Origin of the sequence: Paenibacillus sp. FSL M7-0802, from assembly GCF_038004945.1 — a bacterium.
GTDB classification, from domain to species: Bacteria; Bacillota; Bacilli; order Paenibacillales; family Paenibacillaceae; genus Paenibacillus; species Paenibacillus polymyxa_B.
This window is the reverse complement of the sequence record NZ_JBBOSD010000001.1, coordinates 980416-1038086: the sequence shown is the minus strand read 5'-3', so window position 1 is coordinate 1038086 and position 57671 is coordinate 980416. Positions and strand designations below refer to the sequence as shown.

Sequence of the window (57671 nt, the reverse complement as noted above, 5' to 3'; positions counted from 1 at the left end):
CCATTTCAGGTCGGTGTGTGCCCGTCAGTTCATCAGCCAATAGCTGTGCGGCCATCATACTCGTAACCGTCCCATTTCCCCCGTAACCCTCCAAAAAATAGCAGTTTGGAAAACGTAGATGTGGACCAATATACGGCAAGCCGTCGTGAGAGGAGCCGAATACAGCCGCCCAAGCATAGTCGATCTGAAATGGAACACCGGGAAAATGCTCCTGTAGTGTTTGCAATAGCTTTTGCTGTTGGTGTAGCAGCCTGATTTCACGTTGATTGGCGTCCAGTACAGGTTCATCCAAACCACCAATAATGATGCGTCCTTCCGGTGTTGAGCGTATGTACAGATAAGGACGAGCAGTTTCCCAGATCAGACACTGCTCATGCCACAAGGGAACATCTCCGATTGGATTGGTGGCGATAGCATAAGAGCTTTCCAGAACGGCTCCGCGATCTGTTTTAATCTCCTGTGTTTCATAACCCGTTGCAAAAATGATTTTTTTCGCTCGGATAATTCCACCGCTGGTATAACAAACAACTTCATTTTCATTAAATTCAAAATGCTTGGCTTCCGTATGCTCATATAAGCGTACACCGAGACGGCTGGCGGATTGCAACAGTCCTTGGGCAAACAAAAATGGATTAACCTCGGCATCTTCGTGCGTGTACAAGGCTGCTGATTTTCGAAAAGGAAATCGGGCTGCAATCTGTTGCTCATCCCAGTATTCGACGGGAAATCCAAACCGGGTTAGCTGTTTGTACTCTTCCTGAAGGATCTGCACATCCTCCGATGTACTTGCATAGTACAGGCTACTGCGGCGTATAAAGGACGGATCAACTTCCAGCGTGGTAGACAGTTTTTCCAACTGATCCAGAGCATCTTTGCACATACGGTAAAACAGTACACCGTTCGTTTCACCAAACGTATTGATGAAGGAGGTTAAGGTCTTATCATTGCTATATTGCAGCAGTCCGGTATTGGCCGAAGAACTTCCATGTACCAGCTTGCGTTTATCAATAACCACGGTGTCTACCTGTCGTTCTCCCAATAGCCGGGAGCAGATGGACCCACCCATCCCGCCTCCGATGATCAGTACATCACAATTTAAATCCTCTGCCAAAGGCGGAAAATCCGATGTTTGCTCCAAGGTACTCGGCCAATACGTATTCCCGCTAATCAATTCCATATAAACAGCACTCCTTATAGGCAATATGTAGTATCTCTTATGTGTACATAGTATTTCGCCAAACGGACAAGATAACCAGCGTGCAACAAAACATTTAAGGAGGCACAGAGACTATGCAATCTACCAACATGCAACCCTTGACAGGCAAAGAGCTGGAGTACATCGTGGACTCCATTTCCAATGAAGAACTGCTGCTCAAGCAATGTACGGCGACAGCAGCATCCATTCAGCATCCAGCCATTCAGCAAGCTTGTCTGCAATTCGCGAGAACTCATGAGAACCACCTGAACCTGCTTTCCAATGCACTTCAACAGCACCAGCAGCTTGCTCCTATGCAACCGCAGCAGTAATTATGGATTAACCAATAAAGGAGGTAATATCACGATGTTTTCACAGAACAATACGTCATTTATGCCCGAAGAAGATTTGCTCTATACCATTCTTGCCGATATGAAACGCACGGTGGGAGAGTATACAACAGCGACAACGGAATCCAATTGTCCGTCTGTGCGTCAGATGTTCACCGACCTTACGAACGATACGCTGCGCCTACAAGGCGATTTGTATCGTCTGATGAGTCAAAACAATATGTACTCCACTTCGTCAAAAGCACTGCGCATCGATTTGGACAAACAGATTCAAGAAGCTCGCAAGACCCAACACGAATGCCAACAGTTCATTCAGCAAAAGTCGTCATCAGCGGGGGGATATGGTCAACCTATGCATCAGCAAGGGCAGCCTACTCACCAGAATAACCCTTACTATATGTAAACGGGATATTCCGTTTTTGAAGCAATTTCCCATAACAGCCGTCCGTCTGCCGGGTTTACCGGGGCGGACGGTTTTTCTTTGCAGGTTTAAAGTGCGTATTGTATGATGTATAGTAATCTCTTTCGATGGAGGCCTTATGTAGAATGACAGAGCTAAATGGTTTGAAATTAAAAGTGCTGGAATTGTTAAAAGAAGATGCAAGAAGAACACCGACTTTGTTGGCTACTTTACTGGGGGTTGACGAGCAGGATGTACGCACCTCAATTAAAGAGCTAGAAGACCAACATGTAATCGTTAAGTACGCCGCCGTAGTCAATTGGGATAAAGTCGACGACGAAAAGGTTACTGCTTTGATTGAAGTACAGATTACACCCGAGCGTGGAAGAGGATTTGAAGGTATTGCAGAACGGATTTATTTGTATCCGCAAGTTAAATCGGTTTATCTCATGTCTGGAGCATACGACTTGCTGGTAGAAGTTGAAGGCCGCAACCTCCGTGAGGTCGCTAATTTTGTGTCGGAGAAACTGTCTCCTATTGACTCGGTCTTGTCCACCAAGACTAATTTTACGCTTAAAAAATACAAGCAGGACGGAATTATCTTTGAGGATCATCAGGAAGATAATCGTCTGGTGATTTCGCCGTAAAGGAAGATCATGATGAATCTCAAAACAGAAGCATTTACCGACAGTAACAAAGCCATGAGTTCCTATTTGTCCCCGTTGGTGCGCGAGATCCCATCTTCGGGCATTCGTAAGTTTTTTGACTTGGTGGGTGGCAACAAGGATATTATTACCCTTGGTGTAGGCGAACCGGATTTTACAACCCCTTGGCATATGCGGGAAGCCTGTGTCTATTCATTAGAGCGAGGTTTTACCAGCTATACGTCTAATGCGGGAACGCCAGAACTGCGTGAAGCGATTAGTGATTATCTGAATGAGCAATTTGAAGTTAATTATGATCCTAAAAATGAGATTATTGTGACCGTTGGGGGAAGCGAGGCGATTGATCTTGCCTTGCGTGCGTTAATTGTACCTGGCGACGAAATTCTCGTGCCCGAGCCGTGTTACATTTCATATTCTCCAATCACTTCAATTGGAGGCGGGATTCCGGTAGGTATTGAAACATTTGCTAAGGATGAATTTAAGCTGACGGCTGAGGCGTTGGAGGCAAAAATTACACCTAAATCCAAGGTGCTGATTTTATGCTATCCGAGTAATCCAACTGGGGCTACGATGACTTATGAAGATTGGCTTCCGATTGCCGAAGTCGTGGAAAAGCATGATTTGATCGTCATTTCTGATGAAATTTATGCTGAATTGAATTATGGAGAGAAGCATGTTAGTTTTGCCGCTATGCCTGGTATGATGGATCGTACGATTCTCGTCAGTGGTTTCTCCAAAGCCTTCGCCATGACAGGCTGGCGTATTGGATATACATGCGGACATCCAGATCTGATTGCGGCTATGCTCAAAATCCATCAGTACACCGTAATGTGTGCGCCTTCTATGGGGCAAGTTGCGGCACTGGAAGGCTTGCGGAATGGTTTGGGTGAGAAAGATCGTATGGTAGAAGCCTATAATCAGCGTCGCCGTCTGATGGTTGAAGGGTTCCGGGAAATCGGCCTGGAGTGCCATGAGCCAAGAGGGGCTTTTTATGTTTTCCCTAGTATTCAAAGCACGGGACTTAGCTCAGATGAATTTGCACAGCGTCTATTGGCAGAGGCTAAAGTTGCGGCTGTACCGGGTAATGTGTTCGGTTTGGGAGGCGAAGGCTATCTTCGTTGCTCATACGCGACTTCTGTTGCTCAGCTGACGGAGGCACTGGATCGGATTGGTCATTTTGTAGAAAAAGTAAGAAAAGAAGGTTAAAATTATTTTTTTATGGGTAATTCATAAAAAATAGTCTTTTATTTCTAAATTTCTATGCTATAATTTGAATTCGAAAGCAGGAAGTTCAATTTTTCAATTGTAGGAGGAATGCTCATGTCATATGTTGGATATAATTCGTCTAGTTCAATAGGATACGACATTTCCCTAGAAGATGAAATTTTGTTCCTGCGCAATGAGATGATGCGGACGTTTCAGGAAGAGCAGTCCTTCACCTCTGATCTTGTCATCGAGATTAGTTGCAAGCTCGATTTGAAAATCAATGAATACATGAAAATGTATGGTACGGAATGCAAGGTTTAACCGTGTGAAGTCAGCCAAAGGTAAGAAGGAGGCCGTAGGGCCTTCTTTTTTTGCGTTCACAACTTATGATATATTAATGGCATGGAAGAGGGGGCGTACATATGAGAACAGGGCTAAAAAGGCTATCGCCATGGATTATCGGAATGTTGACACTTGTATTATTGGCTGGATGTGGGGGACGGGACAAGGACAGCTTCTCCATTTTTATTATGGATAAAGGGGATGCTTCAGTCATCCGTGAAGAGCTGGCACAAAAGCTTAAGGATAAGCTGGGCGAACAGGCTCCGACTATTGAGATTTCAGTCAGTCCGCTGTATAACCAGCAGAAGCTGGTTGTAGAATATGCGGCCGGGGAGCATGATCTGTTTCTTTTGCCGGAAGAGGACATGAAGCTGTATGGACAGAATGGTTCGAATCTGCCGTTAGATGATGCTTTTGACAAGAAGACGTACGCTCGGGGCGTGTTCGAGGGCGGCGTATTTAAGAAGAAGGGGCAGGAGGAAGAAGAAACAGATGTAAGCAAGGAAACTCATTTGTTCGGAATTCCGGTGGAGCAGATGAAGATGTTTAAGGAGCTAAAATATAACTCAAAAACATTATTTGCTACCGTGCCGCCTCGTACAAGCAATAAGGAAGAAGCCATCAAGGTGCTGAAAGCACTTACGGAATGATAAGGGGGATGGAGTAATATGGGGATCTATACCAGAACAGGTGATGAAGGACAAACTTCTGTGATTGGAGGTCGAGTGTCCAAAGATGATGACCGTGTGGAGGCATACGGTACAATTGACGAGCTGAACAGCTTTGTAGGACAAGCGATCAGCTTTGCCGAAGGGGAAAAGTTTGCGGATATTCGGACTCAATTGGAGGAAATACAGCAGGAGCTGTTTGATTGTGGTTCGGATTTGGCGTTTGTTAAAATCAGTGAAAGCAAATATAAGGTGAAAGACGAGCTGGCAGAGCGACTGGAAGGCTGGATTGATGCATGTCAGGAGGAAAATCCGAAGGTGGAGCGTTTTATTATACCGGGTGGTAGCACATTATCCTCAACGCTTCATGTTTGCCGTACGGTTTGCCGACGCGCGGAACGCCGTGCTGTTACACTAGGTAAACATACGGACATCAATCCGGCGGTACGTCGGTATTTGAACCGTCTTTCCGATTATTTCTTTGCCGTTGCTCGCACAGCGAATGTCCGTCAGGGTGTGCCCGATGTCGAATATGTGCGCAGCAAAAAAGTGTTCCGCAAATAAGGAGGCAACCGGGAATTTGTGATGAGCTTGTACTATGAACCTATCGTATATACGATCCCTCCTGAGGAGGAGGGCATGCTGTTGAAGACTATTTTACAAAAACGTATGAACATTTCTCGAAAGTTAATATCCAAACTCAAGCTGACCGAGCAAGGTATTATGCTGAACGGGACACGTGTGTACATCAGCGTTAAGGTAAAGTCCGGGGATCAAGTAGAAATTCGCATGGAGCGCGAGCGTTCTGATGATATTTTACCTGAACCCATTCCTTTTGAGATATTGTTTGAGGATGAACATTTGTTAGTGGTGAACAAGGCGGCGGGTATGATTGTCCATCCGACTCACGGTCATTACACAGGAACACTGGCTAATGGGGTTGTGCATTATTGGCAGGCCAAGGGAGAACTGTTCCGGTTTCGTCCTGTTCATCGTCTTGATCAAGAGACGACGGGTGTGCTGGTAGTAGCCAAAAATCCGTATGTACACCAGCATATTTCTGAGCAGATGATTGCGGGAACGGTGGATAAGCGCTATACGGCTCTGGTGCATGGGCGTCCTGAGCTGCAGGAAGGTAAGGTAGACGGACCAATTGACCGCAGCCCGGATAATCCGCATTTACGTATGGTGACCCCGGATGGTTATCCTGCCCTTACGCTGTATAAGCTGGAGGAAGTGTGGAACGGGGGAAGTCGCATCGGACTAAAGTTGGAATCCGGGCGTACGCACCAAATTCGAGTGCATATGACTTATATCGGTTGTCCGTTGATCGGAGATAAAATGTACCGGATTACACCCGATGATGCTGCGCAACGTGAGCGATATGATCAGCTTGATGCCAGGATGCCTCGACAAGCCTTGCATGCCTCAGAACTGTCCTTGGAGCATCCTGTAACCGGGGAGCGGCTGACGTTCTATGCTCCTCTACCTGAAGATATGGCTGAAATGCAGGAGCTATTAAGAGCGCAATATTTTTCAGAATAAAATATAAATAAGCTATCGAAACCAAATGGAGGTTAATCTAGCGATGAGCCAACTGAAAGTATATCAGTATTCTAAATGCAGTACCTGTCGTAATGCAGTGAAATGGCTGCAAAACAAGGGACATGAGACGGAACTTATTCCTATTTTTGAACAGCCGCCCGGCCCGGAGGAATTGGAAGATTTAATTCGAAAAAGCGGGCTGGAGCTGAAAAAGTTTTTTAATACAAACGGTGAGGTGTACAAAGAGCTAAAGCTGAAAGATAAGCTTGGAGACATGAGTCGTGAAGAGCAAATTTCGCTTTTATCCTCGAATGGAAGATTAATCAAACGCCCGATTGTAACCGACGGGAACAAAGTAACGATAGGATTCAAAGAGGAAACATTTGAGGACACATGGGGAGCTCAATAACGCCCAATTTACACTCACGATATGTTATACTGTGGGGGTTAAATATTATGATGAATGGGAGCAATACAATCTGTGACACAACGCAATGAACAATCCGTAATGCTGGTTGACGGCATGGCCCTGCTATTTCGCGCTTATTATGCAACCGCCGCAAACGGTTATATCCGTCGTACAAAAGCTGGGGTGCCAACGAACGCCATCTATGGTTTTATTCGATATTTTTGGGATGCAGTCCAAACGTTTAATCCTACACATGTCATTTGCTGCTGGGATATGGGCGGAACGACATTCCGTGGGGAACATTTTGCTGCGTATAAAGGAAACCGAGCCGACGCACCGGATGATTTGATTCCCCAATTTACATTGATTCGTGAAGTGACGGACAGCCTCGGCATACCCAACATTGGAGCGGAAGGCTTTGAAGCCGATGATTGTATCGGTACGCTTGCACGTCATTATTCGCAAAATGAGGACATGGATGTAATGATTCTCTCAGGAGATCATGATTTACTTCAATTAGTGGATGAGCGGACACGGGTCATTATTATGAAAAAAGGGCACGGCAATTATATGGTATACACTCCGGAGACCCTGCTGACTGAAAAAGGGCTTAAGCCACGCCAAGTGGTGGACCTTAAAGGCCTGATGGGGGATGCAAGCGATAATTATCCAGGAGTACGAGGTATAGGTGAGAAAACGGCACTCAAGCTGGTGCAGGAATACGACTCTATTGAGGGCATTCTGGAGAATCTGGATCAATTAACACCCTCGGTCCGTAAAAAAATTGAGAGTGATTTGGATATGCTGCATCTTTCACGCAAACTTGCTGAAATTCACTGTGGTGTACCTGTAGCATGTGCTTTGGATAGCTGTCTGCTGACGCTGGATCACGTGCAAATTGTAGACAAGTTTGAGCAGCTTGAAATGAAAAGCTTGTGTACATTGATGGGTGTCGCAACCGGATCTTAATGAAGCTGTTAGGCTTGGTACGTACAATTCAGGTAAAGTAAGTAATATAGGGATGCTGACGCTTGATGCGTTAGTGTCCTTATTTGTATACCCATATGTCGACGGAGTTATATAGTCATGTGAAGGATTATATACAATTGCGATAAGGGGATTGACCTCAGGTACATTTCAGGTGAATATAGTGGAGAGAGAACCGGATTATCGAAAGGGGACAACAGCAACTATGACAGTATTGGGAGCAATTGAGGCAGGCGGTACCAAATTTGTATGTGGAATTGGCAACGAACGTGGAGAGGTACTGGAACGGGCGAGCTTTCCAACAACCACCCCAGCAGAAACAATGGAGAATGTCATCGCATTTTTTGAAGGCAAGGGCATTGAAGCATTGGGCGTAGGCTCGTTCGGGCCGATTGATCCTATCGAAGGTAGTGATACATATGGCTATATTACAACAACGCCAAAGCCACATTGGGGAAATTACAATCTGATTGGCAAACTGAAAGAGCATTTTGATGTGCCTATGGGGTTTGACACGGATGTGAATGGAGCAGCACTTGGTGAGTCTATTTGGGGTGCCGCCAAAGGATTGGACAACTGTCTGTATATTACGATAGGTACAGGCATCGGGGCGGGTGCTTTGGTTGGTGGAAAGCTGATACATGGATTATCCCACCCGGAAATGGGGCATATTCTGGTACGTCGTCACCCAGAAGATACTTACGAGGGGACATGTCCTTATCACGGAGATTGTTTGGAGGGACTGGCAGCAGGTCCTGCGCTCGAAAAAAGATGGAAGGTTAAAGGACATGAGCTTTCTGTCGATCACTCGGCCTGGGAAATGGAAGCGTACTATCTGGCACAGGCTTTAATGAGCTATGTATTAATCCTGTCACCGCAAAAAATTATTATGGGCGGGGGAGTGATGAAGCAGGACCAACTGTTCCCGCTCATTCGTACCAAGCTTCAAGAACTTTTGAACGGATACGTACAGCATTCGAGTCTGGCAACAGATATTGAGCAATATATCGTATCTCCGGGATTGGGTGACAATGCTGGATTGTGCGGTGCTCTGGCATTGGCAAAGGAAAAGCTGAATCATTAGAATTTATGGTTGACGGCACTCCAAGGTACGGTTATTATATAGGCAACAGTATAGTACGGCTCAAAAAGGGAAGCACCTTTCTTGCGAATACGCAGGATGGGTGCTTTTTTTTGCGTTTTTGTGTTGTGCGGGACTGTCTTTCAACGATATGAGGGAGGAAGAAATCATGGATATTGTATTTTTAAATCGCTTGTCCAAACGAAATGAACAGGGCTATGAGGACTTTGCTCAGGTATGGATTGGGCAGCATGAAGGGGGATGGAGTGCAGGCTGGAGCACACAGCATGTCCCGGATGAAAGTATAGACGACCTTTGGTATGAGGGCAGCTTGTGGCAGGAATTACTACATGTATACCGTCATGAGCTGGCGCTCAAAATGGCTGAGGGCTATAGGCCCTTAATCCATGGCGTATTTCATGAGCAAGAAGGATCATCAGGACGAGGACAAACGCTGCAAAAGCTGTATTGCTACAGTGATTTGTTTCCACGTGATGAAGTGTATGAGCAGTTGACGATGTGGAGACGGCAAAAGGCAGCAACGGAACGAAAAGCACCTTATTTTATCGCTACGAATCGGCTGCTTCGACTCATTAGCGTCTATCTTCCCCATACCGAAGAAGAACTGTTGGAACTGCCTGGTATGGGTCAGGGTAAGGTGTCGCAATATGGGACGGAGCTATTGGCTATTACGACACAAAATGACCGGACCACGCCATTTCCGTTGAACTGGGTAACAGAGACGCTGGAAGAAGAAGTTTTTTTGTCATGGCTATACAAGCAAAAAGAGAACCAGTACAGGCAGGAGCTGAACAAATTCAGCCTAACTAGAACGATTATCGAAGGCATTTCGGACGGTCTTTCACTGGAGCATATCGGAATGAAGACAGGTTTGCATCGTAGAGAGATGATTGAAGCTGTGGAGCATTTGGACAGGGATGGCATTGATATGGAGAAGCTGATCCGCAAGGAGTTGGTGAATGTATCTGAGGAGGAGCAGGCAGCCATCTGGTCTGCTTATGAAGAGTTGGGGGATGCGCTGCTCAAGCCCGTCATGCTGAAAGTGTATGGGGAAGAAAAGGCAACCGAAACAGGACTGGATCAAATTTACGAGCGTCTGCGTCTGATCCGTATACGGTTTCGTCATCAGCAGGTACCCGACCGACATGTTGGATAATATAGAACTGATTGAATAAAGCTAAAGTATTAAAGTACATTCAGGGTTCAACATACTAAAAAGCAGCAGCGAGTTCCACACAGGACACGGCTGCTGCTTTTTATGACCAAGCTGAAAATCGAAAAAAGTATCCAACTCGGTACTTTTCCCCCCTGTTCTTTTTAAACCCAGTCTTTCTTGCGGAAAATACAGAACATACTGACACCTAATGCCACCATAATACCAATGACGACAAAATAGCCATAACGTGTATGAAGCTCAGGCATATTATCGAAGTTCATCCCATATATTCCGGTAATGACTGTCAATGGCATAAATACGGTCGTAATTGCCGTAAACACACGCATAATTTCATTGGCACGGTTGGCGATACTGGATTGATAAGCTTCTCGAAGGTTACCCATCAAGTCGCGGTAAGTTTCAAAAGTCTCCGAAATTTTCACAGCATTTTCATAAATGTCGCTGAAATATTTTTGCAATTGATCGTCGATGAGCCGCAAATCCCGTTTGTTCAGGGTATTGATGACTTCTTTTTGTGGACCCAGCACTTTTTTCAGCCACAGAATCTCACTTCGTAAGCCGATGATTTCGTTCAAATGCGACTTTTTCGTATGCATTAGAATATCTTCTTCCAGCTTCTCAATGCGGACCTCAATCCGGTCACCAACCAGAAAATAGTTGTCAACAATCAAGTCGACCAACAGATACATAAAACGGTCAGGCTGGCTGACTTCTTGCTCCCACAGCATAGGCTTGAGGGTACGAAGCTCATTTATTTTCTGCTTGGTCACCGTAATGATAAAATGGCGGCCGAGAAAAATGTTCAAAGCTCGCAAAAATATTTCTTCATCATCAAAACGAATGCTATTTACAACGATAAAATAATGGCTTTCATAAATTTCAATCTTCGGACGCTGTTCTTCTTCACTCAAACAGTCTTCTACTGCAAGATCATGCATGGAAAATAAAGGCTGGAGCACTGCCAAATCATCGACATCGGCATCAATCCAATAAAAACCTTCTGCCGGTGCAGTAAGCGCCATTTCAATTTCTTCGACAGGGGTAAAAACCCCGTTGTTGACCAAACGGATTTTCATATATGTCACTCCTTATGCTCCGTCGTAACGGAAATACGTTTACCTTAAGCATAAGGAATGGACTCAGTTAGCCAGTTAGCCGGTGCGGGTAAGCGTGCACTCCCATCAAAAGCCGGAGGCTTTTGGAGCATGCAGAGCCTGGCGTCCCGTCTTTCGGCAAGCTGAAGTCATTCCTATGCTGTTGTTCAGGGATCGCCGCCTATTCGGACTCGGGTCGCCTTCCATTCCGGATTCACCTCTCAAATGTTCTTTTTTAGATTGCCACAGTATCGCAGGAAACACTCAAATCTGCACTACTGCTCCATATTTTTGCCTAATAGCACTTGTATAGTATAACGCTCGGCCTACGGCCTTTCAAGCGCAAAATCATGGGCTAAATCAACAGTAGTGGCAAGAGCTTCAACGATAGGAGGGATATGATTTAACCTATGGAAAAGGTAGACAAAATGTGAATGCAGGGTACAAATTTAAAAGTCCCATCTTGACGAAGCCCAGCCGATGCATTAAAGTGAACAACAAGAACTTTGTGAACCTAAAATGAATATAGCGAAATCTTATCAAGAGCAGGTGGAGGGACTAGCCCGATGATACCCGGCAACCGGCGATTTTAATCGCACGGTGCTAATTCTTGCAGGACGCGCGCTTTGTACAAAGAGCGTTGCCCTGACAGATGAGAGAGGCGCATATGGATACAAATATGACCTTTCTCTAACCTGAGAAAGGTCTTTTTATTATATGCCCGGCATCTCAACAAGACGATTTTCGCAAAACTTACCGAACAAGGAGTGAGTTTACATGCCGATTAAAATCCCAGACACGCTACCTGCCAAGGAAGTGCTGGAGGGCGAAAATATTTTCGTAATGGATGAAAGCTTGGCTTATCATCAGGATATTCGTCCGTTGCGTATCGCCATTTTGAATTTAATGCCGACAAAGGAGACGACGGAAACCCAACTGTTGCGCTTGGTCGGCAATACGCCGCTGCAAGTGGACGTCACGCTGGTGCACATGAAATCTCATGTATCCAAAAATACATCGCAAGAATATTTGAACATGTTCTATAAAACGTTTGACGAGATCAAGAACAGTCGTTTTGACGGCATGGTCATTACAGGAGCCCCGGTTGAACAGCTTGAGTTTGAGGATGTGAACTACTGGGAGGAGATCCAGCAAATCTTTGAATGGACGAAAACGAATGTAACTTCGACCATGCATATCTGTTGGGCCTCACAGGCAGGCTTATACCATCATTTCGATGTCCCAAAATACGGGCTCGACTACAAATGCTTTGGCGTATTTCCACACACTGTGATTAAACCTAAAGTAAAATTGCTACGCGGCTTTGATGAACTGTTTTATGCTCCTCACTCCAGACATACGGAGGTTCGGCGGGAAGATATTGATCATATTACCGAATTAGAAGTTTTATCCGAATCCGAGGAAGCTGGAGTGTACCTCGTAGCCACGCTTGACGGTAAACAAATTTTTGTAACTGGGCATTCTGAATATGACCCGCTTTCCCTGAAATGGGAATACGACCGCGATGTGGGCAAAGGAATGGAAGTTGAAGTCCCCAAAAATTATTTCCCTAATGATGATCCCAAGCGCACACCGCCCTCAATCTGGCGAGCGCACGCCAATTTATTATTCTCGAATTGGCTGAACTATTATGTATACCAAGAAACACCTTACGATATCGGGCCCCAGATTTAAAAAGGGGCTTGTAGTTTACCCTTGTACAGTACCACCTTGCAGTAGCGCAGCAGTATAGTCTTTGACATCCATTTTTGCAGGATATGTTATAGCACCCACTATGGAAGTTAACAGGAGGATTCATATGAGTGAGAAACAGTGGAAAATCGAAAGCAGATTGGCACAAATCGGTTCAGTAGAGGAGCCAGTAACCGGGGCTGTTAATTACCCGATTTACCAATCTACGGCGTTCCGCCATCCCCGTCTAGGTCAAAGCACAGGATTTGATTACATTCGGACGATCAATCCCACGCGAAAGGTACTGGAAGAGGCTTCTGCTGCACTTGAATCTGGTGATGCAGGTTTTGCATGTAGCTCAGGTATGGCGGCGCTGCAAACGGTATTTGCATTGTTTGGACAGGGAGATCACCTCATTGTATCGCTGGATCTGTATGGCGGGACATATCGCTTGCTGGAGCGTATTTTATCTAAATTTGGTGTAACAGCAAGTTATGTGGATACGAATGATCTTGAAGCACTCGAACAGTCATGTCGACCGAATACCAAAGCTGTATTCATAGAAACACCTACAAATCCGTTAATGATGATCACTGATATTCGAGCGGTTGCCGAGTGGGCATCACAACATCAGTTGCTTACCATTGTAGATAATACGCTGCTAACCCCATATTTCCAGCGGCCATTGGAGCTGGGCGCGGATATTGTGGTACATAGCGCAACCAAATATTTGGGCGGACACAACGATGTGCTGGCAGGGTTGATCGTAACCAAAGGCAAAGAGCTATCAGCTGAAATTTCCTTCCTGCACAATTCCATAGGGGCCGTGCTTTCCCCGAGCGACTGCTATCAGTTGATGAAGGGGATGAAGACGTTAGCGCTGCGTATGGACCGACATCAGCATAATGCAACAGTGCTATCTAACTATTTACTGACGCATCCGGCGGTGGCGGAAGTATTTTATCCAGCTCTCGAAGGCCACCCAGGTCGTGAGATTCAAAATAAACAATCCAGCGGAAATACGGGTATCTTCTCCTTTAAAGTAAAGGATGCTCGTTATGTGGAGCCTTTGCTTCGTCACATTAAGCTCATTGCGTTTGCGGAAAGTCTCGGCGGTGTGGAATCGCTAATGACCTATCCCGCTGTGCAGACACATGCGGACATACCAGCAGAAATTCGGGATGCAGTCGGGGTAGATGACAGGCTGTTGCGTTTCTCCGTCGGCATTGAGCATACAGACGACCTAATTGAAGATTTGCGTTCGGCGCTGGAAGCGGCACGTCAAGAAGTAGAAGGAGGGGAGCAGCAATGATAGAGGATGCGAGAAGGATCGGCCAGGATCTGGACAAAGAGCGGAAGTTCGCTACCAAGCTGCTGCATTTCGGCTCTGAAATTGACAGTGTTACGGGGGCTTCGAGCGTCCCGATCTATCAAGCTTCTACCTTTCACCATCATGATATTTTTAATCCTCCACAGCATGACTATAGCCGTTCAGGTAATCCGACACGACAAGCTTTGGAGGATTATATCGCCTTATTAGAAGGCGGAGCTAGCGGTTTTGCTTTTGCATCAGGTATGGCGGCCATCTCTACTACATTTATGCTCTTGTCTGCTGGAGATCATGTCATTGTTTCCGAGGACGTATATGGAGGAACATATCGACTGCTGACCTCCATTTTGAAACGGATGAATATCGAAACGACCTTCGTTGACATGACGGACCTCAACCTTGTGAAAGAGGCGTTGCAGGAGAATACAAGGGCTGTATATATGGAAACCCCGTCCAATCCGACTCTCAAAATTACCGATGTAGCAGGAATAACCTCTTGGGCACAGGATAACGGACTTTTGACGCTATTGGATAATACTTTTATGACACCTTATTATCAACGTCCGATTGAGCAGGGTGTCGATATTGTATTGCACAGTGCGACCAAGTTTCTGGGCGGACACAGCGATGTGCTGGCAGGACTTGCAGTAGCACGTACCGAATCGCTGGGGAGACAAATCAAGCAGCTCCAAAATGGACTGGGTACCGTGCTGGCTCCGCAGGAGTCATGGTTGCTCATGCGCGGTATGAAGACGCTGGAGGCTCGTATGGCTCACAGCGAAAAGAGTGCAGCAAAGCTCGCCAATTGGCTGAACGAGCGCAACGACATTGAGGCGGTGTACTACCCGGGTCTGGAGAATCATCCAGGACGTGAAGTTCATGAGCGTCAATCCAGCGGTTATGGTGCAGTGATATCGTTTGATGTGGGTTCTGGTGAGCGTGCAAAAGAAGTCCTCAGTCGCGTACGTATTCCAATTGTAGCGGTGAGTCTGGGAGCTGTGGAAAGCATCTTGTCGTATCCGGCGATGATGTCACACGCGGCTATGCCCCATAGTGTACGATTGGAGCGCGGGATTACGGACGGATTACTTCGTTTCTCCGTAGGTCTGGAGGATATTGACGACCTGATTAGTGATCTGGATGAGGCGCTGCGCTAGAGCGTTAGCACATCAGTAGTATCTTTGTCGTTTTCAGGCAGGGAGCAAATATGTACAGTACTAAACAGCAAGTTTCCATTCATTCAGGAGGCTTGCTGTTTTCTATAAGAATGACATGAAGGACAGTGTGAAAAAATGCACTTTTCAGTTCTATTTTCTTATTTCTTGGCTATATGCAATGTTGAGACAAGCTTGGCAGTTGCCTGTTTTCCTAGGTGAAAAGCAGAAAGAAGCGGGAATAAGTATGGTTCCTTACCTAAAGATATGTTAGTATTATCATTAGGTTTTACTATGCTAAATAGCACAGACAACATACAAGGCCAGTCATGAACATACATTACGGCAGGGTTCGAACGCAGGTTTGTGAAAGCATTCTCGTTCATAAGTCCTGTCTTTCATTTCGTCGCCCTGTGACAGCGAAGGAGGATACACCATGAGTGTAATCGACCATATTTTAGATAAAGCCCTACGCGGCGAACGCCTGAATTTAGAGGATACCGTTGCTTTGTTCGAATCAGATGAGGTAGAAAAAATAGGTCATGCGGCGAATAAAGTTATGAATCGCATGCACCCCGATCCCATTAAAACCTTCGTCATCGGACGAAATATTAACTATACGAACGTATGTGACGTATATTGTCGCTTCTGCGCTTTTTACCGTAGACCGGGTTCTGATGAAGGTTATGTTTTGCCGGACGAGGTGATCTTTCAGAAGATCAAGGAAACGCAGGATGTAGGTGGCACCGAAATTCTAATGCAAGGCGGTGTGAATCCGAATCTGCCGTTCAGTTATTATACGGATTTGCTGAAAGCTATCAAGGAGCGTTTTCCCGATATTACGATGCACTCCTTCTCGCCAGCTGAAATTCACAAAATGAAGGAAAAATCCGGTCTATCCATGGAAGACACGATTCGAGCCATTCATGAAGCTGGATTGGATTCGCTTCCGGGTGGAGGCGGAGAAATTTTGGATGACCGCACACGCCGCAAAATTAGCCGTCTCAAAGGCTCTTGGCGTGATTGGATGGATGTGATGCAAACGGCTCACAAGGTTGGGATGAACACGACTGCTACGATGGTTATCGGCTTTGGCGAGTTGATGGAGGAGCGTGCGCTGCATTTGTTGCGTGTTCGTGATGCTCAGGACGAATGCATTGAAAACAAATATAATTCTGAAGGATTTTTGGCCTTTATTCCTTGGACCTTCCAGCCAGACAACACCAATCTGAAGAAGGAACGCCAGACGCCGGAGGAATATTTGAAGACCGTTGCGATCAGTCGTCTTGTATTGGATAACATCAAGCATATTCAGTCTTCATGGGTAACCATGGGACCTGAAATCGGTAAAAAATCGTTGTACTACGGTTGCGATGATTTTGGCAGCACCATGATTGAGGAAAACGTAGTTTCCGCTGCAGGCGCAACGTATAAGGTTAACATTGAATCCATTCTACAGTTGATCCGCGAGACGGGTCACGTTCCAGCACAGCGCAATACCCGTTATGATATTATTCGTACTTTTGACAGTGCCAGCAGTATTGAACATGATTTTATCATGCAAAATTAATATCCGTTAATATATTGTTAATTACAAAACGCTTATCCATCACTAATCTATGTACAAGGATTAGTGTAGATAAGCGTTTTTTGATGTGTTACTTTGCTATGCTTTCCATCGTTTCATATACATGATCTCAGCCTGCGGGTCTGCCATTTGGATGACTGCCTTAAAGCGCTGCAAATCCAACAGATGAACGCTGTAAACGATGACCATTTGTTCTTTTTTATCCTCAGATTCGCTTTTAATCTTGCTCTCTATCTGGGCATAGCCTCCAACAGGCGTGCTGTGTATACGCAGCATGCGATATATGGCATCCTCGACGGTTTGCTGTTTCTTGCTGACAACACAAACCATACGCGTCAGACCGGTAAACATCAGCCGGGTCGTTTCATAGGCGGCGAGGCAGGATAAGGCTGAATAGAGAGCTGGCTCCCAGCCTAGCACAAAGCCAGCCGTAATGAGCAGCAGACCATTACACAGCATAACAATCTGTATTAACGGAATCTTGCGATGTGTTAGCAATAATGTGGATGGACGGCTATCGTCTGACTCGTTAAGTCCTAGTGAATCGAGCAGACCACCGTGACGAGCTGCCAGCCCTGCGCCAAGCCCTATACAGATTCCGCCGCCCAAAGCACATACGACCGGATGGCCGCTCACTGCCGGAAAAGGCGAAAGAATGATGGCTGAGCCCGAAAAGGCGAACAAGCCGGGTAGTGCACGAAGCAGCATGGGTTTGTGAGTAGACAGAGAATACAGCAGCATGAGTGGCAAGTTCAAAACGAATAGCAGTAACCCAAAATGCTCCTGTGTATAAAGCGACATGAGTCTGGAGATCCCCGTGACGCCTCCAGCGATCATATCATGCGGATGCAAAAACAATTCCAGACCGACGGATGCCGTAATTCCGCCAATCACCGTATAAAAGACAGGGAACCTGCTCGCATCTCCTGAAGCGGGCTTCACAAGCCGCCTCATAGAGTTTCGGCATGTTTTACAGCGTGCGGCATAGCCTTCCCTCCTATGGATTGTCGTATCCAGCTTTTACAGTTACGCCGAGTTACTTTCTTCCTTTCGTAGGCGGGGGTCCTTGAACTTAAATATTTTGTTTAACATATTAAAAATAGGTTTTGACTGCTTTGTCAGAAGTGGTCCAAGAATCGCCAGTATGAGTACATAGATGGCTGCAAAGGGTTGAACAATATCAAGCAAACCGCCTTCTTTCCCCAAGTTGGCCATGATAATCGAAAATTCACCCCGTGCCACAATGGTCAGGCCGATATTTGCTGACGCTTTGGGAGATAAGGAGGCCGTACGCCCAGCCAGCATTCCTGCCCAAATGTTACCAAACAACGTGAGGACGACTGCTGCCAGTGCAAGCCATATCGCGTTTCCTCCCAGGGACAGTGGATCAATGGATAATCCAAAGCTGAAGAAAAACAGGGCGCCAAAGAAATCGCGGAAAGGAACAATTAAATGCTCGATACGTTTGGCATGTTCCGTTTCGGCCAGTACCAAACCGACCAACAGGGCGCCGATAGCTTCCGCCACATGAATCGTTTCCGAAAAACCAGCCACCAGAAATAGAGAGCCGAAAACAACAAGTCCGAATACCTCATTGGAGCGAATACGGAGAATCCGATTTAACAGAGGGACGGCCTTACGGCCGATAATAATGACTGCAAGCATAAAGCCTAGCGCGATTAGCGCTGATAGCAGCACACCCCCGAGCGAGGATGAATCGCTAAGAACCAATCCGGAGAGGATGGAGATGTATACGGCGAGGAAAACATCCTCGAACATAATAATGCCCAAAATCATTTCAGTTTCAGCATTGGCAGTCCGCTTGAGATCTACCAGCACCTTCGCAGCAATAGCACTGGATGATATTGTTGTAATTCCGGCTATAACCAGTGTCTCTGCTACAGGAAAGCCGCTCAGGAAGCCAAGAGCCAGCCCCAGTGTAAAATTGATGCCAATATAAATGGTGCCGCCCACGGCAATGGAACGGCCTGATTTAATTAACCGACCTACTGAGAACTCGAGACCCAAGTAGAAGAGAAGAAACAGCACTCCGATTCTTCCCATAAAATCAATAAATGGGGCGCTTTCGATAAAGCGAAAATCAAAATGCCATAGCTCCATCGCATGCGGTCCAACTGCCATTCCGATCAGGATATAAAAAGGGATGACCGAGAAGCGCAGTTTGGAGGAAATAAGTCCGGCTGCAGCGATGAGAGCAATAGCCAATCCAACCTCAAATACCAGATGATCCATCCAATCACCCGCTTCCGTTCATAAGGATTTGTTTAAAGCGTTTTTGCTGATCGCGTTCCCCAACAACGACTACAGTGGCATCATCGTTAATAATCACTTCAGGACCAGGATTTACATATTTCTTTCCTTTTTTCTCCACAATGGCAATAACAGTGGCTCCCGAATTTTGCCTTACATCCAGCTCACCAATGGATTTGCCGACACTTGCATAATGAGATTCCACTCTATACCATTCGATAATAAAATCGTCAAACGTCATTTCTACACTTTCAAGCTGTTTGGGCTTATAGGTCATACCACCGATGATGGAGGCTACCAATCGCGCTTCCTGATCATTCAGGGTTGTCATAGAAATACTTTGTTCCAGATCCTCGTAATCAAAGTGATACAACTCGCGCCTGCCATCATCATGAATAATAATGACAATTCGGTCGCCGCTCTCTGCATCTATTCGATACTTAATCCCGATTCCTGGCAAAATAGACTCTCGAATATCCATTTGTAAAGCCTCCTGTACGATACGTTATTTAAATGAATGGTATGGGAAATAAATCACATACTTTGGGAGTGACATGGAAACTTTCTTTTTGTATTAAATTTTATGAATTAACGTAAAAAACCTGATACATACACTTACGTATTACAGTCATTGGAAAATATTAACAAATATACATGCGAATGTGGTGATGTGCATGCAAAGGGAGGTTAAGCCACATAACTAGAGGTGAATTTGATGGGGAACAAGTACAATTGCTTCTTTAGTTTGCAAATGACAGGAATAAAAGGCAGACGTAGTTTAGGGATGCTCAATAGCAGCACAAGCGCTATCAAAATGACAAAGGGAAGTGATTTGGCCGCAGCGATCACCAGATGAAGTAAAGGGGAGGACTTGCGTATAGCTGGTTTGGAATGATGCTCCAGACCGTGAGAGTCTGTTTCTAACGAGGAAATATCAGCATGAGGCATAAGAGAAGATCCCGCCGTAAACTGAAGGGATTGAGTGGTGTCTTCCGCATGAAACGTCACAGGAAGGGACAAAATCTGAACGAGGCTCAATATGACGATCATGAATGTACGCAGCATGTTCAGCATCGTTGACATCTTATCTCCTCCCTCTTGTGAAAAATTCATATTACTATAACCTTAACATACCCCACCCTAAATATTCAAACGTCTTTCGGTTTTTTTCCTATATCACAGTAATGTTTATAACACGCCAACCGGCTTTTTGAAACCAGATCATCCTCTTTTGAATATGTCTTTCTGTTTCCAGTCGTTCACTTCGTATAACCCTTCAGAGGCCGCCATATACTGAAAGCAGTGATCGAAAGGAGTGAGCCAATGGAACTGTTTACAGTGTGGACCAATACAGACGGAGATCAGGAAACCGACCGGTTTTACGAAGTGGTCAAAAGTAGAACAAAGGGACTACATATGTCACGGCGCGGATTTCGATTCACTTTCAGACAGCTGGATAACAAAGTGGCATGGACCTGCAAGGGCACAGAAAGCAATTCGGCGTTTGAAAGCTTTCTCCCCTGTGTATACAGCATCATGTCTTCGGCAATAGCGGATTATATTATCGAAGTCAAGGAGTGGGGGCTGCTCAATCTCATTCTCACCAAAGCCTGTTCGTTGCTGGAGAAAGAGGATGCAGAGCAAATTCGCAGTATGATTCGTTCACTGTTAAACGATGATGGCCCCAGAGGTCGTTTGAAGCGTCAGGGTAAGCTGACTACTCTCCTGGAGAAGGATTTTAAGGAGCTTCGTGTGATCAATTTGGAAGGGCTGATTCAATTTAGGCTCCATGCGTATAAAAAAGAGCTTGAAGAAATCGTCGACTATGCTATGGAAGAATTCTGGGCAGATCGGCAATACGAAGAATTTATGGGGCTGCTTAAATATTTTGTTTTTTTTCAGGAAAGCAAAGTTCCGCTCGTACACGTACTTCACCAAGGCGGACATAATTTTACGATTCTGGATAGTGCCATGGTGCCCATACCGATTCCTGATGCAGATGACATCATTGTCGAGATGCCAGGCATTGAATTGGAAATGGAGGTCGAGGATCGAATCGTGAGCACCCTTATTTCGATTTCTCCTGCTTCCATTATATTGCACACAGACGATGAACACACCCCCATAGTGCGGACACTCCTGCATATTTTTGAAGATAAAGTGAAACTGAGCAGACTTTATCCAGGTCAGGATGTTCAAAAATAATAATCTGTTCGTATAAACTAATGGATTTCTGGAAAGCCTTTGCCTCAAGGGGAGGTTTTTTATGAGATCCATGTTGGTATGGAAACGGATTTTGGGAACCGTGTTAATTGCAACCTGTCTGGTATTGCCCGGCAATGAAGTTTACGGTCAAAAAGAACCGGTCCAGCATAAAAAATGGCAGTCCACACCTGTTTTAGCTCCACGCGAAGAGCAGGTTATTACGACCATGACGGTCACGGCAACAGGATATACAGCAGGCTATGAATCGACTGGCAAACGGCCAAGTCATCCCGGTTACGGTATTACGTATTCCGGTGTAAAAGTGCGTCGTGACAAGAACACACTGTCTACGATTGCGGCTGATCCCAAAACGTTTCCTTTGGGAAGCATATTGTACATTCCAGGTTACGGATACGGGATTGTAGCAGATACAGGTTCTGCGATTAAGGGCAATAAAATTGACTTGTATTTTAAAACAACCCGGCAGGTGTATTCTGAATGGGGCAAGAAAGATGTGGATGTTCAAATTATAAAAAAAGGGAACGGAAAATGTACAGAAAAGATGGTCAAATCGCTCCAAAAGGCGATAGAAACGCATAAAACTATTCCGACCGCGACACTGGATGCTTCCATATAATCCTTGAATATTGTTTTTTCCAACATCACATACTATGTTGCGGGATGAGCTTATCCCGCAAAACATACTGGGAGGTTGAGAATTATGCCAAATCAAGGCGGAAGTTCTTTCACGAACAAAGGCTTCAAGGCAAGCGCAGGAAATCAGTTCAAAGCGGAATTTGCACAAGACAATACGGTAGGTGTCGTTTCACAAAAGGTAAAGCAGTCTGAACAAAATAAAATTCAAGACAACTTTCAGACACCAAATGAGAAGTATGATGAAGAATTTGCAACAGAACAAGGCGGTACAGGCGCTGTAGCTCAAAAAGTTCAAAACTCCAGTCGCAACAAAGTTCAAAACAATGCTCAAACACCGAACGAAAAGTTTGACGAAAACTTTAACACGAAATAAAAAAGCATATACAATTGATAATGCTCCGGATTATATCCGGGGCATTTCGTTTTAAGTGAAAGTGAATAGGTACAATAGGTCTAAGGTTTTATCTCCTTTTTAATTGTTTTTAAGGTGGAATTAAGGTTTAAAGTGCAAAATAAAGTCAGTTAAACAACACCACCTTGAAGCATAGGGTTTGGGAGGAGATATACAATGGACGAATTTAAAAATAATAACTCCGGACGCCGGAACGACAACGATCAGGTTGATACCGATAATGCAACTCGGCAAAACGATTCGAACGGTTCCTCATATTATTATTCTTACGGCCCTTTTTCTTCAGTTCAATCGGACGGACAACGTAAGGAAGGGCAGTCGGTGGAAAAGGATGTTGAGATTACGCCACCACAGGCAGTGAGACCTCTTCCTCCCTCATACCATCGCGCTATGCCTGAGCAACAGGATGGTTCGGGTCGGAATGGTGGCAACTGGCAATTCAAACCGAATAAGCCCAAGTCGCAGGTGAAAACAATTTTCTTATCTTTTTTGGCTGGGATGCTGGTCATTACGGTATTGATGTACACAGCTGACCGAACAAATATGTTCACACCCGAGACGGCGTTAACTTCGGCGGCAGCTGAAAGTGGAGAAACGACTAATTCAGGAACAACTGGCTCGACTCCAAGCGCAGTTCCGGCTGTGATGCCTTCAGGTACCGCTGATGTTCAATCTGTTGTGGCCAAGGCTGGTCCGGCAGTCGTCAAAATCGAAACGCTTGCCAAACAAACCAGTGGTAGTAGCGGCAGACAAAGCAGCCCTTATTACAATGACCCGCTGTATCAATACTTTTTCGGTAATCAGTATGGTGACAGTGACAGTGGCAGTAGCGGTAACAGTAATGAAAATGAAGGTAGCAACAGCGGGCAGCTGACTCCGCTTGGTATTGGTTCCGGTTTTATTTTTGATAAATCGGGTTACGTCCTAACCAACAACCATGTTGTTGAAGGCGCGAGTGTGGTTCAGGTTACAGTAGAGGGAACTAATAAGCCTTACGAAGCCAAAGTCTTGGGCAAAAATGCTGATCTTGATTTGGCGGTACTTAAAATTGAAGGCAAAAACAACTTTCCGACAGTAACTTTGGGTGACTCCGATAACGCTAAAGTCGGCGAGTGGATGGTCGCAATCGGCAACCCTGAAGGCTTTGAGCATTCGGTAACAGCCGGGGTGCTAAGTGCGAAAGAACGTACGATCACCATTAATAGTGAATCGACTGGAAAACCGACGCAATACAAGCATCTCATTCAGACGGATGCGTCCATTAACCCTGGTAACTCTGGCGGACCGCTGTTAAATCTGCAAGGGCAGGTTATCGGTATGAACGTAGCTGTTAGTGCAGACGCACAGGGAATCGGGTTTGCGATTCCGTCCAATACAATTTTGGAAGTCGTCGATAAGCTGAAAAATAACCAGCCTATCCCGAAAGAACCTGTACCTTTCATTGGTGCAAGTCTGTTAAATTTGAGTCCTGAAGTAGCCAAAGAATTGGGCACATCCCTAACCGAAGGCTCGGTAGTACGGGATATTATATACAAATCGCCAGCTTATCAGGCCGATCTGCGTCCTTACGATGTGATTATCGGAGCCAATGGCACGCCTTATAGCACATCACAAGAGCTGATCCAGTTCATTCAAAAACAAAAAGTGGGTACAGCACTGACGCTTAACATCGAACGAGCTGGGCAGAAAAAAGATGTTCAGCTGAAAATAGGCAACAAAAATGACTTTAGCTCGACGCTTCAGCAATAAGCTGATAACTCTACAAAAATGAACATGTGCACGCAAGAAACGGAAGGAAGATCCCTTCCGTTTCTTGCTGTATGGAGCAGCCAGATGCTACACGCGTCTACTCCTGCTACAATAGAGGGAAAAGAAGAGATAAAGGAGTTCGATCGTGTATGCGTTCTACTATTCTGATTATTGATGACGATGAAAAAATTGTTTCCATGCTACGCAGAGGGCTGGCATTTGAAGGCTATGAAGTGCTGACAGCCGCCAATGGAGCAGAGGGATTAAATAAAATGCTGACAGCTGAGCCTGATGTGGTCGTGCTGGATGTAATGATGCCGCAGGTCGATGGTTTTGAGGTATGCCGTCGCATGCGGGAGGGTGGAAGCACGGTACCTGTCCTGATGCTTACAGCCAAGGATGAGGTTGAGAATCGGGTTAAGGGCTTGGATCTAGGGGCCGATGATTATCTCGTCAAGCCGTTTGCTCTGGAGGAGCTGCTGGCGCGAGTGCGAGCGCTTTTGCGGCGTAAAACCGAACAACAGGACAATAACGGAAATCGACTTACCTTCGAGGATTTACAACTGGATAACGAATCCCGTGAAGTGGTTCGTGGCGGCAAACGCTTGGAACTGACAGCCAAAGAATTTGAACTGCTCCATTTGTTCATGCAAAACCCCAAGCGTGTTCTGTCGCGTGATCTGATTATGGACAAAATTTGGGGCTATGACTATAGCGGAGAATCGAATGTGCTGGAAGTATATATTGCCATGCTACGACAAAAAACGGAGCAGGATGGCGGTAAACGGCTCATTCGTACAATTCGGGGAGCTGGCTATATTTTAAGAGGTGATGTGTAATATGTCTATTCGGTGGCGGCTGACAGCTTGGTATTCGAGCATCTTGGCTATTGTACTTGTCATTTTTGGTCTGGCTATTTACGGACTAGTATATTACTACACATATAATGAAGTGAAAAGTCAGCTTATGACTCAGGCGCCACAGATTAACAAGCAATTACGCCTTATTATTAAAGGGGGATTGTTTGAAGTCCCTAACCTGGATTTAGGATTGGAGCAGGGGCGTGGAATAGATGACTCACAGCTATATGTACAAATTTACAATTATACGTCCGGGGTTACCAAAACCACCCAAAATATGAAAGACCTCAATATCACCTTCCCTGTTCCATCTACAGCGGCAGGAGCAGTTCAAAATGAGGGGATTCGACGTGTGAACGTAAATGGGGATTCCTTTATGATTTATCAACAGCCCATTAAGTCCGAGGAGTTGGGGTTGGTGGTCGGGTTGCTACAGGTAGGACAATTCACGGGCTCTCAGGATCGACTCATGAACAGGTTACAAAATGTGCTTGTATACGGTTCGTTGTTTGCATTACTCGCTGCTGCGACCTCAGGTCTCTTTCTGGCTCGCAAGTCTATGAAGCCGCTGGTCAAGGTCATTGAGGGGGCAAATCAGATTCAATCCAGTAATGATTTGAGTGTACGGATTGAATATGACGGACCACCAGATGAAATTGGACAATTAATCGGGACGGTTAACAACATGCTGGGGCGTACAGAGGTGTTTTACAAGGAGCTGGAAGATGCGTACGGTGCACAGCGTCGTTTTGTGGCTGATGCTTCCCATGAGCTTCGTACGCCGCTAACGACGATCCGTGGCAACGTTGATTTTTTGCTCAAAATGTGGACTACCGAACCAGGAGAGCGACCGAATATGGATGAAGAGATGATTCGCGAGCTTTCTATGGAGGCATTAAATGACATGGCGGATGAAGGCAAACGGATGAGCCGTTTGGTGAGTGATATGTTGTCACTCGCGAGAGCGGACACAGGGAAAACGTTCGATAAGACTCCCGTTGCGTTGGAACCGCTTGTAAGTGAGGTTGCCCGTCGTGCTCAGTTTTTAGAGCGAACGGCCGAATGGAATGTGGGAGATTTTTCGTTGCTGAATGGTATTTATATGGATGGCAGCAAGGATTATTTGCAGCAAATGCTATTCATTTTCATTGATAATGCATTCAAATATACACCTGAAGGCACAGTCCGATTTGATGCCATTATTTATCAAGGACAGGTGGGGCTACGGATCAGTGATACGGGCATTGGAATGGATAAGAGTGAGGTTCCCTTTATTTTTGACCGCTTTTACCGGGCAGATGAGTCACGCGGGGTGACGGAGGGAATTGGGTTGGGGCTATCTATTGCCAAGTGGATTATTGATGAACATCACGGGTCTGTGGAAGTGGTTACGCGCCAAGGAGAAGGAACGACATTTGTCATCTGGCTTCCGGTCAGCTTTTCCGCGCCTTTGGAATAGGCTATAATAGGAAGGCAACTACATCATAGAATTGGCCGGTAGAGGCGTGGAAGCCCACAGCTGCCCAGTTTTGGAGCTGTATACTGTGTCGAAGAAAGCGGGGGCTCATTTTGGAAGTACTCAGAATTTCGCCCCGGGGTTACTGCTACGGCGTAGTCGATGCCATGGTATTGGCACGTCAGGCAGCCAGAAATCTGGACTTACCCCGGCCTATTTATATATTAGGCATGATTGTGCATAACAGTCATGTCACCAATTCCTTTGAAGACGAAGGGATTATTACACTGGACGGCCCGAACCGTATGGAGATTTTAAGCCAGGTAGAGAGCGGCACTGTTATCTTCACTGCTCATGGCGTATCACCAGAGGTTCGCAAGCTGGCACGAGACAAGGGGCTGACTACGGTAGATGCGACTTGCCCTGACGTCACAAAAACGCATGATCTGATTCGAGAGAAGTCTGCCGAAGGCTATCAGATTGTTTATATTGGCAAAAAGAATCATCCAGAGCCGGAGGGAGCTATCGGTATTGCTCCTGACCATGTTCATCTGATTGAAAAGGAAGAAGAAATCGACAGTCTTACGTTACCAGCTGGCAAAATCCTTATTACGAATCAGACGACCATGAGTCAATGGGACATCAAGCACATTATGAAGAAGCTGCTGGAGAAGTTCCCAGGTGCTGAGATACACAATGAAATCTGTTTGGCGACGCAGGTACGTCAGGAAGCGGTAGCTGAGCAGGCTGGACAGGCGGATCTGGTGATCGTTGTCGGTGATCCGCGCAGTAACAATTCAAACCGATTGGCTCAGGTTTCGGAGGAAATTGCTGGTACAACAGCTTATCGTATTTCTGATGTGACCGAGCTGAAGAGGGAGTGGCTTGAGGGCGTAGCCAAGGTGGCTGTGACTTCTGGGGCTTCCACGCCGACACTGATTACCAAAGAGGTTATTACGTATTTGGAGCAGTATGATGCGGCTAACCCGGATACGTGGGAGATTCAGCGAACCATAGATATGAAAAAACTGCTGCCTCCTGTACGGGAGAAGTCAAAAACGACGAAATAGTTTGTGATTGATTACAGCCGTTATTCGGATACAACCATCCGGATAGCGGCTTTTTAAATTGTTTTAATTTATAGATATTATTCGGTTAGCTTCACTAAGTTAGAATATTGAATAATTCGGGATAATTAAGCCTTGACGAGTATAGCTAAAACAGGTATAGTTGCTTTAACAAATAAAAGCTTAAAAGCGAACAAGCGTCTAAGCGTCATAATATCAATCTATAATGGGTTAATAAAATATGTATCATAGAGAGGAAGAAAAAAATGATCGTTATCGCTGGTGTTCAAACACCTGAAGAACATATTCAAGCTATTGTTGAAGTTATTGAGAAAGAAGGATTGCAGGCACATGTATCAAGGGGATCGGATCGCACGATCATCGGACTGATTGGTAGCGTAGAGCCCAAGTTGGCTGAACATCTGCGTCAAATGAAAGGCGTAGAAAATGTGGTTAAAATATCGAAGTCCTACAAATTGGCCAGCCGTGATTTTCATCCGGAAAATACGGTTATCTCCATTAAAGGAGTAAATATCGGCGGAGGCGAGCTTGTCATTATGGGTGGACCATGTGCCGTTGAATCTGCTGCACAGATAGATGAAATTGCCGGATTGGTCAAAGCAGCAGGTGCGCAAGTTCTCCGTGGTGGTGCTTTTAAGCCGCGTACAGGGCCTTATAGCTTCCAGGGAACTGGTGTAGAAGGTTTGATCATGATGGCTGAGGCAGGTCAAAAGCACGACCTCCTGACCATCACAGAGGTTATGACACCTGAATACGTAGACATTTGTGCGGAATATGCCGATATCCTGCAAGTAGGTACACGTAATATGCAAAACTTCGATCTGCTGCGCAAGTTGGGTACTTGCGGCAAGCCAGTGTTGCTCAAACGCGGTTTTAGCTCGACTTATGACGAGTTCTTGAATGCTGCCGAGTACATCTTGGCAGGTGGAAATCCGAATGTTATGCTGTGTGAGCGCGGTATCCGCACATTTGAAACCTACACCAGAAATACACTCGATTTGTCTGCGATCCCTGTGTTGCAACAGTTGAGCCATTTGCCGGTTATTTCTGATCCTAGCCATGGCACGGGTAGACGTGAATTGGTTGTTCCTATGACGAAGGCTTCGGTCGCTGCCGGAGCGGACGGACTAATTATTGAAATGCATACAGATCCCGACAACTCGATGACGGGTGACGGCGTACAATCTCTGTTCCCAGATCAATTTTCAGATTTGCTGAAAGATTTGGAAATATTGGCTCCTGCTGTGGGGAAAACATTTCACACGCCTAGTACCATTGCTTAAAACCAATGTTTAACATTAATGCATAAAAGTTTTGCTGCAACGCAGTAATGAGATTTAAATTACCTAAAAGCCCGATGTTTCGGGCTTTTTGTGCTATTCAAATGTTATCAAGGGCGTAAGCATATCTAACATTAGTTTAAAAAATACCTTACATAGCTATTGACCCGTGTCATGTTTGAGATTTATAATGACGACAGAAAAAAACATTCGATCATGAACATTTCAGGGTTGTATAAGACTTAATGTTCGGAAAAATTGGGAGGAAGAAGACATGTCCGTTGAAAACGTATTGAAAACAATTCAGGAAAATAATATTGAGTGGGTAGATTTTCGTTTTGTAGATTTGTCTGGTCGTGCTCACCATATTTCATTGCCAGCTTCCGAAGTAGATGCAGAAACATTTGTTAACGGTGTTGCTTTCGACGGTTCTTCCATTCCCGGCTATCGTGGCATCGAGGAGTCCGACATGGTTATGCTGCCCGATCCAGAAGCGGTTTTTATCGACCCTTTCACTCAGCATCCTACACTGAATATTCTGTGTGACATTGCTACGCCAGATGGCGAAAAATACGACCGCGATCCTCGCGGCATTGCAAAAAAAGCTGAGGCATTTCTGCAATCCGCAGGAGTGGGCACAGCAGCATTTTTTGCACCTGAGTCCGAGTTTTTCATCTTTGATGATGTTCGCTACGAAAGCGGCATGAATAGCTCCTCCTTCTTCGTAGATTCCGAGGAAGCAGCTTGGAACACGAACCGTAAGGAAGAAGGCGGCAACCTGGGCTTTAAAGTGGGAGTGAAGGGCGGATATGTACCTGTAGCGCCAGTAGATACCCAACAAGATATCCGTAGTGAAATGTGCCGTTTGCTTGAAGAAGCAGGTCTGAGAATTGAGCGCCATCACCATGAGGTAGCTACGGCAGGCCAAGCGGAAATCAACTTCCGTTTTGACACACTCAAGAAAACAGCAGATAACCTGCTCGTCTATAAATACATTGTACACAACACAGCTCGTCAATATGGTAAAGTGGCAACATTCATGCCGAAACCAATTTTCGGGGACAACGGAAGTGGTATGCACGTTCACCAATCCATTTTCGATGGCGACACTCCTTTGTTCTACGAAAAAGGTGCTTATGCTAATCTGAGCGAAATGGCTCTTCATTACATTGGTGGTATTCTGTACCATGCTCCTGCATTGATCGCTTTGACAAATCCAAGCACAAACTCGTTCAAACGTCTCGTTCCTGGCTACGAAGCACCAGTTAACCTGGTATTCTCCAAAGGTAACCGTTCTGCGGCTGTACGTATTCCAGTAGCGGCTGTTACTCCAAAAGGCTGTCGGATCGAGTTCCGTACACCAGACTCCACTGCTAACCCTTACCTTGCCTTCTCAGCGATGCTGATGGCGGGTCTGGATGGTATCAAGCGCAAATTGAACCCAATCGAATTGGGTTATGGTCCACTTGACACCAACATCTACGAGCTGTCTGACGCTGAAAAAGGTAAAATCCGTAGCGTACCTGGTTCATTGGATGAGGCTTTGGATGCTCTGGAAGCTGACTACGAATTCTTAACTGAAGGTGGCGTATTTACGAAGGACTTTATTGATAACTATGTAGAGTTCAAACGTTCTGAAGCTAAATCGGTGAACATCCGTGTTCATCCACACGAATATAGCCTGTATTTTGACTGCTAATAACTTGATTGCTTAGCTGCTTTGAATAACAACCACTAGCTTACGGGTAACAGTTGTTATTCAAGATAGGTCTCCGGTCTTATGCCGGGGACCTTTTAATATTAAAGTGAAAATTACAAAATAAAGATGTTAAATACGTTAACATTCACAACTTTGTCACATCATAAATGAAATTGAAAACATTTTTATACAAGTCTTGAACGCATTTATGAATACTGCTATCATAGCGATAATATCCACACCAGAGTAGAGAAGGGATGGGAATTTGTTGAGTAAGAGAGCCTACAATTTTAATGCAGGACCAGCGGCATTGCCGCTTAAAGTACTGGAACGTGTACAAGCTGAATTCGTAGATTTCCAGGGAACAGGGATGTCGATCATGGAAATGTCTCACCGTGGAGCTGTGTATGAATCTGTTCATAATGAGGCGCAGGAACGTCTGTTATCTCTGCTGGGCAATCCACAAGGCTACAAGGTGTTATTCCTACAAGGGGGCGCAAGTACGCAGTTTGCAATGCTGCCTTTAAATTTCTTGCGCGAAGGACAGACTGCGAGCTATGTAATGACAGGTAGCTGGTCGGACAAGGCATATAAAGAAGCCAAGCTACTGGGCAAGGCTCATATTGCCGCATCCTCCGCTGATGAGAAGTACATGCGTCTTCCGAATGTAGATTCCTTGGACTTGCCTGAGAATACTGCTTATGTGCATATGACGTCCAACGAAACGATTGAAGGTACACAATTTAAGCAATTCCCGGATACGGGGTCCGTACCATTGATTGTGGACATGTCCAGCGATATTTTTTGCAAGCCTTTTGATGTTACTCAATTTGGATTGATTTATGCTGGCGCACAAAAAAATCTGGGACCTTCTGGTGTGACGGTCGTGATTGCCCGTGAAGAGTTGCTGACTTCCTCACCGGACAATATTCCTACGATGTTGCGTTATAGCACATATGAAAAAAATAACTCTCTCTACAATACTCCCCCATCCTTTGCCATATACATGGTGAATGAAGTGCTGAAATGGATTCAGGAAGAAGGCGGTTTGGAAGGCATTGAGCGTGTGAACCAGCAGAAAGCTGCTTTGCTATACGACCGTATTGACAGTAGCGAAGGCTTCTATCGTGGTTGTGTGGACAGCGCTGATCGCTCTATCATGAATGTAACCTTCCGCCTCGCGAATGAGGATCTGGAAAAACAATTTATTAAGGAATCCGAACAGGCCGGATTTATCGGACTGAAGGGACATCGCAGTGTAGGAGGGCTTCGCGCCTCGATCTACAATGCTGTTCCACTGGAGAACTGTCAAGCATTAGCCGAGTTTATGGATGGATTCAAGCAACGTAACAGTTAATTACGCGGACATATATTTCGATACACGATATTTAAAATCGAAAAAGTAAATGTAGAGCCTTCCCTGAATGTGTATAGGGGAAGGCTTTTAGTGGTGTGGGTTGAAATTTTTGTCGTTTGATGTTCATATCTGTCTGATTTTGTTAAAATAAAAGAATGTGTATGTTTTTAATGTATACACTTTGGTTAAACTGTAGGTTATTTGTCTGATGAATTTAATGATGAAGGGAACGAAACGTGATGCCATTACATATTGTGCTTGTCGAGCCGGAAATCCCGGCTAACACAGGTAATATTGCCAGAACGTGTGCTGCAACCGGAACTCATCTGCATCTGGTGAAGCCACTGGGCTTCCGTACCGACGATGCCACGTTAAAACGGGCTGGACTTGATTATTGGTATGCTGTCCACATTGAATATCACGAGTCTTTTGCTGAAGTGCAGGAGAAATATCAGGAAGGCCGCTTTTTTTATGCGACGACCAAAGCGAATCAGCGATATAGTGATATTGCATTTCAGGATGGAGACTTCTTGGTATTTGGTAAAGAAACGAAAGGTTTGCCTCCAGAGCTGCTAGCTGCTAATCCAGATACATGTATCAAGATGCCTATGTCTGATAAAGTAAGATCTCTAAACTTGTCGAATTCCGCTGCGATTATTGTATATGAAGCGCTGAGACAAATGGATTTTCCGGATTTATCATAAAGAGCATCGAGTGAACAAGTATAAATGCGAATAAAGAACCAGGACCTTAGTTGCTAATAAGAGTTTCACCTTTGTTGCTCAAAGGTACATGACAGTGGAGCTTAAATAAAGGTTGTATGGTCGAAAATTTGCGAAATTTCTCAGCGAGGGCTAATGATAATTGGCTTTCCGGTCGATAAAAATATTATAGACATTCTGTACCATACTTTGATATGGTTCATGATTTTATGAAAAAATGTAATAAAATTTCCTGTGATCAGCAGGATTCGACAAAAAGACAGCGAATACTACATAAAGAATAGTGTCTTTGTACCTAGTTTTTCGCATGGTAAGAAATTTGTAAGTTATTACTCAATAGGAGAGGTGTACGATCACGATGAAACCTGCCGGTGTGGTACGTAAAGTTGATCAGCTGGGGAGAATAGTTTTGCCTAAGTCACTGCGTAAAAGGTACCAAATGAATGAGGGAGATCCTGTCGAAATTTTGGTTCAGGGTGACCACATTATTTTGGAGCGTTACCGTCCAAAATGTGTATTCTGCGGGTCAGTAGAACAAGTGAACGATTTCAAAGACCGTTATATTTGTGCTCAATGCCTGACAGAAATGACACAGTATTCCTCCTAAATGAGGCAAAAGCATCACGACATTCGTTCGTGATGCTTTTTTTCGGATAGAGCCGTACGTCGGCTAGCATATTTAATTTAGTAGTAGACTATTAGGTAGCTATTTATAGAACAAAAAATGAGTAGGGACTGGACGCAAATTACCATCTGACGGTTTGTTTACGACTCGACCGTTAAGTATAAGCGACGAGGAACCGCCTCCGTCCAAATTATAGGCATCTTGAACACCTAGATTGTACATTTTCCCTTGCAGTTCTTCGAGCGTCGCGCCCGAACCCCCGCTTTCATTGTAGCCGTCTACGACAATAATGAGCAACTGATCATCTTTATAGTTGCCAATGACCGTACGCGGGGCCCGCTTGGGGGAGACTTTCCATTTGTCAGGAATAGGCATTTTTTGTCCCCTTTGCAGCAGGACGGGAACGAAGGTAGCCCCAAAGGCAGGCTTTAAGCTGTCAAGAGCACCTTGACTGTAAAATTTGCCACCGATAAGCTTGCCATCGTTACTCAGTCCGACGAAGGATAAATCCTTAAAACTGGACTGAAAGCCAGTAAGGTAGTGGCCGTTCAAGACAGTAGTGCTTAATGGATAGCGTTTGCCGTCTCCATCCGCAAAGCCGCCTGCATTGATGCCTGCAATAGCTCCGTGTCTCAAGACTGCACGCATGGTGGTTTCGGAGCCACCCAATTTGTCACTTCCCAAAGACATTTTCATAGCAGTAGGATCTTTAAGTTTGACCTTCATAGCGTAGCCATGATAAATTCCCGGGTTTACCTTAAACAATTCAATGGTAATCCGGTTGCTATCTACCCGCTCATAGGGAACCCCCAATTTGGCGGTGATACGTCGATCATAGATGATCGCGGGCCGCTTGGACTGCGTAGAGGCAGTCACGACAAGCTGATTCATCGTTTGGGTCGTTTGCTTGTATAGCTCAGAAGTCCGGTGAATCGTAGACAAGGTGTATGTTGCCGTTTGCTTGGCTTCATCAAGCTGCTTGCCTACTGATTGCGTTTGTAGAGTGACTTCAGCTTTTTGCAGACTCGAAGAAGTAGACCCAGGAAAGCTCAATGAGGGATGCACTAACAAAATACACCCCAACAAACCGATAAAAGGAGCAAGGGCCAACATAAAGAACCGGTTCACTTGTTTTGCGTCTACATTCATTTTAGCAAGTCCATTTTTTTCTGAAGTGTATTGAGTTGCTGCTTGACTTCGTTTAATTGGGTATACAGTTTATTGCTGTTATCGGTCTTATTGTTTGCATTATCCTTCGTAAAGGTCAGTAGTTCATTGAAGGACTGGACTTTTCCCTGCAATCCGCTAACTTCCTTGGAAAGAGCAGTCAGTTGCTTTTCATAGTCAGATTTGAGTGCTTGAATCTGTTGGTCTGTATGGGTTTGCATCTCGTTTAGCATTTGCTGCTTCAAGTGATTGCTATACAGATAGGTTGCGAGAGCACCTAGTATAATAAGAATGAACCAAAATAGCAGAAAAGCCTTTACGGGTAACCCCTTTCTTGAATTGCTCCGCCGAGCTTCGGTAGGAGGACGTTCAGGTGAAGCTTGCATACGATTTTCAACTCCCGTGTAAAGTCAAATTTCCAGTCTTTATTTGCAGTACCAATTCTATCATGGGCCTATTTATTTCGCAAAAGTGAAATAGTCGTATAAAAATATTGGAAAAAGAGATTGCATCGGAAGGAAGTCCTAGGATACAATTTCCTTAAACGTTTTTCGCTTCCTATACGTTCACATTCGCGCAATTTCTACATATGCAATCCCCAATTTTAGAATTATTTTCGCTACTAACTATGTATTTTTTTGTAAAATCAGGAGGTTTAGATATGAGAAAAGTATGGCAGGTGGTCATCATAGATATCCATCCTACAAGTATGCTGGGAACAAAGCTTATTTTGGAAGACCAGCAGGATTTGCTTGTCAGAGGGATGTCTTCCTCCGGAACGGAAGGCTTGGAGCTGGCTTGTTCCATTCGACCGGAAATCATTTTAATGGACTACAGGTTGCCTGAGGGAACGGCGGAACCATTTTTGACACAAATGCGGGCCTTGTCTCCGGACAGCCATATTGTTATTATGACGGATGAGGATAATATTACGTTGTTTCAGCAGCTAATTTCGCTTGGAGCAAATGGAATGTTATCCAAGCAGGCATCACCGAGCCAGTTAATCCATCTGATCAACGGTTTACGCGAAGGATTTGCTTCTTTACCAATGGACTGGATTCGGTGTGGAAACTGGCCCTTTATGCCGTTAATGGCATCCGAGCCTTTTGACGAATTGACACAAACCGAAGTGTTTATTATGGAACGTATTGTACAAGGTATTACATATGACAAAATTGCTATCGAGATCGAAGTTAGCCGGCGCTCCATTGATAATTATCTACGTAAAATTTATGCGAAATTAGGCGTGTCCAGCCGGGCGCAGGCGATTGAACGTTATGCCTTATATGCGCGTCAGATGAAGCAGCTATATGCCTGACGCGTCAGCCCGGAGATCATGACCTATTTTTCAGGAGAAGGAGGATGTTCATGCAATATTCCTTTGCTTCACGAACGGCTGCGATGTTGGCTTCTCCAGTGCGTCATATCCGGGAAAATGCGAGAAGACACTCCTTTATATCTCTGGCTGAAGAACTACCTGCACAAGAGCTGTTTCCGGTGAAGTTGCTGGAAGAAGCGGCCCATGATGTGTTTGGCTCCGGCCCTGACGCCCTCCAGTATGGTGAACCGGAGGGCTATTTCCCTTTGCGGGCATGGCTTGCGGGAGAGTGGGAACAGCGTAAAGGAGTAAGAGTACCACCAGGTCAAATCCTTCTCACGACAGGCAGTCAGCAGGCCATTGACCTGATCATAAGGCTGATGGTGGATGAGCGTGATCCGGTATTGGTCGAAAACCCTACATCTCCTGGATGTTTACAAGTACTATCTATGCAGGGTGCGCAGATCGTTCCTGTAGAATCAGATGGGGAAGGTGTCATTCCTAATAAGCTTGAAGCTTTAATGATCCGTTATCGACCCAAGCTTTTTTTTGCCACGCCAACGTTTACGAATCCGACGGGCTCCTTGTGGAGCGCGGCTAGGCGGCAGGAAATTTTGGACCTGTGCAGGCATCATGAGGTGTTAGTAGTTGAGGATGATTCTTATGGTGAATTGCATTTGAAGCAAAAAAATGAGTCCCATGACAAGAGTCCGCATGGTCAGAGTCGAAAATTTGCTGAGACTTACCCCTCACTATTTGCGCTGGATCATGCGGGCCAGGGAGGTCAAGTACTCTATATCGGTTCGTTCAATAAAACAGTTGCTCCTGCGCTGAGAACGGGTTGGGCTGCTGGTCCTGCACCGTTAATTGAAGGGATGTACGCATTGAAGCAGCTGGCTGATATGCAATCCAGTACGATGAACCAACGGCTGCTGTTCCAATTGTTGACCAGCTCGCGTTTTCAATGGCACGAGCACTTGGCGATGTTGAACAAGGAATATTCGACTCGACTTCAATTAATCTTGGAGCTGCTCAAGCGCCCGTTTTGGAAAGACGTGACGTATCATATTCCGTCCGGTGGCATGTATGTATGGGTGCAGTTGCCCGATGGGCTGGACAGCGCATTGCTGCTAAAGGCGGCGTTACCCAAAGGCGTAGCCTTTATGCCAGGTGCGCTATGTGCGGTTGGCAGTGAAGGCGCGTCCCATATCCGACTCAATTTTAGCCATCCGGGCCGTGAGCAATTGCTTATGGGCATGAATCTGATCGGTGAGACGATCAGTGAATTTACTGCGCGGAGCTAGCAAAAACCATCGCCCCATGTCAGTCATCCTCCGCTTCCGCAGCAACGGTGGAGTAAGTGATTGGCGCTTCCGCAATCTGAAGCTGTCCACTGTCCTCGTCAAGCTCTGCGTCCATTCCAGTGGCCGTTTTAATGCCATGCTCTTGCAGTACTGCCGCATACTCGTTCAGGGCAGTTTCGCCAAACGGAGTCAGTCGATAGCGGCCGCGGGATACGCGCTCAAACCAGCCGTAGTAGTTGTGCTGAAGTACGGCAGCAGCTGTGCTGACGGCTGCTATGCGGGCGAGCTGCGCCGGAGCGGCTTCCCCCAAGCTCTGCAAGGCTACGGCTACACGCAGCGCTTTTTCCCGATAGGCAGTGACCAGCTTGCGTCGGGTGCTGCCGCCGATATTGTGGTCACCGCTGCGTGCGTGAAATTCCCGCAGCAGCTTTTCCTTGCGCGAGCCGGGGCGTACCTTTGCTGCATTGTGGACATTGTCGCTAGGCGCCGCAGGCTTACACAGTACCTCAACGAGCGGCGGCTTAGTTTTAAAATGGGTGACAGTGAGCAAGCCAAGTCCTAACTGGCGGCACAGTCCGACCAGCTCGTTCCAGCGCTGATTGACTGCCCCTTTTTTGGCACGATTCCGTTCTACAGCTACATATACATTGCTGCTTAGTTTCAAACGCTGCATGCCTTGCAGCACAAGCGCCAGGTTAAACGTCTTTTTGATCTCCACAATCAGTGGTGTCTGTTGCCCTGGCTTGATACCCACCAAATCGCAGTTGCGTACCTCTCCTTTGACTTCATATCCCAAGTTCTCAAAAAAGGCTTTCACCGGAGCGTACAGCTCCGTCTCATGCCGAACCGCCATGACTTCTCCCGCTCCTTTATCCCATTATTCCGAGCTTATATTGTACCATAATGCGTCAGGTCCGCGTCGTTGTTGTATATTTTAGCACAGTGTATCCCTTGTTTTTTTCGAAAAAGCAGAGAGACCTGTCATAAAAAATAGGTCAATTCTGAAATCAATCTGCATAGGTATGTATTACACTTTTTTTAAGGGGATTGCATCATATCCTGAAAGGCGTGACGAGTGTAGCCATAATCATCAGGAGTGGAGGATAGTCATTACGCAGTCATGGGAGGAACCGAGCATGAATATTTTTGAACGCGTTGCGGAGTACCGGGCGGAAAACAACCGTCTGGCCTGGAGCGGCACTTTTAGAGAGTATATTGAGATACTCAAGAAAGACCCGACGCCGGCGATGACAGCTCATGCACGGGTTTACAAGATGATTGAATCTTTTGGTGTAGAAGAGGTTGGGGGACATAAGCGATACAAATTTTTTGAGCAGGAGATCTTTGGACTGGATCGAGCGCTGGAAAAGTTGGTGGAGGAATATTTCCATTCATCAGCCAGGCGGCTCGATGTGCGCAAGCGTATCCTTCTTTTGATGGGACCCGTCAGTGGGGGGAAATCGACACTGGTCACGTTGCTAAAACGTGGTCTGGAGAAATTTTCGAGAACGGATCAGGGAGCTGTATACGCGATTGAAGGCTGCCCCATGCACGAGGACCCGCTTCATCTGATTCCCCATGAGCTGCGTCCCGATTTTGAAAAGGAGCTGGGTGTACGGATTGAAGGTAATCTCTGCCCATCCTGCCAGATGAGATTGCGCACGGAATTTGATGGCGATATTGAAAAGGTCCGCGTGGAGCGGGTATTTATATCGGAAGAAAACCGGATTGGTATTGGTACGTTCAGCCCTTCTGATCCGAAGTCACAGGATATTGCTGATTTGACGGGCAGCATCGACTTTTCCACGATTACGGAGTATGGTTCGGAATCTGACCCGCGTGCGTATCGGTTTGACGGAGAATTGAACAAAGCGAATCGTGGACTGATGGAGTTTCAGGAAATGCTGAAATGCGATGAGAAGTTTTTGTGGAATTTGCTTTCTCTGACCCAAGAGGGAAACTTCAAGGCTGGGCGGTTTGCGCTCATCAGTGCAGATGAACTGATCGTGGCTCACACCAATGAATCCGAGTATAAAAGCTTTATTGCAAACAAAAAGAACGAGGCGTTGCAATCACGGATGATTGTAATGCCGATTCCTTATAACCTGAAAGTATCTGAGGAAGAAAAGATTTACGCCAAGCTCATTGAACAAAGTGATATGAAACATATCCACATTGCGCCTCATGCGCTGCGAACGGCTGCCATTTTCTCCGTGCTTACCCGCTTGAAGGAGACGAAGAAACAGGGGATGGATCTGGTCAAAAAGATGCGCATGTATGACGGTGAAGAGGTCGAAGGATACAAGGAAGCCGATCTGAAAGAAATGCAAAGTGAGTTTCTGGAGGAAGGTATGTCCGGGGTAGACCCGCGGTACGTCATTAATCGTATTTCTAGTGCATTGATTAAGCAAAATGTGGAATCCATCAATGCCCTGGACATTTTACGAGCAATTAAGGATGGTCTGGATCAACATGCCTCCATCACAAAGGAAGAACGAGAGCGCTATCTGAATTTCATTTCCGTGGCTCGTAAGGAATATGACGAATTGGCTAAAAAAGAAGTGCAGAAGGCCTTTGTGTACTCTTTCGAGGAATCAGCCAAGACGCTCTTTGACAACTATTTGGATAACATCGAAGCTTTTTGCAATTGGGCGAAAATTCGCGATCCGCTCACAGATGAGGAACTCGACCCGGATGAGCGGCTCATGCGCTCTATTGAGGAGCAAATCGGGGTATCGGAAAATGCGAAAAAAGCATTCCGTGAAGAAATATTAATCCGTATTTCCGCGTATTCTCGCAAGGGACGGAAGTTTGAGTATCATCATCATGATCGGCTGCGAGAAGCCATTGAGAAGAAGTTGTTCGCCGATTTGAAGGATATTGTGAAGATTACGACTTCGACCAAAACGCCTGACGCTAATCAGCTCAAACGGATGAATGAAGTGATTAAGCGACTGATTGAGGAGCATGGCTACACAGGAGCCAGCGCTAACGATCTGTTGAGGTATGTAGGTAGCCTCCTGAATCGGTAAGACGAAATAATAAACAAGTACAGTATGGTGAAACCATGGGTTGATCTGGATGGTGCCACACGGTTGTGAGGTATCCGATCAACGTGTTTCGTAGAGGGAATTCGGCAAGCACAGGGGATTTCAGGTGCTGCCGGATTCTTTTTTGTATCATCAGGCAGTTGTGATTATATATTTTCTGAAATTGCTATGAAAAAAATCATAATCAATCTTCTGCTTTTTTAACAATTTCTAAAAAGTTGCCGATAAATATGGTAATGTAAAATCTATGTAAACTATTATTTGGAGGAACTTATGATTCATGTCGCGGAGAGTAGATTAAAACAGATACAATATATTGGTATTACTGATGATGATTTGGCTTTATTGCATCATTATCAGGGACTATTCCAATCTATTGTGAATGAGGTGGTCGATCGGTTTTATGAGCATGTAGAAAAGGTTCCGCATCTCATGTCGATTATTTCCAAATGGTCGAATATTGAACGACTAAAACAAACACAACGTGAATACTGGCTTTCTCTCGCAGATGGAAAAATAGATGATCCGTTTATCGAACACCGTCTTTTTGTGGGGCAGGTACATTCCCGAATCGGATTGTCTTCCGATTATTATTTGGGCACGTACATTGCTTATCTTGATATTGCAGTGGACATTTTAAAGCGTTCGGGGATAGAGGACTGGTTTTTTATTGTGCATGCTCTTTCCAAAATGTTCAACCTGGATTCCCAGCTTGTACTGGAAGCTTATCAGGAAAAGGAAAAGGAACAAATCAACGAGCTGGCCGACGAACAAACGCAGGTGCTGACCGTTGTGTCCCGAATTGCGCAAAATTTGACCGGGATGATTGCTGAGCTTAGGGAAAATACGGATAATATCGCGGAGAGTGCCTGCAACACTGCTTCTTCGCAGGAACATACAGAGGAATTGGTACAGCATTTGAGTGACGAGATTAAGCATATTGAGCAGATGAGCGGTACGATCCGGGAACTGTCCGATCAGACTCATCTGCTGGGACTGAATGCGGCGATTGAGGCTGCCCATGCGCAGGAAGCAGGGCGCGGGTTTCAAATTGTGGCACAGGAGGTGCGAAAGCTCGCATCCAATTCGAAGCAAGCACAGGAGCAAATTCAGCGCAAGGTGCTGGATATTGCCCGTATGCTTGACAGTGTGCAATCCGAAACAGCTGCCACAACAGCCAGTGCCCGGCAACAGGCTTCCAGCTCAGAGGAATTGGCTTCGTTCACAAAGCTGATCGAAAACATGGTGAAGGAATTGGAAATGCTGCAGCACTCCTCGGAAATGCTGCAGGTGTAAGATGTGGCTTGAATGTACTATGGGGGCAGCAAGTCGATTGGCTTTAGCGGCATGCGCTTTTCCTGTAGTTGTTGTCAGAACACAAAAAAACAGACCTTTTCAGCGGGTCTGTTTTTTTTGTTTAGTTCCAAGCTGACAGATTATAATAACGATCTAAGTTCACGTCGGTATTTGTTCAAATGCACGAACGACGGAATGACTCGCTTGGCAGAACGGAAGCCGCCTATTCTGATATTGCGGACTACATGATAGGGAGAGATCAATAGTGCGTGAAGCAGATGCAAATCATGGGTGCTCAATGGACGATATCGTTGATAGTAATCTATCGCGCGCAGCATCTTTGTCCCATTCCAAAGACAATTCCGATGAAGAAGATGGGAGAGATCTTTCATCCTTACATGTAGGGAGCAATTTTCAAAGTCGATCAAATGGATTTTGAGCTGTTTGTCTTTAATCAGATTGGGATAATTATAGTCGCCGTGTATAAATGCGGCGGCTTTTTGCTCCTGAGCAATGGCTTCTCTAACTTTGGGCTGCTGTAGGCGATGGGACACTTCTTCACAAAGAGCTACGAGATGTGCTGTGCCTCTGTATGGGATGAGGCGTTTTTTGTATCCAGATATTTCATCGCTCAAGCCTTCATAACGGATTCTGGATGGCGGAGCTTCAGTGATAGGAAAGCTAACGGCACTGGAATGGAATTTGGCTAAAGTAGCAATTCCCTTTTTGAAGTCTATTCTTTTTGTGAATTCTGGTCTGAGTCCATGAACCCAATTGGTTAATGTATACGAAACACCTTCATAGGTCATGTAAGCCGTTTGTTGTACTGTTGGATAGACCTTTTGGCTGCGTGTAAACCCGCGCTCATCCAAGTAGGACAAGACACGTGTAATAAAACGGATCTCTTCTTCCGGAAATTTGTAGGGTTTTAAGCAATAAGTCGTATTAGCGGTCTCAATCTTGTGAATGTCCTTCATTTGACGGGTACGCTGAATTTTGATTCCGTACATCTGCTCAACGTTCGATAAAATCGACATTTTGATCCTCACTTTCTTTTATACATGAGCCCACTCTTGCAAAATATGGATGATTTGTAATCGAAGAGGCCACGACTGATCCCAATTGTCCAGGATTTCACGATCTCTTGAACGATTCGGGTGTCGGGAAGCATGCCAGGCTTCTCGTGGTAGTTTATATAAAGCTGTAACAATCTTCCGTTCAGTACGGCTTAGTGGTTTACGCTTTTGGTATCCCTTCAGCAAGGATTGCACAAATTCAGGATTGAATTGAGTCGTATTCATAAGGGCCTTTGCCAAATCAGCATAGATTGAGCCGATTTTAGCCCGATCCCAATCAATGATTTTGAGATGACCGTCATCCGAAATAATGACATTTGGGGTAGTGATATCACTGTGTATCAAGGAGGGATGCCGATGTTCCATCCGAAGCAGCCTTATGATGGATGCATCCTGCAAATCCTTCCATGCTCGCCTGGATAAACGTTTGCAGTTTTCGCCGTGAGCATTGTACCAGTTGCGGTACGTTTTATCATGGCGACTGTTTTTTATCATTTTTCTTTGAAAAAGACGATCCTGGTTTTTCCATATCCGCAATTGTTGAATGGTCGGAGGGGACTTTCCTTTATCCATCCGATGCAAGCCGGTGGAGGTGGCGTGAAGTGTGGCAAGTGCCCGCCCCAGTTTTTCGAAATCTTCAGCGGTTTCCAGTCCCCGTCCTTTGATCCACTGACTTACATAAAATGGCGTTCCTTGATGTAGAGTCCATAACTTGCCGGAATGAGTGGGGAGCCATGCGGGCATGTAGGTATACTTTCTCTTTTTCAAAAGCCTTATATGACTCGCAGCTCGTTCCATCTGTTGAATCGTATTTGAACGGACCATCTTTGTACGACTAAAGGGCTTTAATGCATAAGTTCCCTTTTTCGTTTTCACCTGGATCACTGCATTTTTTCGGTATAATGATGAGACTAAGCTTGATTTTAACGGGATCAGGCCGAAACGACGGGTGATTTTGCGAATCTGTGCTTTAGTATAGGATTTCGCCATAAGAACCTCACTTGACTTTGGATTGAAGAAAAAGGTAATCCTCTGTTAGTTATCAGTCTATTCATGAAGAAATAATAGGTGCAGTTTTATGAAGCCATCTTCGTTCTTTTCCTATGTCACATTGGTCAAAAAAACGGAGCAGCGAAAGTTCGCTGCTCCGTTTTAATTAGCTCTGTATTTAGTTACCCTGATTATGACCTGGGTGATTAATATTCGTTGTCATCATCATCTTCGTCTGTATCCACGATTGCGCCAGATGATGCATGGATTTCAAGCTCAACGGTTCCTTCGTTGGTGAGTACCTTTACCTCGTAGATGAACTGTCCATCTTCCTTATCCAATTTAGAAGACAAAAGGGTACTCCCGGGTACGTGCTTAAGCGCAATTTGTCCAGCCTGTTTTTCAGTCAGGGTGATGTGATTTGGCTTGTTAAGGGAGGACTCGTCATTCGAGTCATGATCAAGCTCAGAATGGGAACGGATGGTTTTCCCAGTATAAGCATCAACATCTATATCCCAATCTTTATCCCCTTGCTGGAGATCCACCTCATAGTAGACTTTTCCGTTCTTGCGCTCCAGTTCGACATCTTCAACTTGTGCATTATTCCCCACAGCCTTCTTGGCAATGTTGGCAGCGGCGGTCGCTCCAATAAGGCCCGTAGGTTTAGCGGCCCATACGGCATTCGCTGAGACACCCGTAACTGTAACTCCAAGCAGAACCGTGGCTGCCATAATTCCTAATGTATAGTTTTTTTTCATTACATAATTCCTCCTTGTGCTATAAGCATGAATACAGCTTATCTCTTGAACATGAGAGGAACATAATAGAATCATGAGAAAACCATGAGAAAACATGAGCTGAGATGATCATCAAGTCGTCATGATTCGTTGTGCTCCTGTTTTTCTTTTTCCCACGTTATAGAGTCGATAGAGCCCGATACTGCATTGACCTGTACTACTGCTTCACGCCCATCTTTTACCTCAACCTCAACCAGATAGTAGAGGCCTTTGTCGTTGCGATGAAGCTCAATATCATCGGATGTTCCGTTAACTGCTTTGGCAGCAAGCTTGGCTGCTTCTTTCTCTGTAATAACGAGAGAAACCGGGTCAGGTTTATTAGCTGGATTCGATGTGTCTCTGGTTGGTGAGGTACCGGGTTTGTGATCTTGGGGCTCCTGCTTCGCATCTGTATAAGCCTGTGTCCGCTTAATGGAGTCGATGACACCGTCATAGGCATTGGCTTTTATATCGTACTTCCCTTTGGCGCGTTCCAGCCTGATCAGATAAAAATCACCCAAGCGTTGGGATTCGAGCACCTCGCCGGGATACTGATGCAAAACGGATTGGATGACGGCTTTTTCTTCCAATGGAGAAGCTGCTAACGACCGTGCCCAAGGCCACTGTAAAAGACAAATTGTAATCAATACAGCCGCCAGCGTACCCCCAATCATCCACACATAGATGGCTTTCATCGTTATTCCCTCCTTTGGCTTATTATTTTGGAACGGTAGGGAGGATGATCGTTGCAGTTGTTCCGCTCCCCTCTACACTTTCTAGCCCAATTTGAGCATGTATAGCTTGTGCAATTCCTGTAGCCAATGATAAGCCTAGCCCAGCCCCACCTTCCTCGCGGCTTCTGGCTTCATCCACACGATAGAAGCGGTCGAATACTTTAGATAACTTTTCTTCCGGGATTCCAATTCCTTGATCTGTGATTCTTATGCAGGGTTGAGCTGTACCGCCCACCGTATCAATCATCAGGTGTATCGGCTCGTCACTGTATTTGCGTGCATTATCCAAAAAGATAAATAGCAGCTGCTTCAGCTTATTTTCATCGGTATAGCCAATGCAGTCTGCCTGTACATCCAGTTGAATTTGTCGGGCGAACGCATTTTCAAATGTAGCTTTTAATTCTGTCGCTATTCTGGTCAGGCGTACAGGCTCCAGCGCGACATTCCATTGTTCTTCGTTTCTGGCCAACAGAAGAAGCTGCTCTGCCATGTCCTTCATTCGAATCGCCTCGGAATGGATCGCTTCAACGGATTCGGCGAAAATGTTGGGATGCTGCAACCCCCGCCGTTTGAGCAGACTGGCATAACTTTCAATAATGGTGAGCGGTGTCTTCAATTCATGGGACGCATTAGATACAAATTGTTCTTGCCTGACGAAATTCCGCTCCAGCAGTTCAATCATGTCATTAAATGTTTCTCCCATTTCGACCAGTTCGTCGCGTGATGATGAATTGAGCGGAAGACGTTTAAATTTCCCGCTGCGCTGAATTTCTTTCATCGTGCTAATCATAGATGTAATTGGACGTGTGATCAGTCTGCCGAGCAGCCTTCCCGACACCACGACAGGAATGAGCGCAATTCCAGTGACAGCCACAAGTACGATTCTGAGTACCTGTAGCGTCTGCATCGTCGGTTGCAGACTTTCGGTCACCTGGAGATTGACAACCTCGCCATTGGTCCAAATCATGGGGAGCGATACAAGAATGTAACGATTGCTTTCATAGGTAATCATGCGAACCTGCCGTGTTTCATCAAAAACGCCCTTCATCAAGCTAAGAGATTGCTCGGAAGAAGAGGTGATAGGGGGAAGAAAGTCGCCTTCTGGTTTCATCAGCCGAAGCATGCCATCCAGCGGTACATAGGCTCGGAGAAGATCCTCAGCGGCTACGGATACCGGAGCACGTTGAATCCCACGAACTATGTTCTCTGCTGCGGCCTCTACCTGGTCTTTTCGATTGTCTATCGAAAATTGGCTGAATAGGAAATAGATCGAAAAATTAATGGCTACAAGTAAGACCGCGAATAATAACGAGGTGTACGTATGGATTTTGTTTTGTAGCTTCATAAAGATTCCTTCAGTACATAACCAATTCCGCGTACAGTATGGATCAGCTCAGGGAGCTGGCGCGTAGGGTCGATTTTATTGCGCACGTAGCGAATATACACATCGACCACATTGGTATCGCCCATATAATCTATGCCCCATACATTCTCCAGTAATTGTTCACGGCTAAGTACCTGCCGCTGGTGTCTGAGTAAATGAACGAGCAAGTCAAACTCTCGCGGTGTAAGCTCAATGTTGTGCTCTCCTCGAAGAACTTCACGAGTACCTTCATGGAGACGTAAATCCCCGGCACTAAGCCATTTATCTACCCCTTGTGGAGCCATGTCTTTCGTTGCACCCACTCTGAGTGCGGCCCGTACACGTGCAAGCAGCTCTTCGATCACAAACGGTTTGGTAACATAATCATTGGCTCCCAAATCGAGTCCCTCGACCTTATCTGCAATGGAACTTTTAGCCGTCAGCAAAATGACAGGAACGTTCGCATCATGCTTACGAATCCTACGAAGTAGCTCGATGCCATTGAGACCGGGAATCATAATATCCAGCAACACTAGATCCCAATTGCCTTTGCAATACGTCTCCAGCCCATCAATTCCGTTTTTTTCTTTACATACTTGATAGCCTTCAAATTGAAGTTCGATCTCTAGAAGCCGGGCAATCTTTTCTTCGTCTTCTACGATCAAAATAGATTGTTTCATGATCATGCCCTCCTGTAGGCGAATAGCCGATACGGAAGTATTTTAGCATATACGGACAGGTAAGGCACTTCAAAGCGCAGGGCAGTGAGGGAAGAGATGTTTATAGCACGTTATATTTCTTTACATTAAAAGGGATGAAAATGTAATGATAGCGCTATGATTTTGTTTTTTTATCCTTTATGCACAACAAACAAGCCTTTGTTTTGGTCAGTATGAACATTGTTTATGTTAGGAAAGTTGCAGTAACATAAATTAAAACTATTCATCAGAACCGAAATAAGGGCAGACCGCGAGCTTGCCCTTTGTCGCCAGGAGCGTAAAATAAAATGAAGCGAAAGCAGGGATTCAAAATGCATAAGCTTGGGATGATTACGATTGGGCAAGCCCCCCGGTCAGATGTGGCCCCTATCGTAGAAAGGGCATTGGAAGGACGGGCAGAGCTGGTACAGGCTGGTGCGCTAGATGGGCTCTCATTGGACTATATACAACAGCATCTATCACCGTCACCGGGAGAATATGTATTAACCTCGCGCTTGACGACCGGGGAGTCGGTGGTCATTTCACGCGAAAAAATCCAGCCACTGCTCCAGGACAAAATCACACGTTTGGAGGAGCAGGGCATACGTACTATTTTGTTACTCTGTACCGGTGTGTTTCCTGGGTTGCATACCCGAAGCGCTTTTCTAATTGAGCCAGATCATGTGCTTCCTCCTGTACTAAAGGCCATGTCCAGCGGAAGAAGGTTGGGTCTCATTGGACCGCTCGAAGAACAGAAGAACAACCTCAAGCTTAAATTCAGCCCTTATGGATTGAATCCAGAGTTTGCGGCGGCCTCGCCTTACAGTGGCAGTGAGGAAGAATTTCGCCGAGCAGCAGGACAGTTCAAGAATCAAGCCGATCTGATCGTACTGGATTGCATGGGCTATACGGAAACGCATAGAGAACTAGCGGCGCATTACTCAGGGGTTCCCGTTGTATTGTCCAATGCCTTGATTGGCAAACTGGTATCGGAAATGGTGTAAGGAGCTAAAAATTGGAGGTAAGAACTATGAGTCAACAACGTATTGAAATCAGTAAAAATGTATTGCAAAAATGTTTGGGACTTACCGCTGGGGAGACGCTTCTGGTCGTAACCGACGATGATAAAAAAGAATTGGGCGAGTCCATATATGAAGCTGGCAAGGCACTGGGGGCAGAAGCAGCTATTTTGACGATGAAGGTTCGCTCCAAATCGGGCGAGGAGCCTCCGGCCCCTGTTGCCGAAGCCATGCTTCGCTCCAACGTTGTTGTATGTGTCACCCGGTATTCGCTGACACATACAAGTGCCCGTAAGCAAGCCGCAGCTGCTGGAGCACGCCTGGCGACCATGCCCGGCATGACAGACGATATGTTCATGAATGGAGCAATTGCTGCTGATTATCCGAAGGTCAAGGCGCTGACCGAAGAGGTGACCGCATTGCTGACTGCTGCCAAGCAGGTACGGATTGAAAAGGAAGGATATAGTCTGAACTTTACCATAGAAGGGCGCAACGGCGTTCCCAGCACAGGTATGTATTTGAATCCTGGCGAATCGGGGAACCTGCCTTCAGGTGAAGCGTATATTGCTCCGCTGGAAGGAATGGCACAGGGTCAGATTGTGGTGGACGGTTCTGTAGCAGGAATCGGTGCCTTAAAAGAGCCACTGCTGCTGACGGTGCGAAATGGTAGATTAATCGCCGCAGAAGGGGAAGCCGGACAGTCCCTGTTGGATATGCTCGGCGAAGGCGATGGTAGAATGCTGGCCGAATTTGGTATTGGAACGAATGATAAAGCCCGCATTACAGGTGTTGTGTTAGAGGACGAGAAAGTATATGGCACGATTCATGTCGCTTTTGGCAGCAATAATACCTTTGGGGGAACTGTCGCTGCGGGTGTACATATTGACGGAGTCGTACAAAAACCGGATGTATATCTGGATGATCGTCTGATTATGAAGGCTGGTCAGTTGCTAGAGCGATAAAGGGAGGAAGTTATCATGCTTGGAATGATCAGAGTGCTTACCATGCAGGACAAAGCAGCTATCGACCTTCACGGCCGGGTCATTGAGCAGCGCTACGGGCTACCTGTCACCAGTGTATGTATTCCCGATCAGCCGAAAGGGATCTACGATGATATCACAGACCGGGAAGCGGTGCCTAAAATTGTGCTCGCGGCGCAACAACTCGTTGAACAAGGCTGTACGTCTATCGGTATTAGCTGCGCGGCTGATCCAGCGCTAGAGGAAACTCGTCAGGCTGTATCTGTACCTGTATACGGGGCGGGGTCCTGTGCGGCACTCTTGGCTCTGACATCGGCCAGCCGTGTAGGCGTGTTGACCATTTTGGAGGAGGCTCCGCCGCTGATTCGCCGCATTTTGGGCGATTCCTATATCGGTACAGAGCGTCCCATAGGTGTGCAGACGACACTGGACTTGAACACTCCACAAGGTAAAGAGGCAGCTATGGCAGCAGCGTTACGGCTTCAGGAGAAGGGGGCTGAGGTAATTGTACTTGCCTGTACAGGTTTTGTAACAATGAACTTTGCGCCAGAGCTGGAGCGTACACTAGGGATTCGGGCTATTGACCCGATTGTGGCGTTGGGTGCAGCTGTTTCGGTACGCTAGCAGACACTTCGTGTGGGGTACAAGCAGGATAGTTCTTAAACTTCATTATAAATAGTTGAATATTAAAATAAACCGCCTTTTCCAGAAAAGGGCGGTTTATTTATGTTCCATTGAGCTCCTAAAGATAGGAATGGGCTGGTGTGGATAGATTTGACCAAGCGGTAAAAGGTTTTGTTTTGTACACTTTTTTGGTACACTATCCTGAAAATTAGATGAACTAAGGATTTTGCAAAATAAATAGCAGGGTGGTCTGTCTTTATGAAAATACCGGGTGTAACAGTTCAAGAGCTCATGGCAATACCCGTGTTGAAGGAGGCGAAGGTATTAAGCGGAGAACAAGGGCTAAGCCGGGTTGTCCGGTTTATTGACATTATGGAAGTCCCTGACCTGAAAGGCTGGGTCCGGGAAGGTGTATTGTTAATGACAACGGCTTATTCGATCCGTCATGAGCCTGAGGTATTGTGTCAAATTATTCAATTACTGCATCAGGGCGGGGCGGCGGCGCTTGTGATCAAGCCTACCCGCTTTCTCACGGAAATTCCCCATAGTGCGCTTGAAGAAAGCAATGCCTGTGGCCTTCCTGTGATTGAGATTCCAGCCGATATTCCCTATACGGATATTACGCAGCGTGTCATGGATATGGTGTTGAACCGACAGGCAGAGCTGCTGCGACGTTCGGAAGAAATCTATCGAACGTTAACGACGATGGTGCTGGAGAACAGTGGCATACAGGCTGTAAGCGATAATATAGCAGAGCTTTTTAAAGCTCCGGTTGCTTTGGTTGATAATGGTGGTCAAGCCATTGTCACTTCACCACAAGATTGGGATTGGGCGAAGGTACAAGATGCTCGTCATTTTCCAATTAGTGTGGATAAACGTACAGTCGCCAAGTTGGTCATTGCCCGCAATGAACTGGATGATATGGAGCAGGTTGGTATTGAGCAGGCACGGCTGGTGATGGCGTTAGAATTAATGCGTGAAAAGGCAGTAGAAGATACGGAAAGCCGACTACGGGGGAATTTTATAGATGAGCTCATGACACCTCCGTTGCCGGTGCGGCATGAGGTTGAGCGGAGAGGTCGTCAATTGGGATTCAACCCGGAATATAACTGGGAGGTGGCTGTACTGGAAAGTGCTACGGCTCCGCCAGAAGAGATTCTTTCTGGGTTATTGAGTATGGAATCGACCCGACGGCGTGTGGTGTCTCATATTGAGTTCCGTTCAAATCGTGCGATATTATTTCTGCCGACTCTTCAGCCGAATGATCATCAGAACGCACCTGGCTCTGATCAGGAAACGTCCTGGAGTGATACGCTGAAAAACTGGTCAACTGAAAAAGCCTGGGGTACCGCCGATTATTATTTAGGCATCGGAAGTGCCAAAAAGTTATGGGAGCTGCTGCAAAGCTACAATGAAGCACGTCGTGCCATTACTGTAGCCCAGCGGCTGTATCCTGATAAACGTGTATGCAAATACAGCGATATAGAGATGCACTATATGCTTGGAGAAGCGATGGACAAAGAGGAATTTTCAAATTTGTTTGAACGCAAGCTGGGGAGACTTCAGCAATATGATCGCTCACATGGCAGTGACTTACTCAAAACGTTATTTTATTATTTGGAAAACAGGGGCAGTCTGGTAGATACAGCCAATTATCTTTTTATACATCGTAACTCAGTAAAATACAGATTGGAACGGATACGCGACATGACGGATTTTGATCTTAACGATCCACGTGAGCAGTTTATATGTCATACATGTCTGATTCATTATTATTTGCGGGAACATAGGTAGCTGGAGCGTTTTTTTAATGCAGGGAGGGCAGGACATGGATAAAAAAATACTGATAGCGGACGATGAGGCGAGCATTCGGAATGCGCTGGCTTATGCGTTAAAGCGAGAGGGTTTTTTGGTGGAAACTGCTGTTGATGGGGAGGACGCCTTGGAAAAAGTGCGTTTGTTCCACCCGGATGTTCTCATACTGGATGTGATGATGCCCAAACTGGGTGGATATGAGGTGTGCCGCCGTTTGGAAAGTCGGAAGGGCATCGGTATTTTACTGCTGACGGCCAAAAACGATATTGTTGATAAGGTACTCGGGCTGGAGCTGGGTGCGGACGATTTTATGAGCAAACCGTTTGACCTAAGGGAGCTGCTCGCTCGTATTAAAGCATTGGTACGGAGACTGGAGCGAGAAGGAGCGCCTGCCCCGGAAGGAACAGAAATGGTACTCGGCCCATTACGGGTACGTCCGTCCAGCCGAACGGCTGAACTTGGAGCCATAGCGCTGGATCTGACCCCCAAGGAGTTTGATGTGCTGGCGCTGTTGGTGTCTCATGCCGGGAGGGTGTATACACGGGACGAGCTGCTAGAGCAGGTATGGAGCTTCGATTATGTGGGCGGAACGCGGACGGTGGATATTCATATCCAGCGCTTGCGCAAGAAGCTTGAGCCGCATCAGGCGATATTGCAGACCGTGTATGGTATCGGCTATAAGGCAGAGAAAATGACGTGAACGAACATCATTCACTCCATCAGCAAGGAAGCTTGCGGTCCACCGACCAACAGAAACGCAAACGCAAACCTACAGGCTTAAGCCTGCGTTGGAAATTTCCCCTGGTACTGGCGGCTTTGCTGCTGTTTACTGTCGGTGTGCTGAGCTGGCTCGTGCTTACTGGCATTCGCGCTAACCAGACAGACCAAATGGAACGCAGCTTAAAGCGCCAGGCCGAAATTGTAGAAATGCGTGTAAAACAGTCTTACCTGTTGGGAGTGCGCCAATCACCGGAAGGCTTCATGAAGAAGCAGGCGCCCCAACTCGCAGTGGAACTGGGCGTATCCAGCAATATGCGCGTTATTTTATATGATGGTCAGGGGCATGAGGTTGGCAATTCTCTACCGCTGGCTTTTAGAACAAATGTCAGCCAGGCCCTTTCCTATGCGCTCCAAGGCAAAATTGCGTATATTACGGAAGGTAGCGCAGTCACCTATTTGGCTCCGCTTCAAGGTCCGGACGGCTTGCTGGGAGTGGTACAGCTTCATAGCTCAACAGAAGCGCAGCAGCAGTTCTACCAGGCCATTGCCCACTTGTTTCTATGGACGGGAGGTGCGGTGCTGGTATTGAGCTTTATTTTGGGCTTAGGCTATGTCAGCCGCCAGACGACAGATATCGGACGACTGACTCGCGCTTCCGAACAGATATCGGCAGGGCATTATCCGGAAACCAGACTGCTGCGGCGGCAGGATGAGCTGGGAAGACTGGATGAAGGAATGCTCCTGATGAGTCATGTGATCCGGGAGAGCATTACCGCGCTGGAAAACGAAAAGCTTCGGCTGGAAGAAGCGGTTCAGCGTTTGAGAGAGCTGGAGCAGCAGCAAAAATCTTTTATTGGAAATATCAGCCATGAACTGAAGACTCCATTAACCTCTATTCAGGCCTATGCTGATTTACTGGACATGTATGGGGATGATCCTGAACTGGTGCGTGAAGCGAGAGAAAGTATCAGTAAGGAAACAAAACGGTTATACGAGCTTGTCGAGGACTCGCTGCGGCTATCTGTGCTGGATAAATATGATTTTGAATTGCATACGGAGGCTGTGAAACTGCATTCGTTGCTGGAAGATGCAGGGAGCCGTATTCGAGGAAAAGCGGCAGCGCGTAGGCTGAATTTTTCGATAGATACCGTTCCTGCCCAGGTGTGGGGAGACCCTAAGCATCTGATGCATATTGTACTGAATTTGCTGGATAATGCAGTGAAGTACAATCGGGACGGTGGATGGATTACGTTATCGAATCGAGTAGAACAGGACACCGTGATTGTGTGTATACGCAATTCCGGCCCATGGATTCCTAGGGAGCAATGGGACATGATTTTTGAGCCGTTTGCTACCTTAAGTCGTGATCGATCTCGTCAGGACAGCGGTACGGGACTCGGTCTTCCTCTGGCGCGCAGACTGGCGGAGCGCATGGGGGGAGAGTTGCAGCTTACAGCTTCAGATCATAGTGGGTTGGAAAATGACAACGGGCATACAAATGTAAGTGGGAATGAATTTTCGCTTAGACTCCCTCTCTTGGTTCACGATGGCTCCCTGTAAATGGCCAACTGTTAGCACAGGGCTAAAATGGTGTCTTGTTTACAACTTGGAAACAATCCGATGTATTCATGAGATGTTCGGGCATTAAACTGGGGGTATCGTTAACAAGGAGGCCGTTATACATGATAAAGAAAAACATAGGCAGCTATGGGCAAAAGAACGGCTCCTCTCATCGCGAAGATTCCCGTACAAGAGTTTTCAGACAGAAAGCCACGGGGGTGCTCATGACCGGCTTAATCGCCGGGGCATTGTTCAGCGGTTGCGGCATGAAGAGCGCAGGAGAGACAAATCCAGCATCCGGTATGAAACCGGGCCAACAGCTTACTGTGATTGACACGGATGCAGCCCAGCAGCAAGTAACGGACGAGCTGGTGGTATCGTCTATCGACAGGCTGGGGGATGTCTACGCGAGGTCTTGGCTGAGCGACGAAGAGCTGATTGTGGAGCGTAAAACCCAGCTGTGGATTCATAATGTAGAGACAGACAAGGAGCGGATTTTAACACCAGGTCGTAAGGCTCCACAGTTACTTGCTGTGGTATCACCGGATCAGCGCCATGTCTTTTTTACTGAAGGTAGCACCAGCAGCAAATATGATATTCAAGGCTACATTTTGGAACTAGGCAGTGGTAAGGTTACATCGATCGGCAAGCTGGATATGACTAACGAAGTGAGCTGGAGCGATGAGAATGATCTCATTACAGGCACACCGGATGGTAAAATCCAGCTGATTGGTCTGGACGGAAAAGCTAAAGAATTGAGTTTTCAAGATCCGAATCGCTCTGAATTGATGTCTCATGTCGAAAAAGTGGGTAACGCCATATTTTATACAGGCAGTGATAAACAAGGGTATCCGGTGCTGAATCGGTTCACCCTCAATCATCCTCAGGCTGTGACCATTGCAGAGGGTGCCATGTCCTTTGCCGTGTCGCCTGATGGTAAGTCAATTGCCATTGAAAAGCGGAAATGGAATACATCCGAACCAGCCCGTATGATCATTTTGGATGAACAGGGCAAAGAGAAAGGAATCGTCGGTCAAGGCACTTTAATGAGTCGTGGAAGCTGGTCCAGCGACGGGTCCAAGCTTGCTTATTCCATTTATGATGAGGATCAGCAAGGCATGAGAGGGCTGTATGTGTTTGACCAGTCTACGGGTAAAACCACTCCGGTTACGACCGATATCCAATCCTATGACAGCCCAACGGTATGGAGCCCATCCGCCCGGTTTTTATCCATGTACCAGAACATCTCGGAAGGTGGAAAACAGCTCAATCAAAGCTACATCGTCGAATTTAAGAGGAAGTAGTTTCTGGACCCAGTCGTACACGAGGCTCATCGTTGACAAGGAAATCATACCAGCGGTTGCGAAACCGAACCTGAGGTCCATCAGCGGGGACGTGTGCCTCCATTCGCAGCGCTTCTGGGATTGGACGCGGATGCTGGCTTTCCACTACGGCCCGATCCTCTTCCAGCACCTTGCCACTGTATCTGGAAAAAATGTGGCCCATGCCCGGTACAAATCTGGCAAAATTACGTCCAGCCAGTCCGTAGATGGCAGTTAACTCTTGCTCAATCGGAGTGAAGGTGACGAAATTAATAAACTTGCTGCGTCCTTCCTTGGCGGGAGTCAAAATCCATTGCTGTGGAAAGGTATATTGTAATAGACCTTTCCCGTTTTTCACTCGAATATGATTGTCATCCGCTTCAAACTCGATATGAATGTCGGTGGAGGATTTTTTACCGATCGTTTTGTTATGGACAATTGGCAAATGAGCGACATCCAGCACGCTCTCCACAACTCTCGTCAGATGTGCCTTCCACACGGAATCGTAGGGAGACAAAATGAGAGAGGGGTCCTCCAGCTCGGGAAAAATCTCCAGAGGAGGGGGGGATGTGGATGTTCCCAACCCTGAGTTTATCTCAGACTTTGAGCCAACGGCCTGAGGATATACCCACAGCAGACCGGCTTTTTCAATCGCGGGATAGGCATAGGTATGAGCAAATTCAGGAATAGCCCGTCCCGGATGTGCCGGAATATCCACACACTGCCCACTCTCATCGAAAGACCATGCATGATATGGACATGTGATGTGCCCGTTTTGACAATAGCCGTGCGACAAATCAGCTCCTCGGTGCGGGCAATAAGCATGGATGGCATGTACCTGACGATGATCATCACGGTACAGGACAATATCTTTGCCAAGCAGTCGCTTTTTAAGCGGTTTATTCTTTAGTTCCTTGGACCAGCCAACGGCATACCAGGCGATCGGGAATACCTGCTGATCACTTTCACGAACTTCACGAAAGCTGGGATGGGTGTTCATCTATATCAACGCTCCTCGTTCTGCTTCTCAACTATGACCCGTGGGTCATTTATCATATTAGTATAATACACCCCTGATCCAAAACGAAACAGGTGTCCTGAAATTGGCAAGAAACGAAGGTCGCTTAAGGTTGTATGAAATAGTAAAAAAAAGGCGCATATCCTTTTTAGGAATGCCCCTTTTTTAAATTAGGCTGGCTATTTGATTTTGTATGACTATACAAACTTACGATGATGTTTCTTACCGTCATATGAGAATAAGGCGAGCTTACCCTCAATCAATGTTTCCAAATGAACGGTGCGCCCCCACAGCTGATATACATACGGAAGTGTGCGCTCCATATATTTTAAATCCAGCTCAATGCCTTCGTACTGGTGCTTGAGCTTCAACTCGCCCGTATGCAGGTAATCTCCATCCTCGACGACGATATAAGGGGAGCCTCCATTCACACGTGAAAACACGAGCTGATCCCGTATGTTTTCCCAGGATTTATCGGTAATTTTCCAATCGGGTCCCCGTTTCTCAAACACGTACAGATCCAAATCCTCTGTCAGTTTCTTGGTCATGTAATTGCGTATAAAAGAGGTGTCTGAGTCGAACTCTCGTACCTCGAACATTTTAGCGCGTCCTTCGCCCGGTTTGCGTCCTTGTCGCTCTTGCTCCTCACGGGTTGGGTTATCCCATCGTTTTTCAATATCCTCAAATATTTTCAGTCCCAAATAGTACGGGTTCAGGCTTTGCTTGGAAGGCTGTACGACAGAAGCGTTCAGCATCGCAAATTCAACGGTTTCCTCCCCGGTTAAATCCAGTTCCCTTACAATCCGCTGGTGCCAATAGGAGGCCCAGCCTTCATTCATGATTTTGGTCTCCATTTGGGGCCAGAAATACAGCATTTCGTCCCGTAGCATCGTCATAATATCCCGCTGCCAGTCCTCCAGTACCTCCGAGAATTCCTGAATAAACCAGACGATATCTTTTTCAGGTTCCGGTGGGAACTTGCGTACCTTGATGCCCTCGGTCTCGGTCGGATCATGCTGCTTCGCTGTTTCCAGTGACCATAGATCATCGTAAGGCCCAGGAGGGCGCTGGCGTTTTCCAGGTTCTTTCTGCTCCCGGATTTTGAGCTCCATATAGCGTTGTTTATCCAGATGCCTTGGTTTGATAATCTGTGGGTCTACATGCTCTTGTATCGCCAGTACAGAGTCAATGAAGGATTCCACAGCCTCTGACCCGTATTCCACTTCATAGCTGTTGATTCGATCTGCTGTGGCCGACATACTCTCTACCATATTGCGATTAGAAGCTGAGAAGCGAGCGTTGTGTTTGAAAAAATCACAGTGTGCCAGTACATGGGCGACAATCAGTTTATTTTGCACCAAAGAATTTCCTTCCAGCAGGAAGGCATAGCAGGGATTGGAGTTAATGACCAGCTCATAGATTTTGCTCAATCCAAAATCGTACTGCATTTTCATCTTGTGAAATGTTTTTCCAAAACTCCAGTGGCTGAAGCGCGTGGGCATACCATAGGCTCCGAACGTGTATACAATATCCGCCGGACAAATCTCATACCGCAT

56 protein-coding genes and 1 riboswitch (2 of these 57 only partly in view) are annotated in these 57671 nt (G+C 46.1%); of the genes, 39 read left to right on the top strand and 17 right to left on the bottom strand.

The window, feature by feature from the left end:
* Positions 1-1177 carry the 5' portion of an NAD(P)/FAD-dependent oxidoreductase gene (locus MHB54_RS05280; protein WP_264454013.1) on the bottom strand. It extends 62 nt beyond the left edge of the window, so 1177 of the gene's 1239 nt are visible here — the first part of the coding sequence; the start codon lies at positions 1175-1177; the stop codon falls past the left edge of the window.
* Positions 1178-1290: 113 nt separating this feature from the next.
* Between MHB54_RS05280 and MHB54_RS05275 the strand changes: the two genes are divergently transcribed.
* The 12 genes from MHB54_RS05275 to MHB54_RS05220 all read left to right on the top strand — a co-directional run bounded on the left by MHB54_RS05275 (position 1291) and on the right by MHB54_RS05220 (position 10025).
* A complete protein-coding gene (locus MHB54_RS05275; protein WP_013309406.1) occupies positions 1291-1527 on the top strand; it encodes a hypothetical protein in 237 nt (78 codons plus the stop codon).
* Between the two features lie 34 nt (positions 1528-1561).
* Positions 1562-1948 (top strand): spore coat protein, encoded by a 387-nt coding sequence (locus MHB54_RS05270; RefSeq protein ID WP_013309407.1) that lies wholly within the window; start codon positions 1562-1564, stop codon positions 1946-1948.
* A gap of 143 nt (positions 1949-2091) precedes the next feature.
* Entirely contained in the window at positions 2092-2592 is a 501-nt protein-coding gene (locus MHB54_RS05265; protein ID WP_023987779.1) for an Lrp/AsnC family transcriptional regulator, read from the top strand.
* Positions 2593-2604: 12 nt separating this feature from the next.
* Positions 2605-3816, top strand: a complete 1212-nt coding sequence (locus MHB54_RS05260; protein WP_023987780.1) for an aminotransferase class I/II-fold pyridoxal phosphate-dependent enzyme — start codon at positions 2605-2607, stop codon at positions 3814-3816.
* Positions 3817-3930: 114 nt separating this feature from the next.
* Positions 3931-4137: an aspartyl-phosphate phosphatase Spo0E family protein gene (locus MHB54_RS05255; protein WP_023987781.1), complete on the top strand. Its 207-nt coding sequence runs from the start codon at positions 3931-3933 to the stop codon at positions 4135-4137.
* A 101-nt stretch (positions 4138-4238) separates the two neighbouring features.
* A complete protein-coding gene (locus MHB54_RS05250) occupies positions 4239-4808 on the top strand; it encodes a hypothetical protein (RefSeq protein WP_023987782.1) in 570 nt (189 codons plus the stop codon).
* A gap of 18 nt (positions 4809-4826) precedes the next feature.
* Positions 4827-5390: a cob(I)yrinic acid a,c-diamide adenosyltransferase gene (locus MHB54_RS05245; RefSeq protein WP_028542959.1), complete on the top strand. Its 564-nt coding sequence runs from the start codon at positions 4827-4829 to the stop codon at positions 5388-5390.
* Positions 5391-5411: 21 nt separating this feature from the next.
* On the top strand, positions 5412-6371 hold the full coding sequence (locus tag MHB54_RS05240) for an RluA family pseudouridine synthase (protein WP_264454847.1): 960 nt from the start codon (positions 5412-5414) through the stop codon (positions 6369-6371).
* A gap of 43 nt (positions 6372-6414) precedes the next feature.
* Positions 6415-6780 carry an arsenate reductase family protein gene (locus MHB54_RS05235; protein ID WP_264454012.1) on the top strand — a complete coding sequence of 122 codons (366 nt, stop codon included), beginning with the start codon at positions 6415-6417 and terminating at the stop codon, positions 6778-6780.
* 72 nt (positions 6781-6852) lie between these two features.
* Positions 6853-7749 carry a 5'-3' exonuclease gene (locus tag MHB54_RS05230; protein WP_013309415.1) on the top strand — a complete coding sequence of 299 codons (897 nt, stop codon included), beginning with the start codon at positions 6853-6855 and terminating at the stop codon, positions 7747-7749.
* 223 nt (positions 7750-7972) lie between these two features.
* A complete protein-coding gene (locus MHB54_RS05225; RefSeq protein ID WP_023987786.1) occupies positions 7973-8851 on the top strand; it encodes an ROK family protein in 879 nt (292 codons plus the stop codon).
* 166 nt (positions 8852-9017) lie between these two features.
* Positions 9018-10025: an HRDC domain-containing protein gene (locus MHB54_RS05220; protein WP_023987787.1), complete on the top strand. Its 1008-nt coding sequence runs from the start codon at positions 9018-9020 to the stop codon at positions 10023-10025.
* Positions 10026-10186: 161 nt separating this feature from the next.
* Here MHB54_RS05220 and corA read toward each other — a convergent pair whose 3' ends face one another.
* A complete protein-coding gene (corA, locus tag MHB54_RS05215) occupies positions 10187-11122 on the bottom strand; it encodes a magnesium/cobalt transporter CorA (RefSeq protein ID WP_023987788.1) in 936 nt (311 codons plus the stop codon).
* A gap of 551 nt (positions 11123-11673) precedes the next feature.
* Positions 11674-11799, top strand: a riboswitch (SAM riboswitch).
* 118 nt (positions 11800-11917) lie between these two features.
* Here corA and metA point away from each other — a divergent pair.
* The 4 genes from metA to mqnC all read left to right on the top strand — a co-directional run bounded on the left by metA (position 11918) and on the right by mqnC (position 16886).
* A complete protein-coding gene (gene metA, locus MHB54_RS05210; RefSeq protein ID WP_023987789.1) occupies positions 11918-12835 on the top strand; it encodes a homoserine O-acetyltransferase MetA in 918 nt (305 codons plus the stop codon).
* Positions 12836-12959: 124 nt separating this feature from the next.
* A complete protein-coding gene (locus MHB54_RS05205; RefSeq protein WP_023987790.1) occupies positions 12960-14144 on the top strand; it encodes a PLP-dependent transferase in 1185 nt (394 codons plus the stop codon).
* On the top strand, positions 14141-15319 hold the full coding sequence (locus MHB54_RS05200; protein ID WP_028542955.1) for an aminotransferase class I/II-fold pyridoxal phosphate-dependent enzyme: 1179 nt from the start codon (positions 14141-14143) through the stop codon (positions 15317-15319). Before MHB54_RS05205 ends, MHB54_RS05200 begins: the two co-directional genes overlap by 4 nt.
* Before the next feature lie 433 nt (positions 15320-15752).
* Entirely contained in the window at positions 15753-16886 is a 1134-nt protein-coding gene (gene mqnC, locus MHB54_RS05195; RefSeq protein WP_023987792.1) for a cyclic dehypoxanthinyl futalosine synthase, read from the top strand.
* Between the two features lie 96 nt (positions 16887-16982).
* Here the strand turns inward: mqnC and MHB54_RS05190 are convergent, their stop codons facing one another.
* From MHB54_RS05190 to MHB54_RS05175, 4 genes are all read right to left on the bottom strand, one after another.
* Positions 16983-17846 (bottom strand): YitT family protein, encoded by an 864-nt coding sequence (locus MHB54_RS05190; protein WP_264454010.1) that lies wholly within the window; start codon positions 17844-17846, stop codon positions 16983-16985.
* 84 nt (positions 17847-17930) lie between these two features.
* Positions 17931-19157 (bottom strand): cation:proton antiporter, encoded by a 1227-nt coding sequence (locus tag MHB54_RS05185; RefSeq protein WP_023987794.1) that lies wholly within the window; start codon positions 19155-19157, stop codon positions 17931-17933.
* Positions 19158-19161: 4 nt separating this feature from the next.
* Complete coding sequence (locus MHB54_RS05180) at positions 19162-19656, bottom strand: cation:proton antiporter regulatory subunit (RefSeq protein WP_025723302.1); 495 nt, start codon at positions 19654-19656, stop codon at positions 19162-19164.
* Between the two features lie 206 nt (positions 19657-19862).
* Positions 19863-20258: a hypothetical protein gene (locus tag MHB54_RS05175; RefSeq protein ID WP_025723301.1), complete on the bottom strand. Its 396-nt coding sequence runs from the start codon at positions 20256-20258 to the stop codon at positions 19863-19865.
* Positions 20259-20498: 240 nt separating this feature from the next.
* Between MHB54_RS05175 and MHB54_RS05170 the strand changes: the two genes are divergently transcribed.
* The 12 genes from MHB54_RS05170 (at position 20499) to MHB54_RS05115 (ending at position 33267) form a co-directional block, all read left to right on the top strand.
* Positions 20499-21380, top strand: coding sequence for a putative sporulation protein YtxC (locus MHB54_RS05170; RefSeq protein WP_023987797.1), 882 nt, complete (start codon positions 20499-20501; stop codon positions 21378-21380).
* Between the two features lie 61 nt (positions 21381-21441).
* The gene (locus MHB54_RS05165; RefSeq protein WP_264454008.1) at positions 21442-22017 is read left to right on the top strand and encodes a 3D domain-containing protein; all 576 of its coding nucleotides are present in this window, start codon (positions 21442-21444) and stop codon (positions 22015-22017) included.
* Positions 22018-22101: 84 nt separating this feature from the next.
* Positions 22102-22410, top strand: coding sequence for a hypothetical protein (locus MHB54_RS05160; RefSeq protein WP_023987799.1), 309 nt, complete (start codon positions 22102-22104; stop codon positions 22408-22410).
* Between the two features lie 195 nt (positions 22411-22605).
* Entirely contained in the window at positions 22606-24198 is a 1593-nt protein-coding gene (locus MHB54_RS05155; RefSeq protein WP_264454007.1) for a S1C family serine protease, read from the top strand.
* Positions 24199-24347: 149 nt separating this feature from the next.
* Positions 24348-25037, top strand: coding sequence for a response regulator transcription factor (locus MHB54_RS05150; protein WP_013309432.1), 690 nt, complete (start codon positions 24348-24350; stop codon positions 25035-25037).
* 1 nt (position 25038) lies between these two features.
* Complete coding sequence (locus MHB54_RS05145; protein WP_013309433.1) at positions 25039-26517, top strand: sensor histidine kinase; 1479 nt, start codon at positions 25039-25041, stop codon at positions 26515-26517.
* Between the two features lie 110 nt (positions 26518-26627).
* Entirely contained in the window at positions 26628-27584 is a 957-nt protein-coding gene (locus MHB54_RS05140) for a 4-hydroxy-3-methylbut-2-enyl diphosphate reductase (RefSeq protein ID WP_013309434.1), read from the top strand.
* A gap of 263 nt (positions 27585-27847) precedes the next feature.
* On the top strand, positions 27848-28885 hold the full coding sequence (aroF, locus tag MHB54_RS05135) for a 3-deoxy-7-phosphoheptulonate synthase (protein ID WP_023987802.1): 1038 nt from the start codon (positions 27848-27850) through the stop codon (positions 28883-28885).
* 271 nt (positions 28886-29156) lie between these two features.
* Positions 29157-30581: a type I glutamate--ammonia ligase gene (gene glnA, locus MHB54_RS05130; RefSeq protein ID WP_023987803.1), complete on the top strand. Its 1425-nt coding sequence runs from the start codon at positions 29157-29159 to the stop codon at positions 30579-30581.
* Positions 30582-30846: 265 nt separating this feature from the next.
* On the top strand, positions 30847-31938 hold the full coding sequence (serC, locus tag MHB54_RS05125) for a 3-phosphoserine/phosphohydroxythreonine transaminase (protein WP_028542950.1): 1092 nt from the start codon (positions 30847-30849) through the stop codon (positions 31936-31938).
* Positions 31939-32177: 239 nt separating this feature from the next.
* Complete coding sequence (gene trmL / locus MHB54_RS05120; RefSeq protein ID WP_023987805.1) at positions 32178-32642, top strand: tRNA (uridine(34)/cytosine(34)/5-carboxymethylaminomethyluridine(34)-2'-O)-methyltransferase TrmL; 465 nt, start codon at positions 32178-32180, stop codon at positions 32640-32642.
* 376 nt (positions 32643-33018) lie between these two features.
* Positions 33019-33267: an AbrB/MazE/SpoVT family DNA-binding domain-containing protein gene (locus MHB54_RS05115; RefSeq protein WP_013309439.1), complete on the top strand. Its 249-nt coding sequence runs from the start codon at positions 33019-33021 to the stop codon at positions 33265-33267.
* Positions 33268-33366: 99 nt separating this feature from the next.
* Here MHB54_RS05115 and MHB54_RS05110 read toward each other — a convergent pair whose 3' ends face one another.
* Complete coding sequence (locus MHB54_RS05110) at positions 33367-34434, bottom strand: phosphodiester glycosidase family protein (protein ID WP_023987806.1); 1068 nt, start codon at positions 34432-34434, stop codon at positions 33367-33369.
* On the bottom strand, positions 34431-34838 hold the full coding sequence (locus MHB54_RS05105) for a hypothetical protein (protein ID WP_023987807.1): 408 nt from the start codon (positions 34836-34838) through the stop codon (positions 34431-34433). Before MHB54_RS05105 ends, MHB54_RS05110 begins: the two co-directional genes overlap by 4 nt.
* A gap of 275 nt (positions 34839-35113) precedes the next feature.
* Here MHB54_RS05105 and MHB54_RS05100 point away from each other — a divergent pair, with 275 nt between their 5' ends.
* Together MHB54_RS05100 and MHB54_RS05095 are read left to right on the top strand one after the other, a co-directional pair.
* Positions 35114-35770 carry a response regulator transcription factor gene (locus MHB54_RS05100; protein ID WP_023987808.1) on the top strand — a complete coding sequence of 219 codons (657 nt, stop codon included), beginning with the start codon at positions 35114-35116 and terminating at the stop codon, positions 35768-35770.
* A gap of 50 nt (positions 35771-35820) precedes the next feature.
* On the top strand, positions 35821-37074 hold the full coding sequence (locus MHB54_RS05095; RefSeq protein ID WP_264454006.1) for an aminotransferase-like domain-containing protein: 1254 nt from the start codon (positions 35821-35823) through the stop codon (positions 37072-37074).
* Between the two features lie 19 nt (positions 37075-37093).
* Here MHB54_RS05095 and MHB54_RS05090 read toward each other — a convergent pair whose 3' ends face one another.
* The gene (locus tag MHB54_RS05090) at positions 37094-37927 is read right to left on the bottom strand and encodes a DUF2161 domain-containing phosphodiesterase (protein ID WP_053325038.1); all 834 of its coding nucleotides are present in this window, start codon (positions 37925-37927) and stop codon (positions 37094-37096) included.
* 283 nt (positions 37928-38210) lie between these two features.
* Here MHB54_RS05090 and MHB54_RS05085 point away from each other — a divergent pair, with 283 nt between their 5' ends.
* Together MHB54_RS05085 and MHB54_RS05080 are read left to right on the top strand one after the other, a co-directional pair.
* The gene (locus MHB54_RS05085) at positions 38211-40106 is read left to right on the top strand and encodes a PrkA family serine protein kinase (protein WP_023987811.1); all 1896 of its coding nucleotides are present in this window, start codon (positions 38211-38213) and stop codon (positions 40104-40106) included.
* 291 nt (positions 40107-40397) lie between these two features.
* A complete protein-coding gene (locus MHB54_RS05080) occupies positions 40398-41420 on the top strand; it encodes a globin-coupled sensor protein (RefSeq protein WP_023987812.1) in 1023 nt (340 codons plus the stop codon).
* 140 nt (positions 41421-41560) lie between these two features.
* On the opposite strand, the gene MHB54_RS05075 is transcribed toward MHB54_RS05080, so the two are convergent.
* The 6 genes from MHB54_RS05075 to MHB54_RS05050 all read right to left on the bottom strand — a co-directional run bounded on the left by MHB54_RS05075 (position 41561) and on the right by MHB54_RS05050 (position 47039).
* Complete coding sequence (locus tag MHB54_RS05075) at positions 41561-42457, bottom strand: aminoglycoside phosphotransferase family protein (RefSeq protein WP_076264329.1); 897 nt, start codon at positions 42455-42457, stop codon at positions 41561-41563.
* Between the two features lie 18 nt (positions 42458-42475).
* Positions 42476-43486, bottom strand: coding sequence for an aminoglycoside phosphotransferase family protein (locus MHB54_RS05070; protein WP_076264328.1), 1011 nt, complete (start codon positions 43484-43486; stop codon positions 42476-42478).
* Between the two features lie 206 nt (positions 43487-43692).
* Complete coding sequence (locus MHB54_RS05065; RefSeq protein WP_023987815.1) at positions 43693-44244, bottom strand: PepSY domain-containing protein; 552 nt, start codon at positions 44242-44244, stop codon at positions 43693-43695.
* Positions 44245-44363: 119 nt separating this feature from the next.
* Positions 44364-44957 (bottom strand): PepSY domain-containing protein, encoded by a 594-nt coding sequence (locus MHB54_RS05060; protein WP_023987816.1) that lies wholly within the window; start codon positions 44955-44957, stop codon positions 44364-44366.
* A 22-nt stretch (positions 44958-44979) separates the two neighbouring features.
* The gene (locus tag MHB54_RS05055) at positions 44980-46341 is read right to left on the bottom strand and encodes a sensor histidine kinase (protein WP_264454005.1); all 1362 of its coding nucleotides are present in this window, start codon (positions 46339-46341) and stop codon (positions 44980-44982) included.
* The gene (locus MHB54_RS05050; RefSeq protein ID WP_023987818.1) at positions 46338-47039 is read right to left on the bottom strand and encodes a response regulator transcription factor; all 702 of its coding nucleotides are present in this window, start codon (positions 47037-47039) and stop codon (positions 46338-46340) included. Before MHB54_RS05050 ends, MHB54_RS05055 begins: the two co-directional genes overlap by 4 nt.
* Before the next feature lie 326 nt (positions 47040-47365).
* Here MHB54_RS05050 and MHB54_RS05045 point away from each other — a divergent pair, with 326 nt between their 5' ends.
* From MHB54_RS05045 to MHB54_RS05015, 7 genes are all read left to right on the top strand, one after another.
* Entirely contained in the window at positions 47366-48061 is a 696-nt protein-coding gene (locus MHB54_RS05045) for an AroM family protein (RefSeq protein WP_034095005.1), read from the top strand.
* Positions 48062-48087: 26 nt separating this feature from the next.
* The gene (locus MHB54_RS05040; protein ID WP_340981454.1) at positions 48088-49038 is read left to right on the top strand and encodes an aminopeptidase; all 951 of its coding nucleotides are present in this window, start codon (positions 48088-48090) and stop codon (positions 49036-49038) included.
* Between the two features lie 15 nt (positions 49039-49053).
* Entirely contained in the window at positions 49054-49680 is a 627-nt protein-coding gene (locus tag MHB54_RS05035; RefSeq protein WP_028542943.1) for an aspartate/glutamate racemase family protein, read from the top strand.
* Between the two features lie 258 nt (positions 49681-49938).
* A complete protein-coding gene (locus MHB54_RS05030) occupies positions 49939-51474 on the top strand; it encodes a PucR family transcriptional regulator (protein WP_028542942.1) in 1536 nt (511 codons plus the stop codon).
* Between the two features lie 34 nt (positions 51475-51508).
* Positions 51509-52195 carry a response regulator transcription factor gene (locus tag MHB54_RS05025; protein ID WP_025723943.1) on the top strand — a complete coding sequence of 229 codons (687 nt, stop codon included), beginning with the start codon at positions 51509-51511 and terminating at the stop codon, positions 52193-52195.
* Positions 52192-53775, top strand: coding sequence for a sensor histidine kinase (locus MHB54_RS05020; protein WP_264454003.1), 1584 nt, complete (start codon positions 52192-52194; stop codon positions 53773-53775). The genes MHB54_RS05025 and MHB54_RS05020 overlap by 4 nt, the downstream gene beginning before the upstream one ends.
* A gap of 122 nt (positions 53776-53897) precedes the next feature.
* Positions 53898-55079, top strand: a complete 1182-nt coding sequence (locus MHB54_RS05015; protein ID WP_053325050.1) for a PD40 domain-containing protein — start codon at positions 53898-53900, stop codon at positions 55077-55079.
* Here MHB54_RS05015 and MHB54_RS05010 read toward each other — a convergent pair.
* Both MHB54_RS05010 and MHB54_RS05005 read right to left on the bottom strand, forming a co-directional pair.
* Complete coding sequence (locus MHB54_RS05010) at positions 55066-56097, bottom strand: aromatic ring-hydroxylating oxygenase subunit alpha (protein ID WP_264454002.1); 1032 nt, start codon at positions 56095-56097, stop codon at positions 55066-55068. The genes MHB54_RS05015 and MHB54_RS05010 overlap by 14 nt on opposite strands.
* A 215-nt stretch (positions 56098-56312) precedes the next feature.
* Positions 56313-57671, bottom strand: the 3' portion of a protein-coding gene (locus MHB54_RS05005) for a SpoVR family protein (protein WP_264454001.1). It continues 84 nt past the right edge of the window; the window shows 1359 of its 1443 coding nt (coding positions 85-1443); its start codon lies beyond the right edge, outside the window; its stop codon occupies positions 56313-56315.

Coding starts and splice junctions, on each gene's coding strand:
- MHB54_RS05040 (WP_340981454.1), top strand. CDS start 48,088: ATGAGTCAACAACGTATTGAAATCAGTAAAAATGTATTGCAAAAATGT.
- MHB54_RS05115 (WP_013309439.1), top strand. CDS start 33,019: ATGAAACCTGCCGGTGTGGTACGTAAAGTTGATCAGCTGGGGAGAATA.
- glnA (WP_023987803.1), top strand. CDS start 29,157: ATGTCCGTTGAAAACGTATTGAAAACAATTCAGGAAAATAATATTGAG.
- MHB54_RS05090 (WP_053325038.1), bottom strand. CDS start 37,927: ATGGCGGTTCGGCATGAGACGGAGCTGTACGCTCCGGTGAAAGCCTTT.
- MHB54_RS05080 (WP_023987812.1), top strand. CDS start 40,398: ATGATTCATGTCGCGGAGAGTAGATTAAAACAGATACAATATATTGGT.
- MHB54_RS05050 (WP_023987818.1), bottom strand. CDS start 47,039: ATGAAACAATCTATTTTGATCGTAGAAGACGAAGAAAAGATTGCCCGG.
- MHB54_RS05155 (WP_264454007.1), top strand. CDS start 22,606: ATGGACGAATTTAAAAATAATAACTCCGGACGCCGGAACGACAACGAT.
- MHB54_RS05030 (WP_028542942.1), top strand. CDS start 49,939: ATGAAAATACCGGGTGTAACAGTTCAAGAGCTCATGGCAATACCCGTG.
- MHB54_RS05160 (WP_023987799.1), top strand. CDS start 22,102: ATGCCAAATCAAGGCGGAAGTTCTTTCACGAACAAAGGCTTCAAGGCA.
- MHB54_RS05015 (WP_053325050.1), top strand. CDS start 53,898: ATGATAAAGAAAAACATAGGCAGCTATGGGCAAAAGAACGGCTCCTCT.
- MHB54_RS05235 (WP_264454012.1), top strand. CDS start 6,415: ATGAGCCAACTGAAAGTATATCAGTATTCTAAATGCAGTACCTGTCGT.
- MHB54_RS05270 (WP_013309407.1), top strand. CDS start 1,562: ATGTTTTCACAGAACAATACGTCATTTATGCCCGAAGAAGATTTGCTC.
- MHB54_RS05070 (WP_076264328.1), bottom strand. CDS start 43,486: ATGGCGAAATCCTATACTAAAGCACAGATTCGCAAAATCACCCGTCGT.
- MHB54_RS05180 (WP_025723302.1), bottom strand. CDS start 19,656: ATGGATATTCGAGAGTCTATTTTGCCAGGAATCGGGATTAAGTATCGA.
- MHB54_RS05170 (WP_023987797.1), top strand. CDS start 20,499: ATGGAACTGTTTACAGTGTGGACCAATACAGACGGAGATCAGGAAACC.
- MHB54_RS05095 (WP_264454006.1), top strand. CDS start 35,821: ATGCAATATTCCTTTGCTTCACGAACGGCTGCGATGTTGGCTTCTCCA.
- MHB54_RS05150 (WP_013309432.1), top strand. CDS start 24,348: ATGCGTTCTACTATTCTGATTATTGATGACGATGAAAAAATTGTTTCC.
- MHB54_RS05185 (WP_023987794.1), bottom strand. CDS start 19,157: ATGGATCATCTGGTATTTGAGGTTGGATTGGCTATTGCTCTCATCGCT.
- MHB54_RS05085 (WP_023987811.1), top strand. CDS start 38,211: ATGAATATTTTTGAACGCGTTGCGGAGTACCGGGCGGAAAACAACCGT.
- MHB54_RS05110 (WP_023987806.1), bottom strand. CDS start 34,434: ATGAATGTAGACGCAAAACAAGTGAACCGGTTCTTTATGTTGGCCCTT.
- MHB54_RS05025 (WP_025723943.1), top strand. CDS start 51,509: ATGGATAAAAAAATACTGATAGCGGACGATGAGGCGAGCATTCGGAAT.
- MHB54_RS05265 (WP_023987779.1), top strand. CDS start 2,092: ATGACAGAGCTAAATGGTTTGAAATTAAAAGTGCTGGAATTGTTAAAA.
- MHB54_RS05010 (WP_264454002.1), bottom strand. CDS start 56,097: ATGAACACCCATCCCAGCTTTCGTGAAGTTCGTGAAAGTGATCAGCAG.
- MHB54_RS05175 (WP_025723301.1), bottom strand. CDS start 20,258: ATGTCAACGATGCTGAACATGCTGCGTACATTCATGATCGTCATATTG.
- MHB54_RS05245 (WP_028542959.1), top strand. CDS start 4,827: ATGGGGATCTATACCAGAACAGGTGATGAAGGACAAACTTCTGTGATT.
- MHB54_RS05035 (WP_028542943.1), top strand. CDS start 49,054: ATGCTTGGAATGATCAGAGTGCTTACCATGCAGGACAAAGCAGCTATC.
- MHB54_RS05200 (WP_028542955.1), top strand. CDS start 14,141: ATGATAGAGGATGCGAGAAGGATCGGCCAGGATCTGGACAAAGAGCGG.
- MHB54_RS05240 (WP_264454847.1), top strand. CDS start 5,412: ATGAGCTTGTACTATGAACCTATCGTATATACGATCCCTCCTGAGGAG.
- MHB54_RS05250 (WP_023987782.1), top strand. CDS start 4,239: ATGAGAACAGGGCTAAAAAGGCTATCGCCATGGATTATCGGAATGTTG.
- trmL (WP_023987805.1), top strand. CDS start 32,178: ATGCCATTACATATTGTGCTTGTCGAGCCGGAAATCCCGGCTAACACA.
- MHB54_RS05145 (WP_013309433.1), top strand. CDS start 25,039: ATGTCTATTCGGTGGCGGCTGACAGCTTGGTATTCGAGCATCTTGGCT.
- MHB54_RS05075 (WP_076264329.1), bottom strand. CDS start 42,457: ATGTCGATTTTATCGAACGTTGAGCAGATGTACGGAATCAAAATTCAG.
- MHB54_RS05225 (WP_023987786.1), top strand. CDS start 7,973: ATGACAGTATTGGGAGCAATTGAGGCAGGCGGTACCAAATTTGTATGT.
- MHB54_RS05055 (WP_264454005.1), bottom strand. CDS start 46,341: ATGAAGCTACAAAACAAAATCCATACGTACACCTCGTTATTATTCGCG.
- MHB54_RS05275 (WP_013309406.1), top strand. CDS start 1,291: ATGCAATCTACCAACATGCAACCCTTGACAGGCAAAGAGCTGGAGTAC.
- MHB54_RS05065 (WP_023987815.1), bottom strand. CDS start 44,244: ATGAAAAAAAACTATACATTAGGAATTATGGCAGCCACGGTTCTGCTT.
- MHB54_RS05105 (WP_023987807.1), bottom strand. CDS start 34,838: ATGCAAGCTTCACCTGAACGTCCTCCTACCGAAGCTCGGCGGAGCAAT.
- MHB54_RS05100 (WP_023987808.1), top strand. CDS start 35,114: ATGAGAAAAGTATGGCAGGTGGTCATCATAGATATCCATCCTACAAGT.
- aroF (WP_023987802.1), top strand. CDS start 27,848: ATGATCGTTATCGCTGGTGTTCAAACACCTGAAGAACATATTCAAGCT.
- MHB54_RS05220 (WP_023987787.1), top strand. CDS start 9,018: ATGGATATTGTATTTTTAAATCGCTTGTCCAAACGAAATGAACAGGGC.
- MHB54_RS05045 (WP_034095005.1), top strand. CDS start 47,366: ATGAAGCGAAAGCAGGGATTCAAAATGCATAAGCTTGGGATGATTACG.
- MHB54_RS05255 (WP_023987781.1), top strand. CDS start 3,931: ATGTCATATGTTGGATATAATTCGTCTAGTTCAATAGGATACGACATT.
- MHB54_RS05260 (WP_023987780.1), top strand. CDS start 2,605: ATGAATCTCAAAACAGAAGCATTTACCGACAGTAACAAAGCCATGAGT.
- mqnC (WP_023987792.1), top strand. CDS start 15,753: ATGAGTGTAATCGACCATATTTTAGATAAAGCCCTACGCGGCGAACGC.
- MHB54_RS05205 (WP_023987790.1), top strand. CDS start 12,960: ATGAGTGAGAAACAGTGGAAAATCGAAAGCAGATTGGCACAAATCGGT.
- metA (WP_023987789.1), top strand. CDS start 11,918: ATGCCGATTAAAATCCCAGACACGCTACCTGCCAAGGAAGTGCTGGAG.
- MHB54_RS05165 (WP_264454008.1), top strand. CDS start 21,442: ATGAGATCCATGTTGGTATGGAAACGGATTTTGGGAACCGTGTTAATT.
- MHB54_RS05060 (WP_023987816.1), bottom strand. CDS start 44,957: ATGAAAGCCATCTATGTGTGGATGATTGGGGGTACGCTGGCGGCTGTA.
- corA (WP_023987788.1), bottom strand. CDS start 11,122: ATGAAAATCCGTTTGGTCAACAACGGGGTTTTTACCCCTGTCGAAGAA.